The following is a 57,508-nucleotide window of genomic DNA, read 5'->3' on the forward strand; positions in this document are numbered from 1 at the left end:
CTACGAGGTCCTGCCGGGCGGCTATGTCCAGACCGTCGGCCAGGCTGGATACGGCATCACCGGCACCTCGGGTGCCGACCAGTCCGGGCTCGATTTCGCCAATTTCGAGCTGATGAATCTCTCCGGTTACAAGTGGGGCGATATTGACGGCGACGGAACCTGGGACGAGCCCGATGGCGCGGGCCTGGAAGGCTGGACGATCGTCATCGATTTCGACGACAATCCGGACAACGGTTTCTTCGCATCGACCACCACCAACAGCGCTGGTTATTACGAGTTTACCAACCTGGGTCCGGATACGCTTGGCGACGACGGATCGACGAAACTGTCAGACGATGCGGACGGCACATTGTATGTCTATGAAATCCAGCAGAACGGTTTCACGCAGACATATAATGGCGGATACACGTTCAGCATCACGAGTGGCCTGGTGGTCAGCGGTGCGATCGGTGTCGCCGAGGAAGGCAATTTCGGCAACCAGATGATGCTGGGTGCCAATCGCACCCCCGGCTTCTGGCAATCGACGCTGGGTTATTCGCTCTATGACGGCGATGACGACAACAATGGCGATGCCAATGGCGACGGCGTGCCCGATGGAGACAAGAACTTCGACGAGGAAGGCTGGAGCACCACCGATCTGCTCACGAAATATGGCACGGATACCGATAGTGACGGTGAAAACGACACCTTCATACTGTGGGATGAGAACAATGATGGGCTCTACGATCCGGGCGACGATATCTTCCTCACGCCCGAGCAGCTCCATGACTGGGTCAGCGGTGGTCCCGCGGATGAGAAGGGCAGTCGCGACTATACCGAAGCCCTCGAACGCGACCTGGGAGCGACGTTCCTCAATACGCTGAACAATCATTCGCTGACGACTCCGGGAAGCGACAGCGAGGATCCGCACACGGGCCAGGATACGGTCGATGGCGAGATCTGGGATTCCTACACCGCTGCGGTCGAATTCATTCTGAAGCACGACGCCGACCTGGACGGTGAAGCCGATGTTGGGAAGAAGGGCCAGCAGCACGACTGGAAGGATGGCGAGTTCGGCGTCGACGATATCAGCGGTTCGGACGCACACACCGAACTGGCTGGCTTTAACGAGAATGGCGAAGCCATGATGGGCACCACGATGACCCAGATCCTGATGGATGGCGACGATTATTCAAGCGAGCTCGTCCAGAACTATCTGGGCATGCAGGATAGCCTGTTCTTCCAGGGCGGCCTGCTTGGCATCACGACGACCAACATCGATGACGACATGATGTTGGCCCAGAAAATGCTGGCAGTTTGAGGAGAGCGTTCTGGCAGGCAGGAATAACACGAGAATATCCGGATCTGTCCGGGTTTGAGACAGGCGAAGAGGCGTACCGTTATTGGACGCCTCTTTCCTGCTTACGGCAAATCAATCGCCGTCGGCACGGGAAAGTGATATCCCCTAATTCGGCAGGGTCGCTGAAGAGGGGAACTACAGAGGGGCAAATAATTGGCGTCTGCGACCAAGATTGAGATGCCCAAAGGGTGGATGGCCGAATGGCTTTCCGGTCCTTTGCGCGCCAACCGATCGATCTATCTCAAGGTCGCGATGGCCGCCGCCCTGATCAATCTCTTCGCGCTGATCACGGCGCTATTCACCATGACAGTGTACGATCGCGTGGTCCCCAATAATGCCACGGACTCGCTAGTCGCATTGACTATCGGGCTGGCGCTGGTTCTTCTCTTCGACTTCGGGCTCAAGCTCCTGCGCGCCTATTTCGTGGATGTCGCCGGTGCCAGGATTGACCGGGATATCGGCAGATCGATCTTCGACCATATCCTGGCGATGCGAATGGATCTGGGACGACACTCAACCGGTGGCCTTTCAGGCCTGGTCCGCGAGATCGACACGCTGCGCGACTTCTTTGCCTCTGCTACGATTACTGCGCTGGTCGACTTGCCCTTCATCCTCATCACTCTGGGCGTCATAGCCTTGATCGGGGGGGCGCTGGTCTTCGTCCCGATGACGATGGTTCCGCTGGTGGTCGGTGCGGCGCTCTTCACTCAGCCATTGATGAAGCGGGTTTCCGCCCAGACGCTGGGTGAAGCGCTGGGCAAACAATCGGTCCTGGTTGAAACGATCGGTAGCCTCGAGACGGTCAAATCCGCAAATGCCGGTTCGATCCTGAGCCAACGCTGGGATAGCGCAGTAAGCGGTCACGCAGGCGCATCGTTGCGGCAACGGATCATTTCCAACGTTTCGATCACGATCGCCGGGACGGCGCAAACCATGGCCTATACCGGCGTCGTCATCTTCGGCGTCTTCGCCATTGCGGACCAGACGCTCACACTGGGTGGGCTTATCGCCTGCTCGATCCTTTCCGGCCGAGTGGTCGCCCCGCTCGGTACGATCGCGCATCTGCTGACCCGCCTCAACGCCGCACGCACCGCATATCGCCAGATCGACAAATTCATGAACCAGCCTGTCGAGGGACCGAGCGGCGAAGGATTGGTCATGAACCGGGTCGAGGGCGCGATCGAGTTCCGCAATGTCGATTTCCGCTATCCTGACGCGCCCGAACTGGCGCTTTCCAACATCAATTTCCGGGTCGACCGGGGTGAGCACATCGGCCTGATCGGTCCGATCGGATCCGGCAAATCGACTATCGCAAGGCTCATGATCGGCCTGTATCCGCCCAGCAGTGGGCTGGTGCTGATCGACGGCACCGATGTCCGGCAGATGTCACCAAATGACCTGCGCACGAAAACAGGCGCGTTGCTGCAAGACAATGTGCTGCTGACCGGCTCGATCCGCGAAAACATCCTGCTCGGGCGCGCGGATGCAGCAGATGAGGAAATGATTCGCGCGGCCAAGGTGAGCATGGCGCATAATTTCATTTCCCGCTTCCCGAGCGGCTACGACCTGGAGCTGGCCGATCGCGGGGAAAGCCTTTCCGGCGGCCAGCGGCAGTCGATCGCGATGGCCCGCGCGCTGGTCGGTCGTCCACCGGTCATTATCATGGACGAGCCCACATCTTCCGTCGACCAGGAGACCGAACGGCAGTTGATGGAAAACCTGCGCAAGGAATTCGAAGGGCGCACGCTGGTGCTCATCACCCACCGCCCCTCGCTCCTGCGGTTGGTCGACCGCATCATTATGATGTCGAACGGCAAGATCGTCATGGATGGTACTCCCGAGGCAATCAAGAACCAGGTTGCGAACATCAAGAGCGCATTGAGGGAACGCGATGGCCAAGCTGCTTGACAATCTGAAGGGCGGAGAGGCCTCGGTCGAAGAGCAGGAGTTTGCCGCAAGGAAGTCTGCCAACATAATCCTCTGGGGGATCCTTGTCTTCGTCGTCCTGCTGTTCAGCTGGGCCGCGCTGACAAAGATCGATCGCAGCGTGCGCGGGCAAGGTAGCGTTGTTCCCAGTTCCAAGCTGCAAGTCGTCTCTAACCTCGAGGGCGGCGTCGTCGAAGAGATCCTGGTCAAGGCTGGCCAGGCGGTGAAGAAGGGCGATGTCCTGGTCCGCCTTTCCCCTACCCTCTCAGGGGCCGCTTTCGGTAGCTCGACCGCGGAAGTCAGCGCCTTGCAGACCAAGATTGCCAGGCTCGATGCAGAGGTTCGCGGAGTGACGCCAGAATATGGCGCTGCGCCGGAAAACCAGGTTGCGATCGAGCAATCGCTCCATTCGGCGCGCATGGCTGTGTTGCAAAGCGCGGTCGCAGCGGGGGCCGCCCGCGTAAACCAGGCCGAGCGTGCCGTGGTCGAAGCGCAGTCCACACTCGAGGCGCGCCGATCCACTCTGGCTGCCAATGAACAGGAGCTGGAAATGATCCGGCCATTGGTCGAGACGAAAATCATCCCGCGCGTCGACCTGATCCAGGCGGAAAATGCCGCGCTGGTGGCTCGCAAGGACGTCGATTCCGCGGTGGCCGCCCTTGCCCGCGCGCGTTCGGGCGTTGCCGAAGCCAGGGCCCAGGCGGCGCAGGCACGAAGCGACTGGCTGACGGAAACCGCCGGAGAGCTTTCGGTCGCGCAGGCGGAACTGAACGCCAAGCAGGAGCAGTTGCCGGCCCTTTCGGACCGCGTCGACCGCACAATTATCCGCAGTCCGGTAACAGGGTTGGTCAATCGCGTCCTGGTGACCACCGTGGGCGGCTCGGTCACCGCTGGCAGCCCGATCGCGGAGATCGTTCCATCCAAGGATTCGCTCTATATTGAAGCGCTGATCCGGCCTTCCGATATTGCCAATGTCAGCCTTGATCAGGATGCGCGGGTCGAGATCACTGCCTACAATCGCGCGATATATGGCACTCTTGATGGCAAGGTGACCGCTATTTCGCCCGACGCGGTGAAGGATGAACAGACCGGCGATACCTTCTACACAGTCGAAATCCAGACCACCGACCAGTTGCTGGACAGGGCAGGCAATCCACTCAAGATCGGCCCGGGCATGGTGGCCAATGTCAATCTGCTGGGCGAAAAGCGATCAATCCTGTCCTACATATTCACACCGATCACCCGGCTGAAAGACACAGCCTTCCGCGATTAGGCCTGATGGAAATGTGCCGCAAAGTTGACGAAGCCTGCACTCTCTCAAATCATCCCGCGGGCCATGTCGTCGGGCAGCGCGCCTGCCATGCCATCGTCAGCGGATAGCTCGCGGAAAGCGCGATCCTGCGACAAGTAGACTTTGCCGCTGAGTTCCTCCACGAAATGCGTGCGCTGCAATCGGTCCATCACCGGCCCCTTCACTTCGGACAGGTGCAGGCCGATGCCGCCATCCGCCAGCCGGTGGTTGATCGCCTCCAGGCTTTCAAGCCCGGACGCGTCGATCTCGTTCACCGCGCTGCACATCAGGATGACGTGGCGCAGGCTGGGCCGTTCGGAAACGCGCTCAAGCACATATTCCTCCAGCCGGCGGGCGTTGAGATAGGTCAGGCTCTCATCGATCCGGATCGAAAGGACATGCGGCACGGTAAAGACCTTGTGCCGGTCGATATTGCGGAAATGTTCGGTCTCAGGCACCCGCCCGACAATCGCCGCATGGGGCCTGCTGGCGCGCCACAGATAGAGCAGCAGACCGACCGCGACGCCCGCGATCACGCCCAGTTCCACGCCCGCGAGCAAGGTCAGGCCGATGGTCGCGACATGGGCGGCAAAGTCCGCCCTGGAATAGCGCCAAAGCTGCCCGGGAGTCTTCAGATCGACCAGGCTCAGCACCGCGACGATGATGGTCGCGGCCAGCGTCGCAATCGGCAATTGGAACAGCAGCGGCGTGAGGAACAGCGAAGCCAGCGCGATGCCGACCGCGGTATAGGCCCCGGCAGCGGGCGTTTCGGCCCCCGCATCGAAATTGACCACCGAGCGGGCGAAGCCGCCGGTCACGGGATAGCCGCCGGAGACCGCGCTGGCGAAATTGGCCGCGCCGAGGCCGATCAGTTCCTGATCGGGCGCAATGCGCTGGCGGCGCTTGGCCGCGAGCGTCTGCGCCACCGATACGCTCTCGACGAAGCCGATGACCGATATCAGCAGCGCGGGCACCCACAACTGCTCGATCAACGAGATGTCGACGCTGGGGATGGCAAACGGCGGCAGGCCCTGCGGAACTGCGCCCACCAGCTTGACGCCCTGCGCATCGAGACCCAGCGCGACCACAACCGCGATCGTTACAACCACGGCAGCGACCGGGCCGGCCTTGGCCGCCAGATCCGCCTGACGCGGCTTCAACCCCGCTGCGATCATGAGAGGCTTCGCGCCCTTGCGCACCCAGAACAGGAACAGAGTGACGGGAACGCCGATTGCCAGAGTCCACGGGTTCGTCTGCCCCAACCCCTTGGCCAGCGAGCCGAGCATGGCAGGCCAGTTGTCGCCATGCGCCGAAATGCCGAGGATGTGCTTGAGCTGGCTGGTCGCGATCAGCACACCGCTGGCAGTGATGAAACCGCTGATGACAGGATGCGAGAGCAAATTGGCGAGAAAGCCCAGGCGCAGCAGGCCCAGAACCGCCAGCATCACGCCGGACAGAGCTGCCAGCGTGATTGCTGCCTCGAGATATTCGGGCGAGCCTTGCGCAGCCACCGCGCCCGCCGCCGATGCGGTCATCAGCGAAACTACCGCCACCGGCCCCACTGCCAATGTACGGCTGGTCCCGAACAGCGCATAGGCCACCAGCGGCAGGATCGATGCATAGAGACCGACGACTGGCGGCAATCCGGCTAGCAGCGCATAGGCGAGGCTCTGTGGGATCAGCATGATAGTGACGATCACGGCCGCCACCATGTCGCTGGTCAGAACCGCTCGGTTGTAGCTCCGCCCCCAGTCGAGGATCGGCAGGTAGCGGCTGAGACGCATCATGCTAGTCCCGGACCGTCACGATCCGCCTTCGACCATCCGCATCAGCGCCATCCCGCCGAGCATGGCCACCACGAAGATCGCCGCCGAAACCGGCTTGATCGCCAGTGCAGCGACGCCCGGACCCGGGCAAAGCCCGCCAATGCCCCAACCGATCCCGAACAGCGCCGAGCCGCCGACCAGTTGCGGAGTAATGTCACGCCGCGTCGGAATCGTGAACTCAGTCGCGAAGATCGGACGTTCCATGCCCCTTTGAAGCATCCATGCAACGGCCATGACGATCACCGCCCCGCCCATCACAAAGGCGAGCGTGGGGTCCCAATCGCCGAACAGGTCGAGGAAGCCGCGCACGCGGGCTGGATCGGTCATCCCGCCCAAGGCAAGCCCCGCCCCGAACAGGGTTCCCGAAAGCAGGGGCGGAAGGATCCGGGCGATCGTCATTTGCCGCAGGTGTTCATGCCCATCAGGCGATAGGCCGGACAGAAGCCGACAATGCTGGTGACCAGCAAGACAGCCGCCACAATATATCCGCCGGTAGCCAGGCCGCCTTGAAGCGTGCCGTTATAGGCCAGTACGGCCAGCACGATAGCGACAACTACGCGTGCGATCCGGTCGAAATTTCCTACATTCTTACCCATCACATTACCTCCAGTCCAAGTGCATTCATTGCTGCAACAGTAGCGATTCCGGCGGCCATGAATGTCGCCGTTGCCACTATCGATCGCGGTGCCAGACGGCTCATCCCGCAGACGCCGTGGCCGCTGGTGCATCCGCTGCCCATGCGCGTGCCCATGCCGACCAGCACGCCCGCGATGATAATCGGGCTGGGTCTGGCGAAATGCGTTTCGAGACCGCCGGACAGCATCATCACGATGAATGCGCCAAGCGGCAGGCCGATCAGGAAAAGCCAGGCGCTGCTCATCGACATCCCGCCGCTGGCGATTTTCGTCGCGCGCGCGGCAATGCCAGATACGCCAGCAATTCGCCCCGCACCCAACAGCATGAGCGCCGAAGCGAGGCCGATCAGCACACCCCCGGCAAGCCCGGCGAGCGGCGCGGCATCGGGAAAGCCGGGAAGCATCATACCGCGTTCACCGGCATCTTGAGGTAAACTACACCGTTGTCCTCAGGCGGAGGTAGGTGACCTGCACGCATATTGACCTGCACCGATGGCAGGATCAGCCGCGGCATTTCGAGCGTGGCGTCGCGCGCTTCGCGCATTTCCACGAACTCGTCTTCGGAAACGCCGTCATGCGCATGGATATTTCCCTCGCGCTCGGCGGCGACGGTGGTTTCCCAGACATATTCGGCGCGGCCATCGGGCAGATAGTCGTGACACATGAACAGTCGGGTCTTGTCGGGAAGCGAGAGAATCCGCTGGATCGATTGATAGAGCTGCCGCGCATCGCCACCGGGAAAGTCGGCACGGGCCGTGCCGTAATCGGGCATGAACATCGTATCGCCCACAAATGCGGCATCGCCCACGACATAGGCGATACAGGCCGGGGTATGGCCCGGAACATGCAACACCGTCACCGGCAGCGCGCCTATCCGGAAGGTTGCTCCGTCGGAAAAGAGCACATCGAAATCCGATCCGTCGCGACGAAACTCACTGCCCACGTTGAACAGGTTTCCGAACACGTCCTGCACGGCCTTGATGTTCTCGCCAATCGCGATCCTGCCGCCCAGCTTCTCTTGCAGATAGGGCGCGGCCGATATGTGATCCGCATGGGCGTGGGTTTCCAGCAGCCACGTCACGTCCAGTCTGTTCGCTTTCACATAATCGGTAATCTTGTCGGCCGACGAGTAGGATGTTCGCCCCGATGCCGGATCATAATCCAGCACCGAGTCGATCACTGCCGCTTGCTTGCTCGCAGGGTCGTGCACGACATAGGAAACCGTGAAAGTATGCTCGTCAAAAAAGCCTTTCACTTCAGGTTGTAACGCTGCGTCAACCAGCGCCTTTTCGACCTGATCGCCAGCCGCAAGCAGCGCATTATCGATGCTGCTCATCTTGTCACCTCAAAACTTTATTTACATAAATTATGTATATGTATTGCATTTCGAGAGTCAAGTGCTAATCAATGGATATGGACCAGCTTGCATCGGATCATGATCGCGGCGAAGCGCTGCGGATCGGCGACAGGGCGCCCGAATTCACGGCGCGTAGCACCACGGGCGACATTCGCCTTTCGGACTTCCTGGGGCGCTGGCTGGTGCTGTTCTCCCACCCGGCGGACTTCACCCCCGTCTGCACGACAGAGTTCGTCGCGCTGGCACGGGAGGCAGATGCATTCGATCAGCGCGACTGCGCGCTGATGGCGCTTTCGGTCGACAGCCTGTTCTCGCACTTCGCCTGGCTCAGGATGATCCGCGACCGTTTCGATATCGAAGTGCGCTTCCCCATCGTGGAAGATCCGACACTGGTGATTGGTCGCGCCTTCGGGATGGTTTCCCCTCAGGCCAATGACAGCGCCACCGTGCGCACAACCTTCTTCATCGACCCGCAGGGCGTGATCCGGGCGATGACCTGCTACCCGGCCAATGTGGGCCGCTCGATCCCTGAAATGCTGCGCACGCTGGACGCGCTGCAGGCGGTGGATGAGGACCAGGCGCTGGCGCCGGCCAATTGGCGTCCCGGTGACGCTTTGCTCAAACCGCCGACGAACATGCTCGATGAAGTCTATTCGGCAAAACACGAAACCGATTGGTTCCTGCGTGAAGAGACGGGGGCTCGGCGCAAATGAGCAAACAGCCCCCCGTCGACGCGCTCAAGGCCATTGCTCACCCGCTGCGTTTTTGCATTCTCGAGCGGCTGAAATCCGGCGAGATGAATGTCGGCGAGATCGAGGAAGCAACCGGCATCGGACAGCCCGCTCTGTCCCAGCAATTGGCGGTGCTGCGCAAGGCAGCGCTGGTCGAAACCCGCAAGGAGGCCAAACAAGTCTTCTACAAGCTGGCCAAGGCCGAGCTAAACGATCTTGCAGAGGCGATTGGATCGCTCGCGGGAACGGCGCGATCACCGGAGAAGCCGGGCCGCAAGCCCTCCCCCGGCGCTGCCAATTTTGCGCGGCTTTCCTGACGGGACTGACCTACACCAGGCTTCGCATCAAACTTAAACGCAAATTAACCTTATAGTGCGACCCTCGACGGGAAAGAGGCTCGTACAGTGATCGCAACGCTCCATAAATCCGTGTCGCATGATCGGCGCCGCTCACAGCGGTACCACTTGCGCCTGGGCCTGCGGACATCGTCCTCTGTCGGAGATAGCGTCGCCGTCGTCACCAATATCTCCAACGGCGGACTGAACCTGTTGTGCTCAGAGCCACCCGGAGTTGGCGAGACTATACTGGTGGAGTTTCCGGACAACCCTCCCATGGCAGCGCGAGTTATCTGGTCCGACGGACGATCGACGGGTTGCGAGTTCTCCTATGCGCTGACCGATCACCAGCTTTCGGCTATTCTCGAACTGGGAGAGGAAACGGAACCGCTGGCCCTCGCGGGTTTCGACGAAGCCGAAACAGTAGAGCGTTGGCCCGGTAGCGTAAGGATCGCGCTGATCCTGTGCCTCGCGGCCCTGGGATGGATCTCCATTGCCTGGGCAATCTCTTCCTGAGAATTGCACCGCATTTCGTTTGACGGATTCATTGCAGAAAACCCATCGTCAGCACAGGCCGCCTCGCTGGCTCTGCCCTGCCCCGATCAGACTGCCGAACTGAAGCGCCGCCCCGATTGCTGGCGATAGGGATCGAACAAGGCCGCAACCGTGCGTGCATAGGGCAGCCCATGCTGGCGGATAATGACCGTGTCATCCTCGATCGCCGCGAGGCCGCGGCTGACGAAAGGCTCCAGCGCGGGCTGGACTTCCGCCAGCAATTTGCCGCCAACCTTGGCCTTACCGCTGCATAGGAGCCGCTCGATCACTGCCCCTCGATAGCGGTCGTCTGCGCTGCGCCAGATTCCCCTGTTGCCCACCAGCAGGCCTTGCGAGGCCACCATGCGATAACGCCCGCTATTCTTCTCGTTCTGAACCAGCAGGTCGGGGAAGCTGCTGATCGCCGAACTTCCAAGCCCGATCAGGTTCGGCGCCGCGTCGTCGGTGAAGCCCTGGAAGTTGCGGTGTAGCGTCCCGTCCAGCGCCGCATGAGCGAGAGGATCGCCGCCCGGCTTGGCGAAATGATCGAACCCTACCGGCGTATAGCCGTGGGTACATAGATAGGTGTAGCCCATGTCCGCCATCGCGAAGCGCTCTGCCTGATCGGGCAATCCAGTGGCGTCGATTGCCCGCTGACGCGGAACGAGATGAGGCACATGGGCATAGCCGAACAGCGCGACCCGGTCCGCCCCCAGCACACGTGTGCGGTGCAGCGTATCGAGCAGATCCTCGCGGGTCTGGCGCGGCAAGCCGTACATGAGATCGAAATTGAGCGAGGTGACGCCAGCATCGCGCAGCCAATCGACCGTTCGCACGATCAGTTCTTCCGGCTGAACGCGGCCGATTGCCACCTGGCAATGCTCGGCAAAGGTCTGCACGCCCAGGCTGGCGCGTTCGATCCCGACCCTTGCGATGGCATCAGCCCACTCCTGTGTCATGGTGCGCGGATCGAGCTCGATGGAGGTGATGGGGTCCTGGCAGGCGAACCGGGCCTTAAGCAGACTGGCCAAGGCCACGAACTCGTCCGGCTGGATCGCATTGGGGCTGCCTCCACCGAAAGATATGCGCCGCACTTGCGCGTCTTGCGGGACGAGCGCCGCAACCGTCTCGGTTTCCTGATGAAGCGCCGAGAGATATGAATCCAGCCGCTGCTTGCGGCCAGCCGCTCCGGTGTTGCAGCCGCAATAGAAGCAGATCTTCTCGCAAAAGGGGATGTGGACGTAGAGCGAAATATCGCCCTCGACCCGCTCAAGAGCTTTGCGATAGGCGAGCGGATCGATTTCGCCAAACTCAGCCGCGGTCGGATAGCTGGTATAACGCGGAACCGGTGTTTCGAGCAGTTCTGGATAATAGGGCCACATGCCCGGTTTCTTGTAGCGAAACCCGACGGGCGTCTTTGCGCTGGATCAATTTCGCTTGCGCGAACAGCCCGCGTGGCATCCCTTCGTTTCGCATGGCACCGGTGCTTGATCGTCATCATTGCCGAGCGGAATCGACAGCGCGCCACCATTGCACAGCTTCAACGTCAGGCTTTCCTGTTGCGCAGGCAGCGGCCCGACCATGATCGGAAACAGTGCTGCAACGCCGAACCAGAGCACGCTCATTCTTCGTCTTCCTCATCGATCAGGATACGATTGGCTGCGCCATCCATATCTTCGAACTGACCGTCCTTCATCGCCCAGAAGAACACCCCCAGCCCCAGCAATCCCATGCCCAGCGCTATCGGAATTAGGAAGGTGAGCCCGGTCATCTTGCGGCCCTCGCAAGACGCAGCGAATTGCCGACAACCACCAGCGAACTGATCGACATGGCAATCGCCGCGATCAGCGGAGTGACAAAGCCGAACAGTGCCAGCGGCACTGCCAGCACATTATAGCCGATCGCCAGGCGAAAGTTCTGCCGCACGATTGCCATTGTCCGCCGCGCGACCTGCACCGCGAGAGCCACAGGCATCAGCCTTTCACCGATGAAGACGGCATCGGCTGCCTGCTGGCTGGCATCGCTGGCCGTACCCGGCGCAATCGAAGCATGGGCGGAAGCGAGCGCAGGCCCATCGTTGAGTCCGTCCCCAACCATCAACGGCCAATGGCCTTCCTGCTTGAGCGCTTCCAGTTCATCGAGCTTTTCCTGCGGCTTCGCCGCTGATCGCGCATTGAGGCCGAGCCTCTGCGCGACTTGCTCCACCGCTTCGCTGCGGTCGCCCGACAGGATACGGCTGGAAATGCCGAACCCATTCAGCGAATCCAGCGTCTGCTGGGCGTCGGGCCGCAGCGGATCGCTGAAGTCGAGCGTCCAGCCATTGTCGCCAATCCGCAGATGCGTGGCCATGGCGGCGCTGTCGCCATCAGGACGTTGGAGCGCGATATTCCTGTCCTGCCAGCGCGCAGTGAGCCCGCTGCCCTGCTCTTCGCGGACGTCCTCGATCTCGGCCGGGGTTACACCTGCGGCTTGCAACGCATGCGCAAGCCCGCGACTGAGCGGGTGGCGACTGGACTGGGCGAGCGCCAGCGCCACGCTCCGCGCCTCGTCATTCAGGGCGGAAATATCGGGGCGCGGCTCACCAAGAGTTAACGTGCCGGTCTTGTCGAACAGCGCCACATCGACCTCCGCCAGGCGTTCGAGTGCACTGCCATCCTTCACCAGAAGCCCGCGCTTTATCAGCGCGCCGGACGCCACCACTTGCGCTGCCGGAACCGCCAGCCCCAGCGCACAAGGGCAAGTGATGATAAGCACGGCAATGGCAATCACCAGCGACTGGTGCCACCCGGCCCCTGCGATCATCCAGGCGACGAATGCCAAGGCAGCGAGCGAATGCACGGCGGGCGCGTAGAGGCGCGAGGCACGGTCGGCGATGCGAACATAGCGGCTGCGCGACTGGCCCGCTTCGTCCATCAGCCGGGCGACCTCCGCAATGACCGTATCGCTCGCCACGGCTGTTATCCGGACGCGGAGCGGATCAAGCAGATTGATCGCGCCGGCATGGACCATCCCGCCCTTGTGTACCGCTTCTGGCGCGCTCTCGCCCGTAAGCATCGAATTGTCGATTGCGCCCTGCCCCTGCTCGATCACGCCGTCGGCAGCCAGCGCTTCGCCCGCTGCAACCAGCATGAGCATACCGGGCTCCAGCCGGTCAGCCTCGATCCTCTTGGTCGAACCGTCAGGCTGGATCACGCTGGCACTACGCCCCATCCGGCCCAGCAAGGCGCCGATCCCGGCCCGTGTGCGCGAACGCATGCTGGCATCGAGCGCTCGCCCTGCAAGCAGGAAGAACAGCAGCATCACCGCGCTTTCGAAATAGGCATGCGCCCCGCCAGTTGCCGTCTCGTAAAGGCTCAAGCCGGTCGCCAGTATGACGCCGATGGAAATCGGCACATCCATATTGGTGCGGCGATAGCGCAGCGCCATCCACGCGGATGAAAAGAATGGACGCCCGGCATAGAGGATCACCGGCAAGGCGATCAGGCCCGATAGCCAGTGGAACATCTCACGCGTCGCACCGCCCGCGCCAGCCCAGACGCTGATTGACAGCAGCATGATATTCATCATGCCGAACCCAGCCACCGCCAGCGATCGCAGCAGTTGCTTCAGTTCCCTGTCGTCTTGCGCCAGCGGATTGGCCGCCACTGCCTGCGCCTCGAAGCCCAGCCGCCGCAGAGCTTCGACCAGATCGTCTTCTCCAAGCCGCGGGTCATGATGCACGGCCACACGCTTGTTCGAGAAATTGACGCGAGCGGCCTCTACCCCGTCCAGTTCGGAAAGTCCGCGCTCGATCTTCGCTATGCATCCGGCACAGCGCATCCCGGGCACTGTGAAGCGCGTATCGGTCAGAGCAAATCCGGCCTTGTCATTCGAGATGACCGGAGCGTTCATGCGATCTTCTTTTCCTCGATCCAGCTTGAATTGCCTGCGCGGATGATAACACGAATGGTCCAACGACCGTCGGCCAAAGGACTGGTGGATATGTAACGCCCATCACCATTTCCGGCGAATTGCAGGATCTCTTCCTCATCATCGCCAAGCGGGCGTCGCGCGATCGCCGTCACTTCCGCAGTTGCAGGCACGCCCTGTGTGGTGACCAGCACCAGGCCCGCCTTGTCGCGCTCCAGCTCGGCCTGCCAGCCCAGCGCCTCCTGCTCCTTTTCCTGTTCGAGCCAGCCATTGTACTTCTGACTCGCGACGTAAGAGTTCTCGACCACCACGCCGTTGAACGAAGCGCGCGCCTCGTAGGCCATGTAGAAGTTTACGCCGACGACCACGCCGAACCCCAGGACCAGGATTGCCGCCATGTGCCAACCGGTGAACTTGTCCTTCATCAGGAACCTCCCGGCGCGGAGAACCGTGCCTCTGCCGTATCGCTTTCACCCTTCTCGTCGAGCGACATTACACCAAAATCGAAATCCCTGGTCGCCGAACCACTTGGCATGACGACATAGGCACGCATGATGAAGGTCTGGTCTGCCGGAACGGTCACTTTCTGCACGGTCGCCGCATCGGATTGAAGCATGGTATCGGTCCAAAAGCGCCCACCCGGCAAGCCTTGAAGCGAAACCTCCATCTCGCGCGGGCGGCTTTCCATATTGCGCAGTTTGACCGTGTAGGAATTGCGGATCGACCCGTCGCTCATCAGCATGAATGGCGGATTGCGATCAGGCGAGACGCTGATATCGGTATGGTTCCTTACGCCCAGCGCAAACAAAAGGCCCAAGCCGATAGCAGCCCACACCAGGAAATAGGCGATCGTGCGCAGTCGCAGCAACGCCTTCCATGCTGGTCGGGGTGCTTCACCGGCGGCTTCACGTTCGCAATCTTCAAGTGTGGCGTAGTCGATCAGCCCCCGGGGCCGACCGACATCCTTCATGACCTTATCGCAGGCATCGATGCACAATGCGCAAGTAATACAGCCGATCTGCGGACCTTCGCGTATGTCGATCCCCGTCGGACAGACCGCAACACATTGCATACAATCGATGCAATCGCCGAACGCCCCGGGATTCTTTTCGGCCTTCTTCACGCTGCCACGCGGTTCACCGCGCCAATCCTTATAAGTGACGATCAGCGAATTTTCGTCCAGCATCGCGGACTGGATCCGCGGCCAGGGGCACATATAAATGCAGACCTGTTCGCGCATGAAACCACCCAGCGCGAAGGTGGTGAACGTCAGGATGGCCACTGTCACATATGCGATGGGTGCTGCGTCGCCTGCCCAGAAATCGCGCGTCAGGGTCGGCGCGTCGGCAAAGTACATGATCCATGCGCCGCCGGTCCAGAAACTGATGACCAGATAGATTGTCCACTTGAACGCCCGCTTCGCGATCTTCCGGGGGCCCCACGGCGCGGCATCAAGCCGGATACGTGCATTGCGGTCGCCATCGACAAATCGGTCGATATGCTGGAACACATCGGTCCACACCGTCTGCGGGCAGGTATAGCCGCACCAGGCACGGCCGACGGCGCTGGTAACCAGAAACAGCCCGATTCCCGCCATGATCAGCAATCCGGCAACGAAATAGAATTCGTGCGGCCAGATCTCGATCCCGAACATGTAGAACCGCCGGTTGGCGAGATCGATCAGGACAGCCTGGTCAGGGGCGTAAGCCCCGCGGTCCCAGCGAATCCACGGCGTGCCGTAATAGATCGCCAGTGTGACGAACATGACGAGCCACTTGAAACGACGGAATGGCCCATCGATCCGCTTGTTATGGACCTGTTTGCGTTTCTCGTAGAGGTGCGTCCCCTCTGAAGGGGTGGAAAGATTACTGGGTTTGTTCATCGCTTCCAGCCGTCTGGTCACCGGAAATCTCGTCCTGATCCCCCGAAACCTCTGCTGGATCCTCGCCTCCCCCAAGCGAATGCACATATGCTGTCAGCATCTTGATCGTCACAGGATCGAGCCTGTTCTGCCATGCCGGCATGATGCCCATGCGCGGATTCAGGATCTGCTGCTTGATCAATTCGCGGTTGCCGCCGTAAAGCCAGATGGCATCGTTCAGTGCGGGCGCACCTTGCGTGCGGTCGCCTTCGCCTGCAGGCCCGTGGCATACGGAGCAATTGTCCGCATAGAGCTGCGCACCGAGTTCGCTCGACTGGGCTTTGCCGGAAAAGGACAGAACCTGATCGGTCACGGCATCGAGCTGCTTCGCATCGAAAGCACCGTCGAATGTTGGCATCAGACTGTAACGGGTCAGATCGTGTTCCGGTTGGCGAATACCATTGGCAATCGTGTATTCGATCGTCTGGAAATCGCCTCCCCACAGCCAGTCATCATCGTTGAGGTTGGGATAGCCGGGGCCGCCGGCCGCACCCGCACCATGGCACTGCACGCAGTTCACGGTAAAGGCGGCACGTCCGCCCGCAACCGCCTGCTGTAGCAGCGCAGGATCGCCCGCAACCTCTTCAATAGGCATCGAAGCCAGTTGCTGGCGGAAAGCCGCGCGACCCTCTTCCGCCGCCTTCATTTCCTGTGCCAGCTGGCCTCGGCTGGTCCAACCCAGATAGCCTTCGGTTGCCTTGCTCACCATGGGCCAGGCCGGGTAGAGCACCACATAGATGATGCCCCATACAATCGTGGCGTAATACAGGAACAGCCACCAGCGAGGCATCGGCGTATCGAGTTCTTCGATGCCATCCCATTCGTGACCAACGAAATCGGTACCTGTAGTCTCGTCGACGCGCTTATTGGCCATCGTCGGCCTCCTCGAAAATCGACATTGCTGCTGTGCGGTTTTGAGCCCTTGAACCGGGCCGGAACGGCCAGGCGCAAAGCACCGCGAACAGTATGAACATGATTGCCAGCCAATGGCTGTCGGCGAAATGGCGAATGGATTCGTACAGCGTCATCGGCCAGTCTCCGTCGCCAGCTCTTCCTGCGCCGCCGCGCTGCCGACATCGACCAGCGTGCCCAGCATCTGGAGATAGGCGACCAGCGCGTCCATTTCAGTCACGCGGGTCGGATCGCCGTCATAATCGCGGATCTGCGCCTTGGGATAGCGTTCCGTCAGGTCGCCCGCATCGAGATCGGGATTGGCCTGAGCCATCAGATCGTCCGAAGCCTTCTCAATATCGGTTTCGCTATAAGGCACGCCGACCCGGCTCAACGCCGTGAGATTGGCTGACGGGTCCGCCAGTTCCAGCTTGGTCTCCGACAGGAAGCTGTAAGACGGCATGATGCTTTCCGGCACCACGCTTTGCGGGTTCTGAAGGTGCTGAACATGCCACTCGTCCGAATAGCGCCCGCCGACACGCGCCAGATCCGGCCCTGTCCGCTTGGAGCCCCACTGGAACGGGTGATCGTACATGCTTTCAGCCGCCAGACTGTAGTGGCCGTAGCGCTCCACTTCGTCACGGAAAGGGCGGATCATCTGGCTGTGACAGACATAGCACCCTTCGCGGATGTAGATATCCCTGCCCGCCAGTTCGAGCGGGGTATAGGGACGCATTCCGTCCACCTTCTCGATCGTGTTGTCGATCCAGAACAGCGGAGCGATTTCCACGATCCCGCCGATCATGACCGTCAGGAGCGTCGCCGCGCCGAGCAGCGTCACATTGCGTTCGAGCTTCTTGTGGCGCCCGAATGGTTGCTTGGCTTGATTGCTCATCGTTCGGGCTCCTATTCGGCAGGGGTTGCTGCTGGGAGAGGGTGATCGGCGCCTTCATCGTAGCGCGCCTCGGACATCGGAGCTTCGCTACGCAGCCTGCCGGCGAGTGTTTGCCAGACGTTCCAGAGCATGATCAGGAAGCCGCTCAGGTAAAGGGCTCCGCCGAACGCACGCAACAGGAACATCGGCTTGATCGCTTCCACCCCGTCGACGAACGACCAGATCAGGTAGCCATCGGGCCCGTATTCGGCCCACATCAGGCCCTGGGTGATACCCGCCACCCACATGCTGGAGGCGTAGAACACGATACCCAGCGTTGCGAGCCAGAAGTGCCAGTTAATCATGCGCAGCGAATACATCCGTTCCCGCTTCCACAGGCGCGGCACCAGGAAATAGACGCAAGCGAAGGTGATCATGCCGTTCCAGCCCAGCGCACCCGAATGGACGTGACCGATGGTCCAGTCCGTATAGTGCGACAGGCTGTTGACCCATTTGATGCTCATCATCGGGCCTTCGAACGTGCTCATCCCGTAGAATGCGAGCGAGATCACCATCATGCGGATGATCGGATCGGTGCGGACCTTGTCCCACGCCCCGTTGAGCGTCATCAACCCGTTGATCATACCGCCCCAGCTGGGCATCCACAGGATCACGCTGAACACCATGCCTAGCGTCTGTGCCCAGTCGGGCAACGCCGTGTAGTGCAAGTGGTGCGGACCCGCCCAGATGTAGAGGAAGATCAGGCTCCAGAAGTGGATGATCGACAGGCGGTATGAATAGACCGGCCGCTCCGCCTGTTTCGGCACGAAGTAATACATCATCGCCAGGAAGCCTGCGGTCAGGAAGAAACCGACCGCGTTATGGCCATACCACCATTGCGTCAGCGCATCCTGCACCCCGGCGAAAGCCGCATAGCTCCGGCTGCCCAGCAGGCTCACCGGCATCGCAAGGTTGTTCACCACATGCAGCATCGCGATCGTCACGATGAATGCGAGATAGAACCAGTTCGCGACGTAGATATGCGGTTCATGACGCCGGACGATAGTCCCCACGAACACGACCAGGTAAGCAACCCAGACGATCGTGAGCCACAGATCGACATACCATTCCGGTTCGGCATATTCCTTCGATTGCGTTACGCCGAGCAGATAGCCGGTCGCAGCCAGCACGATAAACAGCTGGTATCCCCAGAACACGAACCGCGCGAGGCCGGGAAAGGCAAGCTGCGTACGGCATGTGCGCTGGACGACATAAAAGCTGGTCGCGATCAGCGCGTTGCCACCAAAAGCGAAGATCACCGCGCTGGTATGAAGTGGCCGCAATCGGCCAAAATTGAGGTAGGGCTCGACGTTGAGTTCGGGGAATCGCATCTGCAGAGCGATCAGCAAACCGGCCAGGAAACCGGCCAGCCCCCAGAACAGGGTCGCGATAACGCCCCACCGAATGGGGTCGTCATCGTATTTCGACGGACCCGGCGGCATCCGGAAGATGCTCTGCGCACGCGCGAGCGGATTGTAGTTACTGGCAGTGACCCAGATCATCACGAAGGCCACGATCGCAATAATCGTGGCATGCGCGGCAAATCCGAAATCATGCGCGCCTGCGATTGCGGCCAGTGCAAGCAAGAGCAAAAGCGCCCAAAGCCCGACTCTGCCTAATACAGCTTCCATGATGTTACCTTCCCCTGAATTGAGTCAGCGCGGTAGTGATTCACGTACCGCCCCACATTGATTCACATCAAGTTTCGAATTTTCGGTCGTACCGTCATTCAAAAATGTCCCGCCATGTCTGCCAGGGCAGCCGGGTCGCACAGGCGAACCCGCGACCTCCCGCCGGTCAGGACCAGACCGGCATCACGCAATTCGCCGAACTGCCGGCTTACGGTTTCAATCGTAAGCCCCAGGCTGTCCGCAATATCGCGGCGAGACATTGGCAAGTCCAATACCAACGCTTCTTCCTCCACAGACTCCATCCGTTCCGCCATGGATAGCAGAAAACTTGCGACCCTTTCGCGGGCATTCTTGCGCCCCAAGCCAACGGCCTTGTCTCTGCAACGATGAAGCGCGGTCTGTGCACGATCGAGCAGTGGCCGAAGGATTGCAGGTTCAGATGCCCCTCGATCATAGAACTCTCGCGATGGAAACACGATCAGTAAACTGTCCTTTAGGGCAACCAGGCTGCTCGCGTGCATGGCATCGGCAGGCACGGAGATGATGTCGCCCCCGAAATGAAATGCGACGATCTGTTCGCGTCCACCCTTGGCATGCGCCACGAGCTTGGTGGCTCCGCTGGCGAGATAGACCGTCAGGTTGATCGAGTGATCCAGCGGAGCAGTCTTCCCCTTCTTCAGGGCAATTTCATTCGACAAATCGCGCAGCTCACGCCCAACATGGCTGCCTGGCTCGACACCAAAGGTCGATCTCAAGAATATATCGAGGGTGCCAGACGCTGCCATCAACGGATTCCATACGGGGCGGAGAATGGAACCGTGCTTCGCCACAAAGGCCCATAAAGTCTTTGATTGAGATCAATGAAGCATTGTCGCGCGAATCATACATGCGCCTCGACGTCGCACACAACTCGACTGCAAGGGGTGGTCGGTGCGGCGCAGGGAAACGAAAGATGAAAGCGTATTTACTGGCCGGCTGCGTCGCACTTGCTTCCATTGCAGCACCCGCTTCCGCTCAGGATCGAGCTGGTTCGGTACAGGTCAAGCTCCTTGGCACCGGCGTCTTGCCCGATGGCAAGATCAAGTCGGTCAACGTCGATATCGTGGGTCTTCCCGCCGATACGCAGACCAAGGCGAACGACAATTTCGTTCCGACAGTCGCGATCGAGTATTTCGTTACCGACAATTTCTCGCTCGAAACGATCTGCTGCATGACCCAGCACGATGTCGATGGAACGACGGGCCTTCCGGGGGCGGAACTTGTCTCCAACGCCAAACTAATCCCTGCGACCCTGACCGCGAAGTATCACTTCGACCTGGGCGCGGTGAAGCCCTATGTCGGCGCAGGACCAACCTACTTCCTGTGGATCAAGGACAAGCCGGGTGCAGCAACCATCCCGCTTGGAGTGACCAAGTTCGATCTTTCGGACGAGTTCGGCCTCGCGCTTCAGGCCGGTGTCGACATTCCTCTGAATGATAGCGGTTTCGGGCTTTCGCTCGATGCCAAGCGCTATTTCATCGACACCAAAGCGCGCTGGTATGCGGGTGACGTGCTGGCGATTGAAACCAAGCACAAACTCGATCCCTGGGTCATCAGCGCAGGAGTTACCTACTCGTTCTGAGCCCATTCGGGTGAGAGCGGGCAAAACCCGCTCCGTCGCAAAAAGAACGATAAATGGAAATCCGCCGCGGGAAGCTCTGTGCTTCTCGCGGCGATTTCATTTGGCGCGGGAAACAGCCTTCAGGCCGAAACGCGAATGTGGCCTTATCGCCCGAAGGTCTAATTGGCGAGCCGATCACAAGGGAGCAGTTTGCCTCCAACGAATCTTGTCGTGAGGAGAAGGTAAAGTGCTCGAACAGGCTATGAACAAATTCAGCGGCCAATCGCTGATCAAGGAAAAATTCGACAATTTCATCGGCGGCAAATGGGTTGCCCCGGTCAAAGGTCAGTATTTCGACAATATCTCGCCCATTACCGGTCAGCCCGTCTGCCAGGTGGCGCGTGGAACTGCCGAGGACATCGAGCTGGCGCTCGACGCGGCACATAAGGCGAAGGATGCCTGGGGTCAGGCGTCCAGCACCGAACGCGCGAACGTCCTCAACCGGATCGCCCAGCGCATGGAAGACAATCTCGACATGCTGGCGATGGTGGAGACTATCGACAATGGCAAGCCGATCCGCGAGACGACCGCGGCAGACATCCCGCTGGCGATCGACCATTTCCGCTATTTCGCCGCTTGCATCCGTGCGCAGGAAGGCTCGATCGCGGAAATCGACCATGACACGGTCGCTTATCACTTCCACGAACCGCTCGGTGTAGTCGGCCAGATCATCCCGTGGAACTTCCCCATCCTGATGGCGGCGTGGAAGCTCGCCCCGGCGCTGGCCGCGGGCAATTGCGTGGTGCTCAAACCCGCCGAGCAGACTCCCATGTCGATCCTGGTGCTGGCCGAACTGGTGGCGGACCTGCTGCCTGAAGGCGTGCTCAACATTGTCAACGGCTTTGGCGTTGAAGCGGGCAAGCCGCTCGCCACCAACAAGCGGATCGCCAAGATCGCCTTCACCGGCGAAACTACGACGGGCCGCCTGATCATGCAGTATGCATCGGAAAACCTCATTCCCTGCACGCTGGAACTGGGCGGCAAGAGCCCGAACATCTTCTTCGCCGACGTAATGGCCGAAGACGACGACTATCTCGACAAGGCTCTCGAAGGCTTTGCGATGTTCGCGCTGAACCAGGGCGAAGTCTGCACCTGCCCCAGCCGCGCGCTGGTACACGAATCGATCTACGATCGCTTCATCGAGAAGGCAGTTGCGCGGGTCGAGGCAATCAAGCTCGGCAGCCCGCTCGATCCCGCTACCATGATCGGTGCGCAGGCCTCGAACGACCAGCTCGAGAAGATCCTCAGCTACATCGATATCGGCAGGGATGAAGGCGCCAAGGTCCTGACCGGCGGCGGCCGCCAGATCCATGAAGGCGAACTGGCAGATGGCTACTACGTCAAGCCGACCGTCCTTGAAGGCCACAACAAGATGCGGATCTTCCAGGAAGAGATCTTCGGTCCGGTCCTTTCGGTCACGAAGTTCAAGGACGATGCTGATGCGCTCGCCATCGCCAATGACACACTCTACGGCCTGGGTGCCGGCGTGTGGAGCCGCAGCGCCAACACTTGCTACCGCTTCGGACGCGCCATCCAGGCGGGCCGCGTGTGGACCAACTGCTACCACGCCTATCCGGCCCATGCGGCCTTCGGCGGCTACAAGCAGTCGGGCATTGGGCGCGAAACGCACAAGATGATGCTGGATCACTACCAGCAGACCAAGAACATGCTGGTCAGCTACTCGCCCAAGGCGCTTGGCTTCTTCTGATGCCGGTCTGCCTTACGGCAAGATCCCCATTCCCGTCCGGCTCCTCTCACCTCTCTCCACGCCGGACGGGATCGAATGGGAAAGGCAGGTTGGCTTCGGCCAGCCTGCCTTTTACCCTATGTGAGAGAGAGACGTGACCGCATCCCCTCCCCGAATTCTTGCTACCCCCGAAGCAGAGCAATGGATCGCGCGGCTGACAGAAATGCACGGCCCGCTGATGTTCCATCAATCGGGCGGCTGCTGCGATGGCAGCGCCCCGATGTGCTTTGCGAGAGGGGAGTTCCGCGTAGGCGCGCAGGACGTGCTGCTCGGAATTCTAACCCAGGATACACCAGTCTGGATCGGCGCCGCGCAGTTCGAATACTGGCGGCACACGCAAGTCACGATCGACGTTGTGCCCGGACGTGGCTCCGGGATGAGCCTGGAAGCGCCTGAAGGTATTCGATTTATTGTCAGAAGCCGCGTCTTCACCGATCACGAGGCCGAACTGCTCGAAGCGGCAGGCGATCCGCCCCGTGGCGATAGCGTGGAGGCAGGCTGACGGCACCAAATCGCTTGATTGCACGGACCGGCAGCGTAAGCTCGCCCGTTCGGGGATCGGGCCAAACTAGCGGACTGGATAAATCCGGCCGGGGAGAGGAGATTGCACCAACCGCGTCAAAGCCAAGCCGGTGAATTGGTGTCTGCATCGTCGCATGCAGCAACACCGGGCGACGCAGTGGCTGAGATTGCGGAGCAGACCCGCGGCCTCGATATTGCAGGTGGCGTTTTGTTTTGCGGCGACCGCTATGGCCGAGAGGAGCTTGCCGAAGCAATCCGGGAGCAACTTTCGGACTTTCCCCTGATTGGCTGCACCAGCGCAGGCGAATTGACATCTCGAGGTTATGACACAGAAAGCCTTCAGTTTATCGGGTTCCCCGCATCGAGCTTCACGATGTCCGTCTTGCCGGTGGCGGATCTCGACGGCTTCGACCGCGATGAGGCGCGGCGGCAGATCAGGCATCTCGCCGCCAATGCCCGCGAAGAAGCGAGCCTGTTGTTGGGCGACAATCTCAAGCAGGTTGCGTTGTTCCTGGTCGACGGCCTGTCTCACCGCGAAGAGGTGCTGACGATGACCGCGCAAGACGCGCTGGGTGACATTGCACTGATCGGCGGATCGAGCGGCGACGGCTTGACCTTCCTGGAAACCGGCGTGCTGTTCGATGGCGATTTTCACCAGGATGCAGCGGTTATCGCAATCCTGACCAGCACGCGGGCGCTGCATGTATTCTCGGCCAATCATTACCAGCCCGGACCGGCCAAGATGGTGGTGACTGAAGCGGATCCGGAAAAGCGCATCGTCTATGAAATCAACGCTGCGCCCGCTGCAGAGGAATACCGGCGGCTTTCGGGTAATCCTGTCGAACCCCTGGATACGGCCTTCTTTGCAGCACACCCACCGATGGTGCGGACGGGTGGGACCTACCACGTCCGCTCGATTCAAAGTGCGAACGAAGACGGCAGCCTGACCTTCTATTGCGCGGTCGACAACGGGATCGTGCTGACTATCGGAGAGCCGGTCGATCGTATCGTCCGGATGCAAGAGCTATTTAGCGAGATTGAGCGGCACGTCGGCGAAACGGACCTCATTCTCGGTTTCGACTGCGTTCTCAACCGGGTGGATGCGGATAGCCGCCAGCTGAGCCGCGAAATTTCGCAGCTTTATTCGGAGAACCGCATCGTCGGCTTCAACACTTATGGCGAGCAATTCCGCGCCGCCCATGTCAATCAGACGCTCAGCGGTCTGGCAATCGGCCGCTGATGGCCTCCACGACATCCTCTGGCGATGAACGCGAACGCGAGGCGGAAATCGAAGCGCTTAAGGAGCAGGTTCGCCGGCTCGAAAAGATCAACGCAGCCCTGGTCGACCGGGTCGAGCGTTCGACCGACATTCAGGGCGGTGCCTTTTCGATGTTCGAGAACGCGATCACGCTGGAAGCGATGGTCCGCGACCGGACAGCCGAATTGGAAGACGCGCTCGGCCAGCTCGCCAGCGCCAATGCCAAGCTCGAAGTTGCGCACCGCGATGCCGACGCCGCCCGGTCGCGGCTGCGCGACGCAATTGAATCGCTCAGCGATGGATTTGCGCTGTTTGACGCCAATGACCGCCTGTTGATGTGCAATCGGGCATTTCTCAAGTTCTGGCCCGAGCTTGAAGATCTGTCGGAAAACAGCCCGGCCTTCGAAGATCTGGCTCAGCAACTTGCGCGCAGCGGGCGGACAATCGGCTCGCTGGTCTCTCCCGATCGCTGGATCAAGGATCGCATCGCCAGGCACAGCAAGGCCGACGGCGCGCATGTGCAGGCGCTCAGCGACGGGCGCTGGCTCCAGATCAACGAACTCCGCACCAGCGAAGGCGGTACCGTTGGCATCTACACCGACATCACCAGCGTCAAGGCAGAGGATGCGCGCGAACGGGCAAAGGAACTGGCGGTCCGAAACCTGGCCCTGCAGGCCACGCTCGATACGCTTTCCGAGGGCGCCTGCCTGTTTGGCAGCAACCGAAAGCTGCAAGCATGGAACGATGGCTTTGCCGAGATGCTGATGCTGAAGGCAGGCGTGGAAAGCGTAATTGGCAGTCATGAAGACCTTGCCCGATATTGCGTGGAGGAGCGCGGCCTGGACCGGCCTCAGGCGGTCGAATGGCGCGATGGGCGTGGCCCCAGGATCAGCACCGAATGCACCATGGATGGCCGCCATTTCGTGGTCCGGTCAACCACCCTGGCGACCGGCGGCATGGCCTTTGCCTTTGACGATGTGACAGACCGGCTGCGCTATCAGCAATCGCTCAAGGAAACGGCCGAGACACTTGAGAAAGCGGTCCAGCAACGAACCGCCGAGCTCAGTGAACTCAACAGCGAGCTGGAAGCCGCCAAGGACGAGGCCGAACAGGCAAATCGCTCCAAGACTAGTTTTATTGCAGCGGCCAGCCACGATCTTCTGCAGCCGCTCAACGCGGCCCGGCTGTTCGTGTCCGCACTGGGCGAGCGAAGACTTGCGCCGGATTCTCGCGGGCTGGTTACGCGGGCATCGGTGGCTCTCGATTCAGTGGAGGAACTGCTCGAGGCGCTGTTCGAGATTTCCCGGCTCGATGCAGGGGCAAAGGAGCCGGAATTCGTTGCACTCGAACTCGACCGGATCTTTACGGCTCTGCGAATCGAATTCGGTCCTTCTGCCAAGTCCGCCGGGCTCGATTTCAACGTGGAAGAGTGCGGGCTGTGGGTCCGCAGCGACATGCACATGCTCCGCCGCATCCTGCAGAACCTGGTTTCCAACGCGATCCGCTATACCGAAAGGGGCAGCGTGTCCCTGTCCGCCAGGCGCGACGACGACCAGGTTCGCATCCTCGTCCGCGATACGGGTGTGGGAATCGCACCGGAAAAGCGCGAAGATATCTTCCACGAGTTCCGCCGCCTCAAGATCACCAGCCGCCAGCCGGGCCACGGGCTCGGCCTTGCAATCGTGCGACGAAGTTGCGTTGCACTCGGGCACGTCATCGAGATCGAGTCCGAAGTTGGCGAAGGGTCCGAGTTTGCGCTGATCCTTCCAGCCGAAGAGCCGGTCGAAGTCGTCGAAGCGGCGAAGCCAACTCGCGCGTCACGGCCTGCACGCGGCGGTGGGACGGCGATCATCATCGACAATGACAAGGCCATCCTGGAGGGCATGAGCGCACTGCTTTCCAATTGGGGGTTGCAGGTTTTTGCGGTCTCCGGGCTCAGCGATCAGGCTCTGGAAGGCGCGATCGCTGCAGGTCCGGATGTCCTGATCGCAGACTTCCATCTCGATGACGATCTGACCGGTGACAAGGCGATCGCATCATTGCGGGACGCAATCGGAGAGCAGGTCCCCGCCCTCGTCATCACCGCCGATCGCACAGAGGAGGTCAAGGCGAGCCTTACCAAGCAGCAGCTTCCGATGCTCACCAAACCGGTGAAGCCTGCGCAGCTGCGCGCCTTGCTGCGCCGACTGGGCGTCCTGCAATAGGTTTGAGGTGCCGTCTGACGGGCCTTACCAACCTAGTTGGTAAAGCCGATCCGGTTGGCCAGGATCACCGCCTGCGTACGGCTGAAGACGTTGAGTTTCTGCAGAATCGCCGAGACATGGGCCTTGACCGTGGTCATCGACACATCGAGTTCAAATGCAATCTGCTTGTTGAGCCTGCCTGCCACCAGATGCCCCAGCACCACCCGCTGTTGCGGCGTGAGCGTGTCGATCTTCGACTGGATCGACCGTTCCTCTTCAGAGATCGGCTCGTCCTCCAGCGTTTCGGGAACGTAGATCTCGCCTTCCAGCACCTGATGCAGCGCATCCACGATCGCTTCGCGCTTGAGCGATTTCGGAACAAAGCCCGCCGCGCCGGCCGCAAGCGCATCGCGCACCGTCACCCGGTCATAGGTACCTGAAACCATGACCACAGGGATACTGGGGAAATCGTCCCTCAATTGCTGAAGACCGGAAAGCCGGGAAGTATCGGGGATATTGAGGTCGAGCAGAACAAGATCGACTTCGTCCAGTTCGCCAAGCTGATTGAGCGCCTCTTCGAAGTCCGCCGCTTCATAAAAATCGCATTTGGGGAAGCTGACTTGCAGCACGGAGCGCAGCCCGTCACGAACGAGCGCGTGATCGTCCACGATCAAAAGCCGCTCGGGAAGATAGGCGTCGGGCATGGTTTCGCTCTCGTTTGATCCGAATATGGCAAATTCGCGGGGACGAACGCAAGTCTCAATCCGTCCCCGCGACATTACCATATTACTGCTTGAGCTTGAACACCCAGAGCGCACCGCCCTGGCTGATGTCTTTGAATGTCTTGGCAACTTCGCCACCCCAGAGCGGAACTGCACCGCCCCAGCCAGACATGACGGCGACATATTGTTCGCCATCCTGGGTCCAGGTGACTGGAGATCCAACAACGCCCGAACCGGTGTTGAACTTCCACAGCTCCTCGCCGGTCTTTGCATCGAACGCCTTGAGGTAGCCTTCAGGCGTACCGGTAAAGACGAGGTTGCCGCCGGTGGTCAGAACACCGCCCCATAGTGGAGCCTTGTTCTTGTACTCCCACACGATCTTGCCGGTCTTGGGGTCCATCGCGCGCAATGCACCGATGTGATCTTCCGCAATCGGCCTGATTGTGAAGCCTGCACCCAGATAGGCCGCGCCCTTCTTGTAGGCGATGGGTTCGTTCCAGATGTCCATGCCCCAGTCATTCGAAGGGACGTAGAACAGGCCCGTATCCTGAGAATAGGCCATCGGCATCCAGTTCTTCCCGCCGAGGAAGGAAGGCGATGAGAACACGACGGTGCCCTTCTCGGTGCCCTGCGGCGGTCCGGGACGGTTGGCATCGACATAGTTCGGCCGGCCCGTCTTCAGGTTGATTCCGTCCGCCCATGTGGTCTGCATCACAAACTTGTGTGCACCCATCAGCTTGCCGTTCGTGCGATCGAGTACGTAGAAATAGCCGTTGCGATCGGCCTTCGCGCCGAGCTTCATCGACTTCCCATTCAGCTTGGCATCGAAGGGAATGAACTCGTTCACGCCATCGAAGTCCCAGCCATCATGCGGGGTCGTCTGGTAATGCCACTTGATCTTGCCGGTGTCGGCATCGATCGCCAGCGTCGAGCTGGTGTAGAGGTTGTCGCCCGGGCGCAGGTGGCTGTTCCAGGGCGCCGGGTTGCCCGTGCCGAAATAGACCAGGTTCGTGCCCGGATCGTAGGTTCCGCCAAGCCAGGTCGCGCCGCCGCCGGTCTTCCACAGATCGCCCGGCCAGGTGGCATTGGTCTTGCCGGTAATGCCGTTGTCCTGGCCATTGAGGGTACCCATGTGCCCTTCGATAACCGGGCGCCGCCAGACCAGCTCACCAGTGTCGACATTGCGCGCTTCCACTGCACCAACTGCACCGAATTCACCGCCTGAATTGCCGGTGATCACCATGTCCTTCACGATGATCGGCGCGGCCGTTGCGGAATAGCCTTCCTTGTAGTCCGCGATCTTCTTGTTCCAGATGACCTTGCCGGTTTCGCGGTTCAGCGCGACCAGGCGAGCATCGAGAGTAGCAAAGATGATCTTGTCGCCATGGATGGCGGCACCGCGGTTGACGACGTCACAGCAGGGCATGATGCCATCGGGCAAGCGGGCGTTGTACTCCCACTTCTTTTCGCCGGTGCGCGAATCGAATGCGAACAGTCGTGAATAGGAACCGGTCACATAGATTGTACCGTCATAGACGATCGGTTGCGCTTCCTGCCCGCGCTGCTTTTCGCCACCGAGCGAAGCGGCAAAGACCGGCACCAGATCGCCGACATTGCCGCTGTTGACCTGGTTGAGCTTGCTGAAACGCTGCTGCCACGGGCCCATGCCATAGGTCAGTACGTCATCCGGCGTGTTCGCGTCATTGACCAGATCGGCGCTTGTCGGCCCTTCGGCCTGCGCCGATGTAGCCAGTGCAGTGCCGGCCAGTGCCGTCGCTGCAATCAAAGTCTTGTAGAAACCCTTCATCCTTCCCTCCTGTATATTTTCGGTACGAACCGAAGGTGTTCGGACCGATGGATGGCAATTATCGAAATGGAGCCTATCCTTTGCCGGTCGCCGGACAATTGAACCTTAGGCTTATGCGAAGCGCCCGAAACCTGTCCGGCCCCTTCCCAATCAGCTATGCGGGGTCGCTGCCAGCGCCGGCTCCCAGGCCACGCCATGCGCCGCGAAGATCTCCGCCATTCGGCCGCTCTCGGTCATTTCGAGGATGACGTCTTCGATCGCGAAGCCGAGCGAGCGGCTGTTTTCCTTCACAGCCATGCCAATGTCCCAGCCATTGGACGGGATCATTGGTAGCGGACTCTTGCGTAGCTGGCCCTTGGCCTCAGGATGATCCTTGATGACAGCTTCGATCTGCGCGCGGGTGGCCACGGCCATATCTGCGCCGCCAGTCTGAACCGCCAAGGCTGCTTCATAGCCGGTCGAGAAGTGTTCGACATCATTGCTCAGAATTCCGCCGAAGCCGCCCACAAGGTAGAAATCCGGGATCGAGTCGAGCTCGGCAGCGACACGTTTGCCCTGGAAGAGCTGCGGAGGCGCGTCGCAATTCTTCGTCTGTGCACTGCAGATCGCCGTGAAATCTTCGCGATAATAGGGCGCGACGAAAACGACCTTGTCCTCCTGCTTGGCGAACTCGAGATCGAAAGGAACGTGCAGCATCACGTCGCAACGCTGGAAGCCCAGCAATCCGCCGCGCCAAACGACATTGCGCAGATCGTCAGACACTTCTTCGTCTGCAGAGAACAGGGCAACGTCCGCCCTCACGCCCAGCGCCTCTGCAATCGCGCGCGCCAGATCGGCATCGATACCGGCAGGCTTGCCGCCTGATTCCCACGACCAGGGGCGATTGTTCGCATAGACACCGACCCGGAGAAAGCCGGTCTCGCGGACTTTAGCCAGCGGCGCCGCGATCAAGGGGCTGGAGATTGCAGCTGCGCCGGTTGCACCGGCCAGCCCTGCGAGAAATCCTCTCCGGTTCACCCCTATTCGTCCGTGTACTTCGTTTCGAGCCAGCTCCTGATGGCCCAGCCGGCTTCCTGGCCAAGAACCTCGCCGAAGGGCGGCATATAGACCTTGCCGTCATGGCTCGATCCGTGGCGGTAACGCTCCACGAACCATTCATCGCCCGATGGGCCAAGCTCGAGATAGCGCAGATCGGGGGCGATGCCGCCCGAAATTGCCTGCAGTCCGTGGCAGCGAGCGCAGTTCTGGCCATAGGCCGATTCGCCGATCTCGATCGCCCGGGCGTTCCCCGAATAGGGATTTTCTTCAAGCCATTCCTCGCCGATCTGCGGAAGGTCCGATGTGTCGACCGCCTGTGGCGTCACATCCCCGTGCGCAGCTACCTGCGAGCCAATTCCCACGGTAAGAGCGGCAGAAGCCAACCCCAAGACTATATGATTGCGAATCTTTTTCATCTCAGCATCCTCGTGCGACCACGGCCCGGAAGGGGCCATTTCCCAATACATGCAGAATAGCGGCTGCATTGGGCGCGATCCCATTGTACTTTTGGCGAATGTTTTTGCTCGCCTGAGGGAAAGTAAGAGAACATCATGAGGATGAGAATGTTTTTCTTCGCAGGCTTGCTCGGCTCCGCCGTGATTGCGTCTCCGTCAATGGCGCAGACTGCCTATGTCAGCAACGAGCGCTCTTCGACAGTGAGCGTGATCGATATCGCCAGTGGCGAAGTCATCGATACCTTCGATGTAGGTCAGCGACCGCGCGGCATCCTGCTGAGCAAGGACGGCAAATACCTCTATATCTGCGCCAGCCTGGACAATGCGGTTGAGGTCAGGGACCGCAAGACCGGGGTTTTGATCGCTACCCTTCCATCGGGCAACGACCCCGAACAGTTCTTCCTCTCCAACGACGGAAAACTGCTGTTCGTGGCGAATGAGGACAATGCCGCATCCACTGCCATCGATCTCGAATCGCAAAGGGTTGCCTGGCAGGTCGAGGTTGGCGAGGAGCCGGAAGGCATCGCCCAGAGCCCGGACGGAAAGTGGCTGCTGGTTACAAGCGAGGAAGACAACCTCATCTCATGGATCGACCTTGCTACACGTGAGGTCGTCCACGAAACAGAAACTGACGTCCGCCCGCGTCACATCGAGTTCACGCCTGACGGCAAGGAGGCCTGGGTCGCCGCCGAAGTGGGGCAGAAGGTCCATGTGATCGACATGGCAAGCAAAGAGATCGTCTCGACGATCGAATTCGCTCCGCCCGGTGCGCTTCCCTACAAGGTCCTGCCTTGCGGCATCCGCTTCACGTCCGATGGGAAGACGGCGGTGGTCGCATTGGGGCGCGCCAACAACATTGCCCTGATCGACGCCTCCAGTCGCGAAGTGAGCGGATATGTCGAGGTCGGCAGCCGACCCTGGCATCTCGCGATCACTCAGGACGACCGTCAAGCGATCGTTGCCAATGGCGGCAGCGACGACATCTCCATCGTCGACCTGGCAGCGATGAAAGTGGTCAAGACGATTCCGGGTGGCAATGGTCCCTGGGGCGTGGTGCTGGTCCCTTCGGAGTGATCTGAAACAGGGTGCCGGTTGGCACCCGATTCTCAGCCATTCAGACCCTCATCCCAAAGTAGGACGACCATAGTCCAATTTCGGCAAACGAGCCGGCAGCGCATCTTTTCCCCACCGTAGAAAACGGAAAATCACCACAGAGGGGGGAAGGATAATGGTCTCCAAACTATTCCTGCGTTGTGCCGTCGCCGCAGTGGCTCTCAGCGCCACCAGCGTACCGGCCTATGCACAAAGCAGCGGCACACAGGTGCTGCTGCAAAGGCTCCATGAAAAGGGCATCCTCACAGACGAGGAATATGCCGAAATCATGTCCGAGATGAAGACGGAAGCGCAGGCCGCGCCGCCGCCGCCGATGGAAAGGGCACAGGAAACGCTCGATTCAAGCCGCGTAGTCAAGATGACTGACAGCGGCATCGGCTTCGAAGTTGGCCCGGCAACCATCAAGTTCGGCGGCTCTGTCAATGGCTTCTATGTCCACGACAATCCCGACACGCCTTCCGCCACGACAGCAGTCACTGGCGGCATCGCCAGCGTTGGCACCAACAACAGCAGCGCGGTGCGCAACGGCTTGCTTCCGGGCTTCCTGACCGTGAGCGTCACTTCGCAGCAGGAAGGCTGGGACGTGGGCGCATTCTTCGGCATGTATCCCGGCATCAACAGCACCGCCTGGGGCGCATTGGGCGCCAACAACGGCGGCCAGCCGACCGCGCTGGCAACGGCAGGGATCGACTTCCGCCAGGTCTATCTGACCTTCGGCAAGCCCAATGTCGGCACGGTCAAGATCGGGCGCGACATCGGCCTGTTCGCTTCGGAAGCCATCCTGAACGACATCACGCTGCTGTCTTCCGGCACGCCGGGCGGCAATGTCGCGCCTGGCAACACCACACTGGGCCGCATCGGCGTTGGATATATCTACACCGACTTCCAGCCGCAGATCACCTATACTTCGCCCAAGTTCGGCGGAGCGCAGATCTCTGCCGGTGTGTTCCAGCCGCTGTCTTCGCTGACCGCTCCAGGCCAGTCGAACCAGCAGCCCGGTTTCCAGGGCAAGATCACCTATGACGGCAGCTTCGGCGACGTCTCGACGCGCCTGTGGGTCTCGGGTGTGACGCAGAAGCACGACACTGTCGGCGCTGGCACGGGTGGATTTACCTCCTACACCGGTCGCGGCATCGATGTCGGCGGGAAGGTTACAGTCGGCCCTGTCACGGCCACCGGCTATTACTACACCGGCAAGGGCCTGGGTACGACCGTACTCAACCTGTTCGATACTGACGCATTCGGTAATCCGCGCAAGAGCGATGGCTTCTACGGACAGGCGCTGGCCACCTTCGGCAAGGTTTCGATTGGCGGCAGCTACGGCGAAAGCTCGCTCAAGCATGCAAACGCCGCCGACGCGCTGGCTAACCCAACGCTGGTCAAGACCAATTCCAGCTGGGTCGGGCAGCTTCGCTACGGCCTGACCAGCTGGGTCACGCTGATTGGCGAATACGTCCACAGCGAGGCAAAGGCGCACAACGGCAATAAGGCTGAAAGCGATACGCTTGCAGTCGGAGGTATCATGTTCTTCTGAGGTTGATCGGAAGCGACACGATATCGTAGTACTCTCCCTGAGCCGGTGGCGGTCGCAAGACATCCACCGGCTCTCTTTTCCCCAGGCGCAAGAAGGGTCCGATGAGGAACACAAACACTAAGAGCTCGCACGGCATTGCACTGATCGCATTGGCTATTTCGCTGGCGTCAACGCCCGCGGCAGCACAGGAAAGCGGCGCGCAGGAGGGGGACGAGCCCGCGCAAGAAGATCGGGCTCCTGTTCCAATCCTGGTAACTGGCCACGGGCTTGAGCAAACGCCAGCTTCAGTCGCATATGGTTCGCAGGAGATCGACCGCGAAGCGATCGTATCGACCGGCTCAGGCCGGATCGAGGATGCGCTTTCCTCCGTCGCCGGTTTCCAGCAGTTCCGCCGGTCTGACAGCCGCTCCTCCAATCCCTCTGCTCAAGGCGCGACCTTGCGCGCATTGGGCGGCAACGCCACCAGCCGCGCCCTCGTCCTGCTCGATGGCGTGCCGATGAGTGACCCCTTCTTCGGCTATATCCCGTTTGGTGCGATCGCTCCCGAACGGTTGGGCCAGGCACGCGTAACACGCGGCGGCGGATCCGGTCCGTTTGGCGCGGGTGCGCTTGCAGGCACGATCGAACTCACCAGTGCCGATGCTGATACGCTGGGCCTCTTCAGTGGTAGCCTATTGGGCAACAATCGCGGCGAAACCGAAGCGAATGCGACAGTGGCGGGCAATCTGGGTGCGGGATTCGCAGCCATTTCCGGCCGTTGGGACCGCGGCAAGGGCTTCTACACTACGCCGGAGGACCAGCGCGCACCGCTTAGCGCACGCGCGGCCTATGACAGCTGGTCGGTCCAACTCCGCGGCGTCGCCCCGCTGACCGATACAATCGAGCTGCAAGCGCGCGGGCTGGTCTATGATGACAATCGCACGCTCCGCTTCGATGGCGCGGACAGCAGCAGCGAAGCGCAGGACGCAAGCCTGCGCCTGGTAGGGCGTGGCGAGTGGCAGTTCGACTTGCTGGGCTATATCCAGGCGCGCAATTTCTCCAACGTTGTCATAAGCTCGACCCGTTTTGTTCCGGTGCTGGACCAGCGCAACACGCCTTCCACCGGGATCGGCGGCAAGTTCGAACTGCGCCCGCCAGTGGGCGAGGCGCATGTGCTCAGGCTCGGTGTCGATTATCGCCGGTCAGACGGAGAACTGTTCGAGACGGCGATCAGCGCTTTCAGCGGCAATGTCACCGCACGCCGCAATGCCGGCGGGACCAATACCGATCTTGGCTTCTTCCTTGAGGATGACTGGAGCATCGGCCCGGTCACGCTAACCGTCGGGGCCCGCGCGGATCGATATACCATTCGCGACGGATTCTACCACGCGGTCGATGGATCGGGCGCGTTGCTCGACGATAATCGGTTTGCCAACCGCTCGGGCTGGGAAGGTTCGTTCCGTGGCGGTGCTGTCGTGAGGCTGAGCGAGGGACTGCGGCTACGCGGCGCGGCCTACACAGGCCTGCGCCTGCCCACGCTCAACGAGCTCTATCGGCCCTTCGTGGTGTTCCCAGTGGTCACGCAGGCCAATGCCGAGTTGAAGAACGAGCGGCTCGAAGGATTCGAAGCCGGCCTCGACTTCACCAGCGGCGATAGCGTCAACCTTGCGCTGACACTGTTCGACAACAAGGTGAAAGACGCGATCGCCAATGTCACCATCGGCACCAACCTGCGTCAGCGCCGCAATATCGATGCGATCCACGCACGCGGAGTCGAAGCCAGCGCCGGTATCGCCTTGGGTCCGGTAAGATTCGATGGATCACTCGCCTATGTCGATGCCGAAGCGCAGGGTTCGGGCTTTGCCGCCGCGCTTGACGGAAACCGCCCTTCGCAAACGCCAAAATGGGTTGGCAGCGCGACGCTGAGCTATCGCCCGGCCGATAACTGGCTGGTCGCTGCAACAGTGCGCCACGTGGGTGCACAGTTCGAAGACGACCTCGAGACCAATGTGCTGAAATCGGCAACCACGCTCGGCGCCTATGCCCAGATCCCGCTTGCCGGGCCGGTTGCAATAGTCTTGCGAGGTGAGAACCTCACTGACGAGACGATCATCACTCGCAATCAGCGCGGCTCGATCGATTTGGGCGTGCCACGTACCGTATGGGCGGGTATCAAAGTCGGACTGTGAGTGAAGACACGATTCGATATAATCGCGGCGCGCAAGCCCTGCACTGGATCATCGCGCTGCTGATAATCGCCAATCTGGCGACAGGTTTGCTGCACGATCCGCTGGAGGACTATGTCCGGCTGATGCCGCTTCACAAGTCGACCGGCATCACCATCCTGCTGCTTTCGCTTGCTCGTATCGCCTGGCGCTTCACCTGGACGCGGCCACCCTACCCGGACAGCATGAGCGCGAAGGAAGTGGCGCTAGCGAAGGCAGTTCAGGCGCTTTTCTACGTAATGATGGTGCTAATGCCCGTGACGGGCTGGATCACGACTTCTGCCGGCAAATATCCGCTCACATGGTTCGGCCTGGTTGATATTCCGAAGTTCTCCGTCACTCGCGACAGCGCGACTTATGCCTTCAACCACGAAGCGCATGAAGTCATGGGCTTCGTCTTCCTCGCGCTGGTTGCGCTGCATGTCGGCGCAGCCTTGCGCCACCAATTCCTGCTCAAGGATGGAATCCTGCGCCGGATGGTGTGATGCGGCGTTATTCGTTGAGGAGCGGGAACAGCTCGGCCTCATAGCGCGGATAGAAATGCGAGACGCTGCGCTGCAGTTCGTAGCGGGCGGCATGCATTCCGGCGAAGCGTTCGGGGATAGCAATCTCGCCTGCCTCGGTCATGTCTAAACCATTCGTAACGGCTTCGCGCAATGAGCGTTCCAGCCAGTTGATCCAGTCACGCGTCTGGCGAATGCCCTCCCCCTCGCTGTCGAGCGGACCATGGCCAGGCACAAGCTGAGCTAAATCCATGCTCTCGATCCGATCGAGCGAAGCATTCCATGCTGCAAAATCGGCATTCGGCGTCGCGGGCGCGCGATTGTGAAACACCACGTCGCCCGCAATGAGCGTGCCCGTCGCGTGGTCGAGGATCGCGAGATCGGCTTCGCTGTGGCCGGAAAGCGCAAGGACCTCCAGCTTGCGGCCGCCGATCTCAAGCGGCCCTTCCGCCAGATCGCCTCGTGGCAAAACCAGTTCGCTGCCCGTCATCCACCCGGCAAGCAGGCGGTACATGGAATCCGAATAGCCTTCCCCATCGCGCTCGATGCCCATGCGAGTGCCGGGCAATGCGCGGAACTCCGCCCCGGCAAAAGCGCCGGCGGCAAAGGCATGATCGGGATGGAGGTGGGTCAGGAAAACATGGGACACTGGCGCGCCCGAAACCTGATTCGCAAGCTCCGACAGGACCAGCCCGAAGGAATATGAAGGTCCGGGATCAACTACGATTGTACCGGCGTCGCTCGCCAGGATCACCGCGTTGGCGATGGCCCCTCCATTGGCGAATCCGATGGCTTCATCCTCGCCGCGCACCAACCAGATACCTTCGCCGATCGCCACCGCGCCGGGCTTATATGTTCCCGAGAATTGTTGCGCCTTGAGCGCCATTGGCGTCGCCAGCGCAGCGGCCAGGACTGTACGCCGGGTGAGCTTCACTGCACCGCAGCTGCCAGCCTGCGCCCGTTAGAAGCGCCGATCGTTCCACCAAACTCCAGCCCGCCGCTGTCGTGCGCGGAAATGCGGAACGCTCGCCCCGCCGAAGCGCCAACGACCAGCGTGAATGCCGGATCTTCCGACACAGAACCGTAAATCGTCATCTCTCCCAGCACGACTCCAGCATCATCAGCCAAGCTCAAGGTGTCGATGTTGTAAGCCGGTATGTTCTCGACCAGGCCAGTATCCATCGGATGGCGAAATCCGAAGCGGATGCGGGTTTCGCCCTGTCCAGCCCAGGCCGCACCGCGCATTTCGCCAAGATGATCCGCCCAATCGCCCTTCACCCGGCTGACCGGAGGTGCAGAGCATCCACCGCCCGCCGCATCGACCCATTCGCCGGACATGTGCCAAACGCCGTCGGATGTGAGCACAGCAGCGCGCACGGGCGTACGTTGATCGAGCTTGATCCTCGTCGCGACGAAGGCTTGCGCGCGCAGTGGCCTGTAATCGACTGCAATGGGAATGGGATTGAGATCGGCGAACAGTACGATCCGCTCGACGCTATCAAGCGCGCGCGCATCAACCGTCACGGGCAAGGCATGCTGGTTTTCCGCAATCATCGGGACTGAGAGCGAAACAGCTTCGTCAAATACAACCGGCGCGCCATCGAATATCTGCCCTGCGCGATATTCCCACATGGGCGACCCGAGAGGATCGGCAGGCAATTCGCCCGCCATCGCTGCGGATGGGGCGACGAACATCGCAAGGGCAAACAAGGATCGCATCATACCAATGGGCAATGTACCCCTGCCTAACGGTCTCTCACATTGAACTTTCGGATGAAAGGTATGCGATGGCGTTCAGTTTGCGCAAGACCTGTGCTCACGCGCTTCTCGGCGCTGTATTGCTGACGGTCCCGGCGGCGGCTCAGCAATCGGTCGACCTGTTCGATCAGGACGGATACCGCAGCGCTCGATTTCGCGCGCCAATCAGGATCGATCCCGCCCCGGCCGTACATATTGCTCCAAGCGTTGCGCTCACCCTCGATCCTGCGCGCGATGCACTGTTCATCGATGTCATGCCGGTGGAAGGCGGCGTGCGCGACCCGCGCACGGGACAATGGCGCCTATCGCAGGATCACCTGACGATCCCCGGTTCCCAATGGCATCCCGAAACCGGCCGCGCACCAGTCGACAAACATTTGTGGCAAGGGCTCGAACGTGCGATCTCGGTTGCCCGAAACCGCAAGCCCGGCCTGCCGGTCGTCATCTATTGCCGCGCCGATTGCTGGATGAGCTGGAACGTCGCGCGCCGTCTGGCAAAGAGCGGAATGAAAAACATCTGGTGGTTCGCTGAGGGAACCGACGGATGGCACGGGGCAGGCCGCCAATTGATCGCCGCCAGACCAGTCACAATCAAAGGCAAGAACAATCATTAAGGAGAGTAACGCAATGCCCAACATCGTGGTGAGCTATCCCAAGAGCGAAGGCGCGAGCTTCGACGCCGACTATTACCGAGACACCCATATTCCACTGGCGGAACGTACCTGGGCACCGCACGGGTTGTCCGGTGCCGATATCCTCTGGCCTGCAGACGACGCCCAGCCCTTTGCCGCCATGGTCGTACTCGCCTTCGAGAGCGACGCAGCGATCGACGCAGCGATGGGTGACCCCGGCACCGCCGAGGTCATGGGCGATGTGCCCAGGTTCACGAATATCCAGCCGACGATCTACCGCACGGCCTAGGATCGGGACCAGAGGGAGGGCACCGCCAGGTGCCCTCCCGCCCGGCTATTTCTGTTGCTTGAGATAGTCGATGATTTCCTGGCGCTTCGCAGCATCCTTGAGGCCAGGGAAACTCATACGATTGCCCGGTACCAGCTTGCGCGGGTTCTCCAGCCATTGATGGAGAGTAGCCTCATCCATTGTCAGGCCAGCGCCCTTGAACGCTTCGGAGTAGGAAAAGCTGCCTTCCGCGGCGGGCTTGCCATAAACACCGAACAGGTTCGGCCCCAGCTTGTCTTCGCCGCCCTTGTTGGCGGTGTGACAGAGGGCGCAGCGCTGCGTGAAGATCTTCGGAGGCTCGTTGGCCGCAATCTTGGGCTCTTCTGCGGGGGCCACGGTTGGAGTTGCGGTTGGCGTGGGAGTTGGGGTGGGCTCAGGCTCAGCCGCTTTTTCCTCGGTCGCCGCCTCTTCGGGAGCTTTCTCGGCCTCTTTTGCCGCATCTGCCGCATCGTCAGTTGCAGGTTCCACTGCGGCTTCATCAGTTGCGACAGTTTCCGCCGTTGCATCCTGAGCCGCAGTTGTTTCCTCTTCGCTACCGCCTGAACAGGCCGCCAGCGCAAGGGTCAGGGCCGTACCAGCAAGAATTGTGCGTAACCTCATGATTCATGCTCCCAAGGATTCGATCTATCACTTTTATTGTGGATCGCACCTGACGCCGCAAGTGAACATTGCACCTTCGTCCAAGCAGCAGTTCTGGCAGAGCCCATCCTGCAAAAGTGCAATGGCGGATCATCTGGCATTGGCTAGTTACGAGCGCAAACATGACATGGGAGACCTTCGATGAATGCCTCTACAGTATTGGCGAATACCGATCTGGCGCAGCGTCACGCTGATCTTGCAAATGATGCCGATAGCTATTGGCTGGAGGAGGCGCGTCGACTGGACTGGTCGACATTCCCCACCCAGGCGAATCGCAGCTCTTTCAACGAAGCGGATTTCGGCATTCGCTGGTTCGAGGATGGTGAACTCAACGTTTCAGCCAATTGCATCGATCGTCACCTTGCAACGCGAGGCGATCATGTCGCGATCGTCTTCGAGGGTGATGAGCCAGGCGAAGGCCGCACGCTGACCTTTCGCGAGTTGCACGAAGAGGTCTGCCGCTTCGCCAATGCGATGAAAGCGATGGGCGTCTGCAAGGGGGACCGGGTTGCCATCTACATGCCAATGATCCCCGAAGCTGCCGTGGCCATGCTGGCCTGCTCGCGTATCGGCGCAGTTCACTCGGTCGTCTTCGGCGGCTTCTCACCCGATAGCCTGGCGGACCGGATCGAGGATTGCGGCGCTACTCTGCTCGTCACTGCCGATGAAGGTCTGCGCGGCGGCCGACGCGTTCCGCTCAAGGCCAATGCGGACGAAGCGCTGGCACGTGCGCCGGTCAATGGCGTGATCGTGGTGCGCAGGACGGGCGGATCGGTTCCGATCACCGAAGGTCGCGACCGCTGGTGGCACGAATTGCGCGAGGAAGTCTCCGCCGACTGCCCGCCCGAGCCGATGCAGGCCGAAGACCCGCTCTTCATCCTCTACACCTCCGGCTCGACCGGCAAGCCCAAGGGCGTGATGCACACGACGGGCGGCTATCTCCTTTGGGTCGCATCCACTTTCGACTTGTTGTTCGGCGCGAAGGAAGACGACGTATTCTGGTGCACCGCCGATATCGGCTGGGTCACCGGGCACAGCTATGTCGTCTACGGGCCGCTCGCAAATGGCGCGAGCACCGTGATGTTCGACGGCGTACCCAGCTATCCCGACTTCGGGCGCTTCTGGGAAACCTCGGCGCGGCTCGGTGTGACGATCTTCTACACTGCCCCGACCGCGATCCGCGCGCTGATGCGCGAAGGCGATGATTGGGTGACGCAGCATGATCGTTCAAAGTTCCGCCTGCTCGGCACTGTGGGAGAGCCGATCAATCCGGAAGCATGGGAATGGTATCATCGCGTTGTAGGCGAAGGCCGCTGCGAGATCGTCGACACCTGGTGGCAGACCGAGACCGGCGGAGCGCTGATCGCGCCTGTGCCCGGCGCGGTGGAAACCAAGCCCGGCAGCGCGACCAAGCCCCTGCCCGGCGTCTATCCCAAGCTGGTCGATACCGAAGGCCAGGAATTGCTCGGCGCGACCGAAGGCAATCTCGTCATCACCGAGAGCTGGCCGGGCCAGATGCGCGGCGTGTGGGGCGATCCCGAGCGCTTCTTCCAAACCTATTTCACGACCTATCCCGGCACCTATTTCACGGGCGACGGCTGCAGGCGCGACGAAGATGGCTATTACTGGATCACCGGCCGCGTCGACGATGTGATCAACGTCTCAGGCCACCGCATGGGCACCGCCGAGATTGAAAGCGCGCTGGTGGCGCATGCGAAGGTGGCAGAGGCCGCCGTCGTGGGCATGCCGCATGACATCAAGGGCCAGGGTATCTACGCCTATGTCACGCTCAACGCAGGCGAAGAGGGGGATGACGATCTCAAGAAGGAACTGCGCACCTTCGTGCGGGGGGAGATCGGGCCGATCGCTTCGCCCGATGCGATCCAGTTTGCCAGCGCCCTGCCCAAGACGCGTTCTGGCAAGATCATGCGGCGCATCCTTCGCAAGATCGCGGAGGGAACGCCAGATCAGGTTGGCGACACCTCGACCCTGGCCGATCCGGCAGTCGTCGACGAGTTGATCGAACACGCGGTGGTACCGGCGCACGCCTGATCGCTGAGGTATAGGTCTATTCCTTGTGCGTTTCGCTATCGGAGCGTGCGGCTGCGAGCAGGTCCACGACCTCGTTGTCGCTCGTCTGGCTGAAATCGCGGTAATGCGCACCGACAGCGTAGAAGGGTTCCGGCATTGCCAGACAGACGATGTCGTCGCACCATTGCCTCAGTTCGGCAATCGCTGAGCGGGGGGCGACCGGCACCGCCAGGATAACCCGTGATACGCCTGTCTTGCGGAGTGCTTTCAAGGCGGCCTTCACCGTGCCGCCGGTCGCTATCCCGTCATCCACGACGATCGCGGTCCGGTATTCGAGAGGAATGGCGAGACCTGATCCATAGGCGGTCCTGCGCCGCTCGATCTCTGCCAGCTGGCGCTGGACTTCGCGATCAATGTAGTCGGGGCTGGCGCCCACCATTCGCACGATCTCGTCGTCCAGCACCACTTGCGGCGAAGCGCCATCGACGATTGCCCCGATGCCGTATTCCTCGTGGCCAGGAGCCCCGAGTTTGCGAACCAGAATGATGTCGAGCGGTGCATCGAGCGCTGTCGCAACTTCATATCCGATTGGCACGCCGCCACGCGGCAAGGCCAGGATCACCGGGTTCGCATTCTTGAATTCGGCCAGAGCAACTGCGAGCGATCGCCCGGCTTCGCGCCGGTCGGAAAATTGCACTTGTCGAAGCATCATGGCGCTACCTCCCGCAGGCGATCGAGGAGCCATTCGCGCACCAGCTTGTAACGATGACTACGCCCCAGCTGGCAAGCATATCACGCTTTTTCGAAGTTAGGCCGCTCGGCCTAGTTTGAAAAGGCTGCAGCCAATGCTTCATAGCCCGGCCAAAGCGGTGGTTCTGCTCCACCGCCTCCGAAACAACGCGCAATAACCGCTTCGCGCCCTTGCGAGAGCACCAGTCCGGCCAATTCATCGCCATGCGGATCGTCGATGAAGCGCCCGTCTTCCAGGTGCCACAGCCAGGCATCGAACGCTTCGCCAATCGCCGATGCTTCCTGCCCTTCGTTCATACGCGCCAGCGCCGTGTCGAGCCAGCGCTGCGGAATCTTCTGCGTCCCGTCCATGGCAATCTGGCTCAACCGATGGCGCAGTGCCGGATCGGCGAAACGTTCCAGCAAACGGCCAGCATAGGCACCCAAATCCTGATCGGGAGCGGGCGCGATAGTGGGCGCTGCCTCCTCGCGCATCACTTTCTCGGCAAGCGCGCCGATCTCCGCATCCGCCACGGCTTCGTGAACGAACTCATAGCCTGACCTCAGCCCACAATAGGCCAGCAGCGAATGCGCTCCGTTGAGCATCCGCAGCTTGGCCGTCTCGTATGGGGCAACATCGCTGACCAATTGCGCCCCATGCGCCTCCCAAGCCGGACGTGGGCCCGCGAAGTTGTCCTCGATCACCCATTGGCTGAAGCGTTCTGTGAAGACCGCACCGCGATCTTCCATTCCCAGCTGCGTCTCTAGGGCGTTTAGGTCCCCTTCAGTGCTGCGCGGAACGATCCGGTCGATCATGGATGAAGGCGTGGTGCATTCGCTCTCGAACCAGTCGAGGAGTTGCGGCGCTTCGACTGACAGCCATTCGCGCATCAGCGCGCCCAGCACCCGTCCGTTATCGGCAAGATTGTCGCACGGCAGCAAGGTGATACCTGCCAGCCCGCGCTCGCGCCGCCGCTCAAGCCCGGTGGCAAGCAGGGGATAGAAGCTCGCGCGCGCCTTTCCCAAATCGAGGCCGGTTTCGCCACGGGCATAGCCCTTCTCCGTCACGGTAAAGCTGACGATGTGGCAATCGGGTGAAGCGATCCTCTCTATCACTTCCTCTCCCTGCTCCGGCGCGAACAGCACTTCGCGCACGGCGCCGATCAGCTTGGTGCAAGCGGTATCTCCACTCCGTTCGGTCAGCGTGTAGAGCCCATCTTGCGGATTGAGCTGGTCCGGGACCGATTGCGAACGCATGGAAACGCCAGTGATTGCCCAATCGCTTTCACCCGCATCCATCGCGAGATCGGTGTACCAGGCCTGATGCGCGCGGTGAAAAGCGCCAAGCCCGAAATGGACGATGCCGGTCTTTTGCGCACTCCGGTCATACGATGGGCGGGCAATGTCGGCGGGCAGCTGGCTTGCCGTTTCGGAAGAGAGCCTCACAGGCGGTATGCCTTCTTGACCAGATTGTAGGCCAGATCTTGTGCGACTTCCGCCGCTTCCCAGTCTTCCAGCCGGTGCTCGGCCACCAGTTGCGCCAGAAAACCGCAGTCCACGCGCCGCGCGACATCGTGCCGTGCCGGGATCGACAGGAATGCGCGTGTATCGTCGTTGAAGCCGACGGTGTTGTAGAAGCCCGCCGTTTCCGTCGTCATCAGGCGGAAGCGGCGCATGCCTTCGGGGCTATCATGGAACCACCAGGCGGGGCCGAGCTTCAGGCAGGGATAGTGCCCAGCCAGCGGAGCAAGTTCGCGCGCATAGCTGCTCTCGTCCAGCGTGAAGAGGATGATCGAGAGATCCGCCTCATTGCCATAGCGGTCGAGCAGCGGTTTCAACGCATGGACATAGTCTGTGCGCATGGGAATATCCGCACCCTTGTCGCGCCCGAAACGTTCGAACAATTGCTGATTGTGGTTGCGGAACGATCCCGGGTGGATCTGCATCACCAGCCCGTCATCAAGGCTCATGCCCGCCATTTCGGTGAGCATTTGCGCGCGGAACAGTTCGGCATCTTCAGCGCTGGCAGCGCCGGTTTTCACCCGGTCGAACAGAGCTTCCGCTTCACCGGCGGTCAAGTTGGCGGTTGCCGCAGTGGGGTGCCCGTGGTCAGTCGAAGTCGCGCCCATTTCCGCGAAGAAAGCGCGCCGCTTGCGATGCGCGGCGAGGTAGCCGCTCCAGCTCTGGCAGTCCTCGCCGGTCAGTTGGGAAAATTGTGCAAGATTGTCCGCGAAGCCCTCGAACTCGGGATCCACGACCAGGTCGGGTCGGTAGGCGGTGACGACCCTTCCCTGCCACCCGCTCTCTTGAATAGTGCGATGGTGTTCGAGCGTGTCGAGCGGACTTTCCGTCGTCGCCAGCAGTTCGATTCCATAGCGTTCGAACAGAGCGCGGGGCCTGAAGTCCTTGCGCTGCAGCATCTCGGTAATGGTGTCGAAATAATAGTCGCTGGTTTCGGCCTCCAGCCGAACGTCGATCGCAAATGCCTCGGCAAAAACCCAATCGAGCCACATTCGCGAAGGCGTGCCGCGAAACAGGTGATAGTTCTCTGCCAGAACACGCCAGGCCGCACGCGGATCGGCAGGGTGACCGCCAATCCCCAGCCCTTCCAGCCGCACGCCCTGCGAATAGAGCATACGAAACAGGTAGTGGTCAGGCACCAGCAGCAGTTCGGCCGCATTGCCGAACGGATCATCCTTGGCGAACCATTCCGGATCTGTGTGGCCGTGGGGGCTAATGATCGGGAGCCCGGCGACTGAACGATACAGATCGCGAGCAATGTCGCGCGTTTTGGGATCGGCCGGCAGCAGCCGGTCGGGGTTCAGAATAAGGCGCCTTGGCATCTTGCTCGCTTTCAAATTCTCATGGCCGTGGGGAGGCTATCCACTACCCGCATTGCTGCTCAATGTAGTACATAGTAACCGGTGTCATTCATGAAAATCGCACGGTTGCGGCCGCAAATCAACCTCTCTGAAAAGTGCCATCGCACAAGGACGAGATGGATCCATTTCAAGCCCGTTTCCGCCTCCAAAGCGGCTTGGGTATGCCACGAGGCTGACAGCGTCGCGATATTACCCGCCGATCATCCAAAGGCTGCGCGATTGACCCGCTTGGCGAACGGATCTGCCATGACGAAGTGTACTTTGGCCGCTCCGTCAGCGACGGACATCCAGCCCGCCAGCCATGAAGGCGTCGATATCGGCCTGGCCAAACAGGCTCGCATCGCCGGGCAGTGAATGCTTGAGACAGGTCAGCGCCAAACCGCTTTCCGCCATCGCCTTGGCATCGCCCCCATTCAGCCAGCCATGGAGCACGCCGGCTGCAAAGGCGTCGCCCGCTCCGATCCGGTCGACAATACCCGTTACCTCCACATCGGCAGTCTGATGAGAATCGCCGGGACAATCGACGCGTGCGGCGATCCTGTGATGATTGGCAGTCAGTACGTGGCGCGCCGTGGAAGCGATCAACTTGAGCGAAGGGAAAGCAGCAAAGCCCGCCTCTGCAGCTTCGCGGCGGCGATCTTCGCCATCGCCAGAGAAATCCCGGCCTAACACCAGGGAGAGATCGCGGTGGTTGCCGAACAATATGTCGGCGCTCCCGATCAGCTCGGACAGGATCGTCTTGGGGTCGCTGTCCCACGCTTCCCACAGCATAGCGCGGTAATTGCCGTCAAAGGATACCGGCACGCCCAGACGCTTCGCTGCACGCGCCGCCGCCAGAGTGTGGTCTGCCATGCCCGGCCCCAATGCAGGCGTGATGCCGGATAGATGCAGCAGTCCTGTTCCATCCAGCAGCGAGTCCCAGTCAAAGGCATCAGCTGCGCATTCGGCAAATGACGAACCGGCGCGATCGTAGACAATCTGCGATGCGCGCAGCCCCGCGCCGACTTCAAGGAAATAGAGCCCCATCCGGCCCGGCGCGAGGTCTACGTCCGAACAATCAACCCCATGCGACCGGACCGAGGCCAGGGCCCCGCGTCCAAGCGCATTGTCGGGCAGGCGGCTCACCATGCGGCAGGAATGGCCGAGATGCGCCAGACCGATTGCGACATTGGCTTCCGCGCCGCCGACGTGCAGATTCAACCGCGGCTCCTGCATCAGTAGGCTGTTGCCCGGTGCAGTCAGCCGCAGCAGTAACTCTCCGAAAAAGACGATAGGCTTGTTCATGCGGCGGGCTTACCGCGCCAGCCAGCCGCCGTCGACTGCAAGAATATGCCCCTGCACATAATCGGCAGCCTCGCTGTCCATTGTGATCGGCGCAATCTTCATTGGCCCACTTTGCGGCTCGAGCAGTGCCGATTTTCGGATACTCCTAAACGCGTGCTGGAACTGACCAGAAATTTCAAATGTCGCTGCGCGGCGGTGCGACCGAGTCCCTCAGCACCAGCCGGGACGGAAACTCACAAGGTCTTGCTCCCTCGTCATTCGGCGCAACCAGTTTGATCGCGGCTGCCTTCGCCATTTGGCGGATCGGCCAGCCCACGGTCGTCATCGGCGGCCAGATATGAGCCGCAATCGGCGAATCGTCGAAGCCGATCAGCGAAAGATCCTCGGGCACACTCAGTTTCCTGCGCCTGGCGGCATGAAGCGCACCGGCTGCCATTTCGTCATTGCAGGCAAAGATCGCCGTTGGCCGCGGCGCGACATCGAGCAAATGGTTGCCGGCTGCGATTCCCGAATCGAAACGATAGGTGCCTTGCGCCATCGCTTTCGGCGGGACTTCCAATCCGTGCCGCTTCATCGCCGCAAGAAAACCTTCACGCCTTTCGTGCGCGGAACGAAATCCCTCAGGCCCTTCGATAATCGCTATGCGCCGGTGTCCGATCTCGACCAGATAGTCGACCGCACGCTCCACGGATTCGCGATCATTCGATTCGACCAGATGCTCTGGGGCATCCAGTTCTGCCGAACCCATTCGCACATAGCCGCAGTTCAATTCCCGGCAGATCTTCGCGATCTCGTCGTTCTCGGAAATCGGCGGCAGGATCATGACGCCGTAGAGCCGCTGTTTCTCGAGGAAGTCACGAATGTCCGCCAGCATATCCGGCGAATGGCGATCGACCGGCCGCACCACCAGCGCAAACTCGGTGTTACGGATAGCGTCGAGAACGCCTTCCTGAAAATTGAGCACGGTCTGCGCATTGGGGTTGTCGTGAAGCAGGCCAAGCAGGAAGTTGCGCCGCAAAGCCAGCGCGCGCGCCTGGGGATTGGGGACATATCCAAGCTCTGCGATGACCGCCTCGACCTTCTCGCGCGTATCCTTTTTCAGGAGCGCCGAACGGTTGATGACTCGGCTAACGGTCTTCTTGGAAACACCAGCAGCACGAGCAACATCGTTGATGGTCGGTGCCTTGTTTTTTTCGGCCATGCAGACGCGTCCATCCCTCAATTCGGAAGCTCCTGCTTCCAGTCTATGGCGTGCCCCACATTGTCAGCGTTGCCCGCGGGTGATCGACAAGAGAATCAAGCCCGACGACGCGGCCAAGACACAAAGAAGCGCAAACAGTCCCTCAAAACCAAATACAGGGACCAGCAGCAATGTGAGCCCGGGCATGATCATCGACGGGATCGTATTGGTCAAATTGAAGAAGCCCAGATCGCGCGCCCTCGTTTTCGGGTTTGGCAGGACGCGCAATGTCTGCGCAGCATGAAGCGAGAGGAAGACCGTCGCGGCCAATCCGAACAGAACATACCCCACGATTGCGATGACAAGGCCAGGTGCCATCGCCATCACAGCAAGTCCGCCTGCCGCAATTGCGGCGCAAATGACGAGCGGCATGATCGGCCTGTCCCTCCGGTCGGCCCAGCGCCCCGTCAGCATCGCCAGAGGGATCGCAAGCACCAGCATGATGCTGAAGATTCGCGCCGTGTCATTGTCGGCTATCGAAGGGGAGATCGATCGGAACCAGAGCAGGAGATAGGCAAACAGCGCCGACTCCGCGACCTGCAGCAGCAGTCTCGCAATCCACATGCGGCCCACTGCGTGGTGCGGCGCGGATTGAGAGGCGGCGGTATCGAAACGCGAATCCCGTTCTTGCATCAACTCGGGAAAAGGCCTCGGATTGCCGAACAGCATGACTGGAAGGACACAGGCCGCCACAAACAGCGCCACCAGCCATATCCGCTCGTCTCCACTCGCAAGTCCGGGCACCGTTACCAGCGCTCCTGACAAGGCCCCGATCGCCGGAGCAAAGGCGAGGGATCCGCCCAGCGTGCCCTTTTGCCTGTCCGGAATGCAATCGCCCGCCCATGCGGCAAGCGGAGCAAGCATCATATTGATTGCGCACTGCCAGGCGACAATCATCGCCAACATCTGGCCCAGCGTTTCGGTCAAAGTTGCTGTCAGAAGCAAAGCGCAAGACAGGGCCAGCCCCGCCATGATCCAACCACGACGATTGCGAGTCACATCGCTCAACCAGCCGAAGAGGATATTGGCAAGGCTGGCGGAAATTGCGCCGGCGAAAGCGATATAGGCAAGCCAGCGAACCGCTTCGTCTCCAGCCAGATCGGCGACTCGCGCAGGCAGAAGGATCGTCAGGAACGGGACATAGCTGATCGATCCGCCGGCCCATGCAAGGGCATAGAGCAGCATGAAACGTCCACTTTGCCTGGCTACCGGTCCGGATGCTTCCACCGGCCTATGCCTCAATGTTTCCGAATGACGGGCGCCGGACCGGCCAAGTTGGGCCGGCCATGATTTTGACCGCTTGCCGCAGTATTGCCATCGCCCAGCCATCCCCTTGATCACAAGGACATATCGCTAGCGCCTTCGGCTGTACATTGCCATATGCATGCCCATTCGATCCGCAGAGATCTCGGGAACGGCAGACGCGAATCTATGGCGGACGCAGCGATCGGGTTAGCGAAGGATTCAGGGGCGAACGTTCGGCCAGCATTGGTGCGGTTCGCCCGTTTTCTCGGTGGGCCAGGTCAATTCATAGACCACCAAAAATCCGTCGTGATCGGACAGAGCCGGGCTGCCGGGCCTGCCGTCGAACATCGCCTCGACCCGCACAGGCCGAACGGAAATGCGCTCCCCATCCGCGAAATATTGAAGGTCCTGCGTATCCATCCAGGGCTCGTCGCCATCCCAGGAAATCTGCACATCGCAAGTGGCATCGTGTTCAAGGCAATATTCGTGGACCAGGATCGTTCCGTCATCGGGCCTTGAGAAATCGAACCGAATGTCGCTGCCCCGCATATTGAAATCCCCGCCAGCAATAAACGGATTGCGAAGATCGCTGACGGATGATGCGAAGGCCCTCAGCTCAAGCGTCTGGAGCGCGTGAGCGGAGTTCTGCCGCTCGACACTGACCTTTGAGGCCCTTTGCGAGTTCATGTGGCTGGTCAGCAGTTCCACGGGATCAGGCAGGCCAGGCAGGGCGATGCGCGCGAAAAGGACGCCCTTGTTGCTAAGGCAGTCGATACCCGCGCAGGCATATTTGCTGAAAGGTTCCGACGCATGGAACACGATCGGATACTCGCTTGCGATCGCCAGACCACCGCTCATGAGATGGATGCCCGCCTCCCCTTTGAACAGGTTTCGGCGGCCCTTGGTCTGCCCGGCGGGTTCAAGCTTGCGGGACTGCGTTCTTGACGGACCCACGGCGAGCGAAGGATAGGTGCTCCCGATTACCGCATCAATGGCAGCCTGGCTGAACATCTCCTGGAAGAGGACGACATCGGGTGCGGTTCCGCTGGCGCGAATATCTGCAAGGGCCCGTTCGATCTGTTTAAGGGAAGGTGCGCGATTCTTGCGCGCTGGCCAGGGCAATCCTTCGATATTGTATGTTAGAACTGTCAGCGTTGTGCGCGCCTGCTTCCCGTCAGGCGAAACAGTGATCTCCGGCGTTTGAGATGTCGCGCAATCGGCACTGTATGGTTTGGGAAGGCTGGCGCACCCGGCCAGCAGGGGCAGCAACAGCAACTGCCGGAAATGGCCTGCACGCGCGCTCATGTCCCGACATGCTCGAACGTGGGAACCATAATTGGTTACATCCCCGCTTCGACTGCCAGGCGGATCGCTTCGGCATTGGTCGCTGCGCCGATCGATTTCAGCATGGCGGCGCGATGCATCTTCACCGTTCGCTCACTCAGCCCGAGTTCGAATGCAACCTGCTTGGTCAGCTTGCCCTCCGCAATTCCGCGAAGCACTTCGACCTGGCGAGGAGTCAGCTTACTGACCGCTTCCTTCGCCTTTCGGCGCCGCTCGCCGAGCAAGCTCGTGGCATTCCCATTGGCCGCGCGATGGCCAGGCACAGAGGTTTCGACATGCGAACCGAGGATCCCGCTGACATTGCCCCTGTCGTCATAGACAGGCGCTGTCATGATCGCGTTCATGAAAGACGATCCGTCTTTCCTGTAACAAAGGAGCTCGACCATGACCGGCCGGAGACTGTCGATCCCCTCCTGTAATTGCCTGACCTTCTCCAGATCGGTTCCCGGACCAATCAGGAACTGCCAGTTGCGGCCCACGACTTCGTGGCGCTGATAGCCGGTCAGCTCCAGAAAACAGTCGTTACAGTCCATGATGGGGTTGCCGGCATGGTATGGATTCCTGACTGTGAAACCGATCCGGTTCAGCGAATCAAGATTGGATAGCGTCATGGAATTGTCCAAGACCAACGCATATTGGTTTCGCCCCTTTTATGGGCCGAGCCTAAGAGCAACCCGCTCGGTTTCGTTGATGTGTGCCCCAGCGTCACGACCTGCCCTTTGGTGCGCCTCCAAATACGTACAATAGTGCGGTCAGTGATGGCCATTGGAGCATGTTTTAGAGGATGCTCGCGGTACAATTGGCGAACAACCCGTCCCAAGGGGCAGGTTGCAAAAGCATATCTAATTTTCGAGGGAATCTACCGGATTGCCCGACCGCGATGCAGGCTATTGGAATCGGGCCTAAAATGCCTCGCCAAGCGATAGATAGAGCGCTTGCGAATCCTTGCCCCAGGCAAGATCGATCCGTGCATTTATCCGGTACTCAGGTGCAATTTCGTATCGCAATCCGATCCCTGCTGAAGGAAGATGATTGCTATCCCTGAGCTGTCCCAGGCCGCTTGCGATACCGCCCGTGCCCGCAAACACGACAGCACCCAATCGACCGGCGATCTTTTGCCGAATCTCTGCCTGGATCGCCCAGGCCGCCCGGTCGCGATAACGCCCGCCGGAATAGCCGCGCAGATCCGCCGAATCTCCGTATCGGCACAGGCTGTGAAACGGCGCATCGCGCCCTTTCGCGCAAAGCGAAACGCGCATGGCAAGGACACTGTCCGGGCCCAGCGGATGATAGGCATTGGCGGCCAGTCGCAGCGAGTAATAGGAAAGATCGCTGCCCAGCGCAGGCGTAGCATGGAGATACTGCCCTTCCAGCAATACTCCCCTGCTGGGATTGAACTGATTGTCGCGCAGGTCGAACTGAAACAGCGGACCAACCGCAACGATACGGTTGGAAAGTTCGCCTGATGAAAGCGGAATGTCCGGCTCCACCTCATCACCGGAAGGCGTGCTGCGGGTCGTGTCGACATCCAGAATATCAAGCTTTCCGCCTACAAACAGGTCCGGCGCGATTTCCACCAGGCCTTGTAGGTCGAGGTAGAAGCTCTTCTGCCGCAAGCTGATTGAAAGCCCGGCATCGCCCGCCTCTGCCCCGATCCCGTAAAATTGCACCTCGGTGGAGGAATAGCCCCCCAGAACGAATATCCGCTTGCGATCATTGTCGAGCGACATTCTCTGAAAGGCACCAAGCTCCAGATTACCCTTGTCGGTGTAGAGCCCACCGATCCCGCTGGTCCAGGGCGCACCCGCTCCCTTTGGCTGGTAGAAGCGGATCAGCCCAAGACCGAGTCCTGTACCCAGGGTCGGATCAATCACTGGCAAAGGAATCATCAACCGCTTCGCCGCCCGCGCGGCAAGCTCCGCCTGGCTGGCGACGCTGAAATTTCCCTGGGCGGTCTCGGCCTGTGGAAGCGGAACGATCGCTTTCTCCGGCCTGTCTCCAGACAGGCTTGTTTCATGTTCGGCCGCTGCAACCTGCCCGCTATTATCTTGAGCCGTTGACGTGTTTGGCGCCGCCGCAGCCAGGGCCGCGACTATGCAACACGACCCGAACCGGCCACTCCGGGTTCTGCCGGTGCGCACCGCCACGGATCAGACCAGCGTCACTTCGGGGACGAGATCCAGCCGTGCCAGCGCCACCAGGATCGTGTCGATCGCCAGGGCCACCTGCATGAAGATCAGCACGGAGGCCACAATCTTGAGGATCAACAACAGGCTGGGCAGGCGCAGTATCTGCGAGTTGTAATACATCACCGCCAGATTCATCGGTACGATCAGCGCCAGAGCGCCGGCCACGTTAAACGGCATGTGCGGGTATTCCGATGCCAGCATCATGAAGATGAGGATTGAGGCGATCGTTGGCGGGGTAACGATCAGCTTTGTTGCGACATGTGCGAAGGAGAAATCCAGCGCACTAATCTCGCTTGGCTTGGCAGGCTGCGGTGGCTTCTTGCCGATCAAGCCATTGAGCGCCGTCAGCAACAGGACCACACCACCCGCCAGCATCAATGCTTCGATCGAGACCTGATATTCATAGAGCAGGAGCGGCGCACAGAGCGCCACCGCTGTTACGGTCGCTCCGGAAATGAGCGTCGAGCGGAGCGCCACTGCGCGTTTGAATGACTCGTCATAGCCTTCGGTCTCGCTGGCGAAGTACACGATCAGCTTCACTGGCCCCATCAGCGAGAAGAAGATCGTAAAAACGAAAGTGAAGTCGTCCATGAATGCCGTGCCCTGTGTTCCTGCGCTCCCTTGCGGCACGGGTGGCATCGGCCGGAGCGGGCCGTCCCGACTGAACCTGGGAGGGGTTTCGACCATTTACCAAGGTGTCTGCACTCATCCGAACCTGCACATTGGGGCAGGTTGTGGAGCGTGAGGCCAGCGCTCATGATTCGAGACATATTGGCGAAGTCGCATGGCGCGTGCCGCCTCACGCGGCACGGACGGATTGCACGAAATGTTTCGTTGGCAGAATGCCTTACGCGGCCAGTTCCACCACCTTCTTGCCCTCGGTACCCTTCCGGCAATCGTATCTCTATGCCCGCTCGCATTTGCCCCATCGGCGTCGGCTCAGACGCTCGACGAACTCGTCCCGCCTGACGCCGCCCGGGACCCTGAAGGCTGGGTTGAAGACGGGATTGCTGGCGACCAGAGGGCAGAGCCAGATCAACCCGCAGATGAATCGCGCGCGCGCGGTGAGACTGACCTCCCCTGGCCCGGAGAAGGCGAACTCGACCTACCCCCTCCCCTCCAGCCCGATGAAACGCTCGTATTCGACGATGGCTGGTTGGACGAACAGGGGCCGGAGAGCGAGCTGGAAATCCTGACGATTGCTGAGGGGTTGGAACTGGACCTGCCCGAAAGCCTTCTCGCCCGACCCGAATGGGACGATATCCTGCGGCGGTTCAACTCACTTTCGAATGTCGTCACGCTTTCCTCAGAAAAGGAAAACTTTGCGCAATTGGCGGTAAGAGCCAGCCATGACGAGGAACTGCTCGGCCAGCTCCTGCGCATTCACGGCTACTACGATGCACGCGTTTCACATTCGCTGGAGGCGCAATCGCTCATTGAAGATGATGCTGCTGCCGAAGTCTGGCCCTCTGTCCGATTTCGTATTCTCCCCGGCGACCAATTCCGCTTCGGTTCGATCGATCTCGGTCAACTTGAGCAGACCGGCCAGGACTATCCAGCCCTGCGTGAAGGCTTCGAGATTGAGCCCGGCGATCCGGTCCTTTCGGATGTTATCGAGCAGGAACGTGCAGATCTGGAAGAGGTGCTTGGTGAAGCCGGCTATCCCTTCGCCGCGATCGACGAGCCGCATCTGCTGATCCATTCCGATCGCAGCGAAGCCGATCTGACAATGCAGGTTGAACCGGGAGGCAAATATGTCGTCGGATCGATCGCAAGTCTCCAGCCCGATTTCCTCTCGTCGCGCCATCTCGCGAGGCTGGCGCGCTTCCAGACCGGCGAACTGGTCAGGCAATCGAGCATGCTCGATTTGCGGCGCGCCATATTGGCCACCGGGCTCGTCTCCAATGTCGACATCACACCAAAAGAGGCGAACGCCCCTGTTGGCGAAATCCCCGGCGTGGCTGATCTGGAAATCGACATGACCGAAGCACCGCTGCGCAGCATAGAGCTGGGCGCGGGCTATGGCACCGACCGGGGCTATCAACTCTCCGGCAGTTGGGAGCACCGCAATCTCTTCCCACCGGAAGGCATGTTGCGCCTGCACGGAATTCTGGGAACCCGCGAGCAGGAAGCGGGTGTCACCTTCAGGCGTAGCAATCTGGGTGGGCGCGACCGGATACTGACCGTTGGCCTCAACGGCGACATCCAGAAACGCAATGCCTACAAGGCCCGGCGAGCGACCTTCACCGCTTCTTTCGAGAAGAAGAGCACAATCCTCTATCAGAAAGGGTTCGCCTGGGGAGCAGGGATCGAAGCGACGATTTCCGAGGAGGCCGAAAAGACCGCCTCGGGCAAATTGGGCGAGCGCAAGACATACAAGGTCGGAGCAATCCCGCTCCATGGACTTTACGATACCACCACCGACCTGCTCGATCCGGTCAGCGGCTTCAAGCTCGCCTTGCAGCTCTCCCCTGAGATCTCGCTCGAAAGCGGGAACGCCCCGGCCTATCTTTGGGGGCGGATCGACGCTTCGACCTATTTCAGCATTGGCGAACGATCGATCCTGGCGCTGCGCGGGGCAATTGGCAGCATCGTTGGGACCGAACTGGACAAGGTCGCCCCATCGCGGAGGATGTATGCCGGGGGTGGCCATTCGGTTCGTGGCTATGGCTATGAATCAATTGGGAAAAGCTCTGTTCCAGGCCAGCCAAATGGCGGCAGGTCGCTGGCCGAATTCTCGATCGAGGCACGGATTCAGACATCCATGCTCGATGGCGCACTGTCCGTGGTGCCATTCATCGATGCCGGGACGGTTGGGCCGGATTCCACGCCAAATTTCAAAGAGATCCGCTACGGTGCAGGGGTAGGCCTGAGGTACCAGACCGACATAGGGCCGCTGAGGCTCGATCTTGCCACACCGATCAACCCACGTCCCCAGGATGGCTGGCTGGCGGTCTATGCCTCGCTTGGGCAGGCGTTCTGATGGCTGCGCGGGCGCCAGATGAGAACGGGGCAGAGGAGGCCCTCAAAAGAACTCAGGCAGGGTTTTGGCTGCGATGGAGTCTGCGAGCCCTTGCCGGATTGCTGGCCGCAATCGTCGCATTGGCAATTTTGATCGATACGCCAATCGGCCACCGCGCAGTGGCGAATTACGTCGAAGGTTTGCGCCCACAATCCGGGCTGCGGATCAAGATAGGGGAGATCACGGGATCGCTCTACGGCAAGTCCGCGTTCCACCGGGTTGCGATCGGCGATCCGCAAGGCGATTTCTTGCATGTACCAATCGCAGAGCTGGATTGGCGCCCGCTCAGCTGGCTCTATTCGGGGCTCGACATTCGCAGCCTTGCCTTGCGCCATGGCCGATTGCATCGTGTGCCGGCCTTCGACAGTTCCGCTCCCAGCCAGCTCTCATTGCCCGAATTCGATCTCCGTATCGACCGGCTGGAGATCGATGGCCTAGAGATTGCCAAAGGGATCGCGGGTGACATGCGCAGAATCGATTTTCTCGTCAGCGGCGCCTTGCGTGACGATGCGGTGATGCTTGCGGCAAAGGGGCAACTCGGCGGGACTGACAGGCTGGCCCTCTCGCTCGACGCCGAACCGGAACAGGACCGTTTCGACATCCATCTTGATTATGTCGCTCCGGCAGGCGGGCTGCTTGCGGGGCTCACAGGCGCAGAAGAGGAATGGATTGCCCGCGCCAACGGCGATGGCAATTGGGCAAGCTGGAACGGCTCGATCGAAATGGTCCGGTCAGGGTCGCAGTTCGCCGAAGCAGCCCTCACAAATCGCGCTGGCCTGTTCGATCTGAAAGGAACGATCCGCCCTGCACCATTGCTCGAGGGGCTGGCAAAGCGGGTGGCAGGTGATGCACCGGCCATCTCCGCACGCGGACGCTTCGACGATCGTATCTACACAGGACTGCTCTCGTTCAAGTCGGACGCCGCCGATATGCAAGGCGAAGGCTCCATCGATCTGGCCGGAGATCGCTTCGAGCGGTTCGCCGTCAACCTCGCATTGCTCGACCCGGCACTGTTTGGCCCGGCCCTCACGCTTGAAGGGGCACGCCTCGACGCGACGCTGAATGGCCCATTCGAAGCGCTCGACATCGATCATCGCCTCACCGTCGACCGGCTGGCTGCGAATTCGATCGAAGCGCAAAATCTGGCACAGAAGGGAATTGCACGGCCTGGCAAGCAAGGCTGGCAAGTCCCGCTGGATCTGAGCATCGGAAAAATCCGGTCCGGCACTGAAGCCCGAGGCGCGGAACTTTCGGCAATGCGAATGAATGGCGTGCTGGTTCTCGCCGTGAATGACGGGGACGCGCAGCCCTGGTCGCTCAAGGCGAATGTCAAAGGAATTGCCGGTCGTCTCGAAGACACATTGATGCAAGGCATCGCTGGACCGCAGATCACATTTTCCGGAAAGCTTAGCGGCGGCCAGTATGGGCCTTGGCGACTGGCCGATGGCGCGTTTACCAGCTCTCGCCTGGCGCTTGCGATCGACGCGCAACTGGATGACGGCGATGCCAGCTTCACCGCTAGCGGCAGGCATCGTGAATATGGGAAGTTCTCGTTTCAGGGATCCATGGCGAACAAGAATCTTGCAGCCACCGCCAGGTTCGAACGCCCCTACGCACCAGCAGGTATCGAAGACGCCCGCATTTCGCTGAAATCGATCCCAGGCGGATATGCGCTGGAGGCGGCGAGCGATTCAATGCTGGGCCCTGTCGAAGGCGAGGCCCGGCTGCTGACGGCAAGGGGGGGCCAGCCGCGGCTGCATGTGGACCGGCTAAACGTCTGGGACACAAGGGTCAGCGGAGAAGTTCGGTTCGATGACGGCGTGTTACTGGGCGAACTCGATATGGCCGGCGGCGGCCTCTCCGGCCAGGTCGCGTTTTCGCAGGGAAACGGGAAAAACCAGGCCTATTCCGCCGACCTGACAATGAGCGACTTGCAGTTTGGCGGCGACGGGGCACTTTCGATCACGCGCGGAACGCTCGCGGCAAAGGGACAATTGATGGGCGAGCGCAGCACGCTCGACGCACTGCTGGATGCACAGGGCGTAGGCTATGGCGAGCTCTACTTCGGTAGGATGGACGCAAGGGCAGTATTGGCGGAAGGGCGCGGCACGGCCAGCGCCAATCTCGCGGGATATGGCGGCAGCAAGTCCGCGCTGCAGATCAGGGCTGAACTTACGCC

The 57,508-nt window shown here is 60.7% G+C and carries 53 protein-coding genes (1 of these 53 cut by a window edge); 20 read left to right on the top strand and 33 right to left on the bottom strand.

Translation table 11 applies throughout. The annotated features are described in order from the left end of the window. From ACQY6C_RS00005 to ACQY6C_RS00015, 3 genes are all read left to right on the top strand, one after another. The coding region (locus tag ACQY6C_RS00005; protein WP_427963359.1) for a carboxypeptidase-like regulatory domain-containing protein at positions 1–1,300 on the top strand (1,300 nt) is incomplete at its 5' end. A 231-nt stretch (positions 1,301–1,531) separates the two neighbouring features. After that, positions 1,532–3,247, top strand: a complete 1,716-nt coding sequence (locus tag ACQY6C_RS00010) for a type I secretion system permease/ATPase (protein WP_427963361.1) — start codon at positions 1,532–1,534, stop codon at positions 3,245–3,247. Further along, positions 3,231–4,538 (top strand): HlyD family type I secretion periplasmic adaptor subunit, encoded by a 1,308-nt coding sequence (locus ACQY6C_RS00015; protein WP_427963363.1) that lies wholly within the window; start codon positions 3,231–3,233, stop codon positions 4,536–4,538. Before ACQY6C_RS00010 ends, ACQY6C_RS00015 begins: the two co-directional genes overlap by 17 nt. A 44-nt stretch (positions 4,539–4,582) precedes the next feature. On the opposite strand, the gene ACQY6C_RS00020 is transcribed toward ACQY6C_RS00015, so the two are convergent. Genes ACQY6C_RS00020 through ACQY6C_RS00040 form a run of 5 tightly spaced genes read right to left on the bottom strand, consistent with a single transcriptional unit; the run spans position 4,583 to position 8,353 of the window. Beyond that, entirely contained in the window at positions 4,583–6,343 is a 1,761-nt protein-coding gene (locus ACQY6C_RS00020) for a SulP family inorganic anion transporter (RefSeq protein WP_427963365.1), read from the bottom strand. 15 nt (positions 6,344–6,358) lie between these two features. Continuing rightward, the gene (locus tag ACQY6C_RS00025; RefSeq protein WP_427963367.1) at positions 6,359–6,781 is read right to left on the bottom strand and encodes a DUF6691 family protein; all 423 of its coding nucleotides are present in this window, start codon (positions 6,779–6,781) and stop codon (positions 6,359–6,361) included. After that, complete coding sequence (locus tag ACQY6C_RS00030) at positions 6,778–6,978, bottom strand: YgaP family membrane protein (RefSeq protein WP_427963368.1); 201 nt, start codon at positions 6,976–6,978, stop codon at positions 6,778–6,780. Before ACQY6C_RS00030 ends, ACQY6C_RS00025 begins: the two co-directional genes overlap by 4 nt. Then, a complete protein-coding gene (locus ACQY6C_RS00035; protein WP_427963370.1) occupies positions 6,978–7,424 on the bottom strand; it encodes a YeeE/YedE family protein in 447 nt (148 codons plus the stop codon). Before ACQY6C_RS00035 ends, ACQY6C_RS00030 begins: the two co-directional genes overlap by 1 nt. Continuing rightward, complete coding sequence (locus ACQY6C_RS00040) at positions 7,421–8,353, bottom strand: MBL fold metallo-hydrolase (RefSeq protein WP_427963372.1); 933 nt, start codon at positions 8,351–8,353, stop codon at positions 7,421–7,423. Before ACQY6C_RS00040 ends, ACQY6C_RS00035 begins: the two co-directional genes overlap by 4 nt. A gap of 77 nt (positions 8,354–8,430) precedes the next feature. Here ACQY6C_RS00040 and ACQY6C_RS00045 point away from each other — a divergent pair, with 77 nt between their 5' ends. From ACQY6C_RS00045 to ACQY6C_RS00055, 3 genes are all read left to right on the top strand, one after another. Continuing rightward, a complete protein-coding gene (locus ACQY6C_RS00045) occupies positions 8,431–9,087 on the top strand; it encodes a peroxiredoxin (protein ID WP_427963374.1) in 657 nt (218 codons plus the stop codon). After that, complete coding sequence (locus ACQY6C_RS00050) at positions 9,084–9,422, top strand: ArsR/SmtB family transcription factor (RefSeq protein WP_427963376.1); 339 nt, start codon at positions 9,084–9,086, stop codon at positions 9,420–9,422. Before ACQY6C_RS00045 ends, ACQY6C_RS00050 begins: the two co-directional genes overlap by 4 nt. Before the next feature lie 111 nt (positions 9,423–9,533). Then, the gene (locus tag ACQY6C_RS00055; RefSeq protein WP_427963681.1) at positions 9,534–9,956 is read left to right on the top strand and encodes a PilZ domain-containing protein; all 423 of its coding nucleotides are present in this window, start codon (positions 9,534–9,536) and stop codon (positions 9,954–9,956) included. Positions 9,957–10,042: 86 nt separating this feature from the next. Here ACQY6C_RS00055 and hemN read toward each other — a convergent pair whose 3' ends face one another. The 11 genes from hemN to ACQY6C_RS00110 all read right to left on the bottom strand — a co-directional run bounded on the left by hemN (position 10,043) and on the right by ACQY6C_RS00110 (position 20,045). Continuing rightward, complete coding sequence (gene hemN, locus ACQY6C_RS00060) at positions 10,043–11,356, bottom strand: oxygen-independent coproporphyrinogen III oxidase (RefSeq protein ID WP_427963378.1); 1,314 nt, start codon at positions 11,354–11,356, stop codon at positions 10,043–10,045. A gap of 45 nt (positions 11,357–11,401) precedes the next feature. Further along, the gene (locus ACQY6C_RS00065; protein ID WP_427963380.1) at positions 11,402–11,599 is read right to left on the bottom strand and encodes a hypothetical protein; all 198 of its coding nucleotides are present in this window, start codon (positions 11,597–11,599) and stop codon (positions 11,402–11,404) included. Beyond that, positions 11,596–11,745, bottom strand: a complete 150-nt coding sequence (gene ccoS / locus ACQY6C_RS00070; RefSeq protein ID WP_427963382.1) for a cbb3-type cytochrome oxidase assembly protein CcoS — start codon at positions 11,743–11,745, stop codon at positions 11,596–11,598. Before ccoS ends, ACQY6C_RS00065 begins: the two co-directional genes overlap by 4 nt. Further along, complete coding sequence (locus ACQY6C_RS00075; RefSeq protein ID WP_427963383.1) at positions 11,742–13,865, bottom strand: heavy metal translocating P-type ATPase; 2,124 nt, start codon at positions 13,863–13,865, stop codon at positions 11,742–11,744. The genes ccoS and ACQY6C_RS00075 overlap by 4 nt, the downstream gene beginning before the upstream one ends. Further along, the gene (locus ACQY6C_RS00080; protein WP_427963384.1) at positions 13,862–14,308 is read right to left on the bottom strand and encodes a FixH family protein; all 447 of its coding nucleotides are present in this window, start codon (positions 14,306–14,308) and stop codon (positions 13,862–13,864) included. The genes ACQY6C_RS00075 and ACQY6C_RS00080 overlap by 4 nt, the downstream gene beginning before the upstream one ends. Further along, positions 14,308–15,765, bottom strand: coding sequence for a cytochrome c oxidase accessory protein CcoG (ccoG, locus tag ACQY6C_RS00085; RefSeq protein ID WP_427963386.1), 1,458 nt, complete (start codon positions 15,763–15,765; stop codon positions 14,308–14,310). Before ccoG ends, ACQY6C_RS00080 begins: the two co-directional genes overlap by 1 nt. Further along, entirely contained in the window at positions 15,749–16,678 is a 930-nt protein-coding gene (ccoP, locus tag ACQY6C_RS00090; RefSeq protein ID WP_427963388.1) for a cytochrome-c oxidase, cbb3-type subunit III, read from the bottom strand. The genes ccoG and ccoP overlap by 17 nt, the downstream gene beginning before the upstream one ends. Beyond that, on the bottom strand, positions 16,668–16,832 hold the full coding sequence (locus tag ACQY6C_RS00095; protein WP_427963389.1) for a cbb3-type cytochrome oxidase subunit 3: 165 nt from the start codon (positions 16,830–16,832) through the stop codon (positions 16,668–16,670). The genes ccoP and ACQY6C_RS00095 overlap by 11 nt, the downstream gene beginning before the upstream one ends. Next, complete coding sequence (gene ccoO / locus ACQY6C_RS00100; RefSeq protein ID WP_427963391.1) at positions 16,829–17,590, bottom strand: cytochrome-c oxidase, cbb3-type subunit II; 762 nt, start codon at positions 17,588–17,590, stop codon at positions 16,829–16,831. The genes ACQY6C_RS00095 and ccoO overlap by 4 nt, the downstream gene beginning before the upstream one ends. A gap of 11 nt (positions 17,591–17,601) precedes the next feature. Next, positions 17,602–19,260, bottom strand: coding sequence for a cytochrome-c oxidase, cbb3-type subunit I (gene ccoN / locus ACQY6C_RS00105; RefSeq protein ID WP_427963393.1), 1,659 nt, complete (start codon positions 19,258–19,260; stop codon positions 17,602–17,604). 98 nt (positions 19,261–19,358) lie between these two features. After that, positions 19,359–20,045, bottom strand: a complete 687-nt coding sequence (locus ACQY6C_RS00110; protein ID WP_427963395.1) for a helix-turn-helix domain-containing protein — start codon at positions 20,043–20,045, stop codon at positions 19,359–19,361. Positions 20,046–20,212: 167 nt separating this feature from the next. Between ACQY6C_RS00110 and ACQY6C_RS00115 the strand changes: the two genes are divergently transcribed. The 5 genes from ACQY6C_RS00115 to ACQY6C_RS00135 all read left to right on the top strand — a co-directional run bounded on the left by ACQY6C_RS00115 (position 20,213) and on the right by ACQY6C_RS00135 (position 26,651). Continuing rightward, positions 20,213–20,881, top strand: a complete 669-nt coding sequence (locus tag ACQY6C_RS00115; protein WP_427963396.1) for an OmpW/AlkL family protein — start codon at positions 20,213–20,215, stop codon at positions 20,879–20,881. A 241-nt stretch (positions 20,882–21,122) separates the two neighbouring features. After that, the gene (gene adh, locus ACQY6C_RS00120) at positions 21,123–22,628 is read left to right on the top strand and encodes an aldehyde dehydrogenase (RefSeq protein WP_427963398.1); all 1,506 of its coding nucleotides are present in this window, start codon (positions 21,123–21,125) and stop codon (positions 22,626–22,628) included. A gap of 133 nt (positions 22,629–22,761) precedes the next feature. Next, positions 22,762–23,169: a DUF779 domain-containing protein gene (locus ACQY6C_RS00125; RefSeq protein WP_427963399.1), complete on the top strand. Its 408-nt coding sequence runs from the start codon at positions 22,762–22,764 to the stop codon at positions 23,167–23,169. 135 nt (positions 23,170–23,304) lie between these two features. After that, complete coding sequence (locus ACQY6C_RS00130; protein ID WP_427963400.1) at positions 23,305–24,429, top strand: FIST N-terminal domain-containing protein; 1,125 nt, start codon at positions 23,305–23,307, stop codon at positions 24,427–24,429. Next, positions 24,429–26,651, top strand: coding sequence for an ATP-binding protein (locus ACQY6C_RS00135; protein ID WP_427963402.1), 2,223 nt, complete (start codon positions 24,429–24,431; stop codon positions 26,649–26,651). The genes ACQY6C_RS00130 and ACQY6C_RS00135 overlap by 1 nt, the downstream gene beginning before the upstream one ends. A 32-nt stretch (positions 26,652–26,683) precedes the next feature. On the opposite strand, the gene ACQY6C_RS00140 is transcribed toward ACQY6C_RS00135, so the two are convergent. The 4 genes from ACQY6C_RS00140 to pedF form a co-directional block, all read right to left on the bottom strand. Further along, positions 26,684–27,334 carry a response regulator gene (locus tag ACQY6C_RS00140; protein ID WP_427963404.1) on the bottom strand — a complete coding sequence of 217 codons (651 nt, stop codon included), beginning with the start codon at positions 27,332–27,334 and terminating at the stop codon, positions 26,684–26,686. Between the two features lie 82 nt (positions 27,335–27,416). After that, a complete protein-coding gene (locus ACQY6C_RS00145) occupies positions 27,417–29,159 on the bottom strand; it encodes a methanol/ethanol family PQQ-dependent dehydrogenase (RefSeq protein ID WP_427963405.1) in 1,743 nt (580 codons plus the stop codon). Positions 29,160–29,309: 150 nt separating this feature from the next. After that, complete coding sequence (locus ACQY6C_RS00150) at positions 29,310–30,176, bottom strand: substrate-binding periplasmic protein (RefSeq protein ID WP_427963406.1); 867 nt, start codon at positions 30,174–30,176, stop codon at positions 29,310–29,312. A 2-nt stretch (positions 30,177–30,178) separates the two neighbouring features. Then, entirely contained in the window at positions 30,179–30,613 is a 435-nt protein-coding gene (gene pedF / locus ACQY6C_RS00155) for a cytochrome c-550 PedF (protein WP_427963407.1), read from the bottom strand. A gap of 141 nt (positions 30,614–30,754) precedes the next feature. Between pedF and ACQY6C_RS00160 the strand changes: the two genes are divergently transcribed. The 4 genes from ACQY6C_RS00160 (at position 30,755) to ACQY6C_RS00175 (ending at position 35,988) form a co-directional block, all read left to right on the top strand. Continuing rightward, on the top strand, positions 30,755–31,726 hold the full coding sequence (locus tag ACQY6C_RS00160; protein WP_427963409.1) for a PQQ-dependent catabolism-associated beta-propeller protein: 972 nt from the start codon (positions 30,755–30,757) through the stop codon (positions 31,724–31,726). Between the two features lie 154 nt (positions 31,727–31,880). Then, complete coding sequence (locus ACQY6C_RS00165) at positions 31,881–33,299, top strand: porin (RefSeq protein WP_427963410.1); 1,419 nt, start codon at positions 31,881–31,883, stop codon at positions 33,297–33,299. A 101-nt stretch (positions 33,300–33,400) separates the two neighbouring features. Then, positions 33,401–35,467 carry a TonB-dependent receptor plug domain-containing protein gene (locus ACQY6C_RS00170; protein WP_427963412.1) on the top strand — a complete coding sequence of 689 codons (2,067 nt, stop codon included), beginning with the start codon at positions 33,401–33,403 and terminating at the stop codon, positions 35,465–35,467. Next, complete coding sequence (locus ACQY6C_RS00175) at positions 35,464–35,988, top strand: cytochrome b (RefSeq protein WP_427963414.1); 525 nt, start codon at positions 35,464–35,466, stop codon at positions 35,986–35,988. The genes ACQY6C_RS00170 and ACQY6C_RS00175 overlap by 4 nt, the downstream gene beginning before the upstream one ends. A gap of 7 nt (positions 35,989–35,995) precedes the next feature. Here ACQY6C_RS00175 and ACQY6C_RS00180 read toward each other — a convergent pair whose 3' ends face one another. Then, on the bottom strand, positions 35,996–36,940 hold the full coding sequence (locus ACQY6C_RS00180; RefSeq protein WP_427963416.1) for a quinoprotein relay system zinc metallohydrolase 1: 945 nt from the start codon (positions 36,938–36,940) through the stop codon (positions 35,996–35,998). Then, complete coding sequence (locus tag ACQY6C_RS00185) at positions 36,937–37,701, bottom strand: quinoprotein dehydrogenase-associated SoxYZ-like carrier (RefSeq protein ID WP_427963417.1); 765 nt, start codon at positions 37,699–37,701, stop codon at positions 36,937–36,939. Before ACQY6C_RS00185 ends, ACQY6C_RS00180 begins: the two co-directional genes overlap by 4 nt. 92 nt (positions 37,702–37,793) lie before the next feature. Between ACQY6C_RS00185 and ACQY6C_RS00190 the strand changes: the two genes are divergently transcribed. Together ACQY6C_RS00190 and ACQY6C_RS00195 are read left to right on the top strand one after the other, a co-directional pair. Next, on the top strand, positions 37,794–38,378 hold the full coding sequence (locus tag ACQY6C_RS00190) for a rhodanese-like domain-containing protein (RefSeq protein ID WP_427963419.1): 585 nt from the start codon (positions 37,794–37,796) through the stop codon (positions 38,376–38,378). A 13-nt stretch (positions 38,379–38,391) separates the two neighbouring features. Further along, on the top strand, positions 38,392–38,685 hold the full coding sequence (locus ACQY6C_RS00195) for an EthD family reductase (protein WP_427963421.1): 294 nt from the start codon (positions 38,392–38,394) through the stop codon (positions 38,683–38,685). A gap of 45 nt (positions 38,686–38,730) precedes the next feature. Here the strand turns inward: ACQY6C_RS00195 and ACQY6C_RS00200 are convergent, their stop codons facing one another. Continuing rightward, positions 38,731–39,324, bottom strand: coding sequence for a c-type cytochrome (locus tag ACQY6C_RS00200; protein WP_427963423.1), 594 nt, complete (start codon positions 39,322–39,324; stop codon positions 38,731–38,733). 180 nt (positions 39,325–39,504) lie between these two features. Here ACQY6C_RS00200 and acs point away from each other — a divergent pair, with 180 nt between their 5' ends. Then, positions 39,505–41,415, top strand: a complete 1,911-nt coding sequence (gene acs / locus ACQY6C_RS00205) for an acetate--CoA ligase (protein WP_427963424.1) — start codon at positions 39,505–39,507, stop codon at positions 41,413–41,415. 16 nt (positions 41,416–41,431) lie between these two features. Here the strand turns inward: acs and ACQY6C_RS00210 are convergent, their stop codons facing one another. The 10 genes from ACQY6C_RS00210 to ACQY6C_RS00255 all read right to left on the bottom strand — a co-directional run bounded on the left by ACQY6C_RS00210 (position 41,432) and on the right by ACQY6C_RS00255 (position 52,898). Beyond that, positions 41,432–42,106: a phosphoribosyltransferase gene (locus tag ACQY6C_RS00210; protein ID WP_427963426.1), complete on the bottom strand. Its 675-nt coding sequence runs from the start codon at positions 42,104–42,106 to the stop codon at positions 41,432–41,434. 110 nt (positions 42,107–42,216) lie between these two features. After that, entirely contained in the window at positions 42,217–43,569 is a 1,353-nt protein-coding gene (locus ACQY6C_RS00215) for a mannitol dehydrogenase family protein (protein ID WP_427963428.1), read from the bottom strand. After that, entirely contained in the window at positions 43,566–44,966 is a 1,401-nt protein-coding gene (uxaC, locus tag ACQY6C_RS00220; RefSeq protein ID WP_427963430.1) for a glucuronate isomerase, read from the bottom strand. Before uxaC ends, ACQY6C_RS00215 begins: the two co-directional genes overlap by 4 nt. A gap of 312 nt (positions 44,967–45,278) precedes the next feature. Further along, positions 45,279–46,289 carry a PfkB family carbohydrate kinase gene (locus ACQY6C_RS00225; protein WP_427963431.1) on the bottom strand — a complete coding sequence of 337 codons (1,011 nt, stop codon included), beginning with the start codon at positions 46,287–46,289 and terminating at the stop codon, positions 45,279–45,281. A 175-nt stretch (positions 46,290–46,464) separates the two neighbouring features. Beyond that, positions 46,465–47,490 carry a LacI family DNA-binding transcriptional regulator gene (locus ACQY6C_RS00230; RefSeq protein WP_427963433.1) on the bottom strand — a complete coding sequence of 342 codons (1,026 nt, stop codon included), beginning with the start codon at positions 47,488–47,490 and terminating at the stop codon, positions 46,465–46,467. Between the two features lie 63 nt (positions 47,491–47,553). Further along, a complete protein-coding gene (locus ACQY6C_RS00235) occupies positions 47,554–48,756 on the bottom strand; it encodes an MFS transporter (RefSeq protein WP_427963435.1) in 1,203 nt (400 codons plus the stop codon). Between the two features lie 237 nt (positions 48,757–48,993). Further along, the gene (locus tag ACQY6C_RS00240) at positions 48,994–50,079 is read right to left on the bottom strand and encodes an endonuclease/exonuclease/phosphatase family protein (RefSeq protein WP_427963437.1); all 1,086 of its coding nucleotides are present in this window, start codon (positions 50,077–50,079) and stop codon (positions 48,994–48,996) included. A gap of 35 nt (positions 50,080–50,114) precedes the next feature. Then, complete coding sequence (locus ACQY6C_RS00245; RefSeq protein ID WP_427963439.1) at positions 50,115–50,651, bottom strand: LuxR C-terminal-related transcriptional regulator; 537 nt, start codon at positions 50,649–50,651, stop codon at positions 50,115–50,117. 369 nt (positions 50,652–51,020) lie between these two features. Beyond that, positions 51,021–52,007 (bottom strand): BamA/TamA family outer membrane protein, encoded by a 987-nt coding sequence (locus tag ACQY6C_RS00250; protein ID WP_427963441.1) that lies wholly within the window; start codon positions 52,005–52,007, stop codon positions 51,021–51,023. Positions 52,008–52,268: 261 nt separating this feature from the next. Beyond that, positions 52,269–52,898: a MarC family protein gene (locus ACQY6C_RS00255; protein WP_427963443.1), complete on the bottom strand. Its 630-nt coding sequence runs from the start codon at positions 52,896–52,898 to the stop codon at positions 52,269–52,271. A 193-nt stretch (positions 52,899–53,091) separates the two neighbouring features. On the opposite strand from ACQY6C_RS00255, the gene ACQY6C_RS00260 reads away from it, so the two are divergent. Then, a complete protein-coding gene (locus ACQY6C_RS00260; RefSeq protein ID WP_427963445.1) occupies positions 53,092–55,290 on the top strand; it encodes an autotransporter assembly complex protein TamA in 2,199 nt (732 codons plus the stop codon). Positions 55,291–55,418: 128 nt separating this feature from the next. Further along, on the top strand, positions 55,419–57,508 hold the 5' portion of the coding sequence (locus ACQY6C_RS00265) for a translocation/assembly module TamB domain-containing protein (RefSeq protein ID WP_427963447.1). It continues 1,801 nt past the right edge of the window; 2,090 of the gene's 3,891 nt are visible here — the first part of the coding sequence; it begins with the start codon at positions 55,419–55,421; the stop codon falls past the right edge of the window.

It is taken from the genome of Altererythrobacter sp. (genome assembly GCF_050299635.1).
Lineage (GTDB): Bacteria > Pseudomonadota > Alphaproteobacteria > Sphingomonadales > Sphingomonadaceae > Erythrobacter.

Excerpts from the sequence above, each read along its gene's own strand:
- ACQY6C_RS00010 (WP_427963361.1), top strand. The coding sequence starts at position 1,532 with ATGGCCGAATGGCTTTCCGGTCCTTTGCGCGCCAACCGATCGATCTAT.
- ACQY6C_RS00015 (WP_427963363.1), top strand. The coding sequence starts at position 3,231 with ATGGCCAAGCTGCTTGACAATCTGAAGGGCGGAGAGGCCTCGGTCGAA.
- ACQY6C_RS00020 (WP_427963365.1), bottom strand. The coding sequence starts at position 6,343 with ATGATGCGTCTCAGCCGCTACCTGCCGATCCTCGACTGGGGGCGGAGC.
- ACQY6C_RS00025 (WP_427963367.1), bottom strand. The coding sequence starts at position 6,781 with ATGACGATCGCCCGGATCCTTCCGCCCCTGCTTTCGGGAACCCTGTTC.
- ACQY6C_RS00030 (WP_427963368.1), bottom strand. The coding sequence starts at position 6,978 with ATGGGTAAGAATGTAGGAAATTTCGACCGGATCGCACGCGTAGTTGTC.
- ACQY6C_RS00035 (WP_427963370.1), bottom strand. The coding sequence starts at position 7,424 with ATGATGCTTCCCGGCTTTCCCGATGCCGCGCCGCTCGCCGGGCTTGCC.
- ACQY6C_RS00040 (WP_427963372.1), bottom strand. The coding sequence starts at position 8,353 with ATGAGCAGCATCGATAATGCGCTGCTTGCGGCTGGCGATCAGGTCGAA.
- ACQY6C_RS00045 (WP_427963374.1), top strand. The coding sequence starts at position 8,431 with ATGGACCAGCTTGCATCGGATCATGATCGCGGCGAAGCGCTGCGGATC.
- ACQY6C_RS00050 (WP_427963376.1), top strand. The coding sequence starts at position 9,084 with ATGAGCAAACAGCCCCCCGTCGACGCGCTCAAGGCCATTGCTCACCCG.
- hemN (WP_427963378.1), bottom strand. The coding sequence starts at position 11,356 with ATGTGGCCCTATTATCCAGAACTGCTCGAAACACCGGTTCCGCGTTAT.
- ACQY6C_RS00065 (WP_427963380.1), bottom strand. The coding sequence starts at position 11,599 with ATGAGCGTGCTCTGGTTCGGCGTTGCAGCACTGTTTCCGATCATGGTC.
- ccoS (WP_427963382.1), bottom strand. The coding sequence starts at position 11,745 with ATGACCGGGCTCACCTTCCTAATTCCGATAGCGCTGGGCATGGGATTG.
- ACQY6C_RS00075 (WP_427963383.1), bottom strand. The coding sequence starts at position 13,865 with ATGAACGCTCCGGTCATCTCGAATGACAAGGCCGGATTTGCTCTGACC.
- ACQY6C_RS00080 (WP_427963384.1), bottom strand. The coding sequence starts at position 14,308 with ATGAAGGACAAGTTCACCGGTTGGCACATGGCGGCAATCCTGGTCCTG.
- ccoG (WP_427963386.1), bottom strand. The coding sequence starts at position 15,765 with ATGAACAAACCCAGTAATCTTTCCACCCCTTCAGAGGGGACGCACCTC.
- ccoP (WP_427963388.1), bottom strand. The coding sequence starts at position 16,678 with ATGGCCAATAAGCGCGTCGACGAGACTACAGGTACCGATTTCGTTGGT.
- ACQY6C_RS00095 (WP_427963389.1), bottom strand. The coding sequence starts at position 16,832 with ATGACGCTGTACGAATCCATTCGCCATTTCGCCGACAGCCATTGGCTG.
- ccoO (WP_427963391.1), bottom strand. The coding sequence starts at position 17,590 with ATGAGCAATCAAGCCAAGCAACCATTCGGGCGCCACAAGAAGCTCGAA.
- ccoN (WP_427963393.1), bottom strand. The coding sequence starts at position 19,260 with ATGGAAGCTGTATTAGGCAGAGTCGGGCTTTGGGCGCTTTTGCTCTTG.
- ACQY6C_RS00110 (WP_427963395.1), bottom strand. The coding sequence starts at position 20,045 with ATGGCAGCGTCTGGCACCCTCGATATATTCTTGAGATCGACCTTTGGT.
- ACQY6C_RS00115 (WP_427963396.1), top strand. The coding sequence starts at position 20,213 with ATGAAAGCGTATTTACTGGCCGGCTGCGTCGCACTTGCTTCCATTGCA.
- adh (WP_427963398.1), top strand. The coding sequence starts at position 21,123 with ATGAACAAATTCAGCGGCCAATCGCTGATCAAGGAAAAATTCGACAAT.
- ACQY6C_RS00135 (WP_427963402.1), top strand. The coding sequence starts at position 24,429 with ATGGCCTCCACGACATCCTCTGGCGATGAACGCGAACGCGAGGCGGAA.
- ACQY6C_RS00140 (WP_427963404.1), bottom strand. The coding sequence starts at position 27,334 with ATGCCCGACGCCTATCTTCCCGAGCGGCTTTTGATCGTGGACGATCAC.
- ACQY6C_RS00145 (WP_427963405.1), bottom strand. The coding sequence starts at position 29,159 with ATGAAGGGTTTCTACAAGACTTTGATTGCAGCGACGGCACTGGCCGGC.
- pedF (WP_427963407.1), bottom strand. The coding sequence starts at position 30,613 with ATGAAAAAGATTCGCAATCATATAGTCTTGGGGTTGGCTTCTGCCGCT.
- ACQY6C_RS00160 (WP_427963409.1), top strand. The coding sequence starts at position 30,755 with ATGAGAATGTTTTTCTTCGCAGGCTTGCTCGGCTCCGCCGTGATTGCG.
- ACQY6C_RS00165 (WP_427963410.1), top strand. The coding sequence starts at position 31,881 with ATGGTCTCCAAACTATTCCTGCGTTGTGCCGTCGCCGCAGTGGCTCTC.
- ACQY6C_RS00170 (WP_427963412.1), top strand. The coding sequence starts at position 33,401 with ATGAGGAACACAAACACTAAGAGCTCGCACGGCATTGCACTGATCGCA.
- ACQY6C_RS00185 (WP_427963417.1), bottom strand. The coding sequence starts at position 37,701 with ATGTTCGTCGCCCCATCCGCAGCGATGGCGGGCGAATTGCCTGCCGAT.
- ACQY6C_RS00190 (WP_427963419.1), top strand. The coding sequence starts at position 37,794 with ATGGCGTTCAGTTTGCGCAAGACCTGTGCTCACGCGCTTCTCGGCGCT.
- ACQY6C_RS00195 (WP_427963421.1), top strand. The coding sequence starts at position 38,392 with ATGCCCAACATCGTGGTGAGCTATCCCAAGAGCGAAGGCGCGAGCTTC.
- ACQY6C_RS00200 (WP_427963423.1), bottom strand. The coding sequence starts at position 39,324 with ATGAGGTTACGCACAATTCTTGCTGGTACGGCCCTGACCCTTGCGCTG.
- acs (WP_427963424.1), top strand. The coding sequence starts at position 39,505 with ATGAATGCCTCTACAGTATTGGCGAATACCGATCTGGCGCAGCGTCAC.
- ACQY6C_RS00210 (WP_427963426.1), bottom strand. The coding sequence starts at position 42,106 with ATGATGCTTCGACAAGTGCAATTTTCCGACCGGCGCGAAGCCGGGCGA.
- uxaC (WP_427963430.1), bottom strand. The coding sequence starts at position 44,966 with ATGCCAAGGCGCCTTATTCTGAACCCCGACCGGCTGCTGCCGGCCGAT.
- ACQY6C_RS00225 (WP_427963431.1), bottom strand. The coding sequence starts at position 46,289 with ATGAACAAGCCTATCGTCTTTTTCGGAGAGTTACTGCTGCGGCTGACT.
- ACQY6C_RS00230 (WP_427963433.1), bottom strand. The coding sequence starts at position 47,490 with ATGGCCGAAAAAAACAAGGCACCGACCATCAACGATGTTGCTCGTGCT.
- ACQY6C_RS00240 (WP_427963437.1), bottom strand. The coding sequence starts at position 50,079 with ATGAGCGCGCGTGCAGGCCATTTCCGGCAGTTGCTGTTGCTGCCCCTG.
- ACQY6C_RS00245 (WP_427963439.1), bottom strand. The coding sequence starts at position 50,651 with ATGGACTGTAACGACTGTTTTCTGGAGCTGACCGGCTATCAGCGCCAC.
- ACQY6C_RS00250 (WP_427963441.1), bottom strand. The coding sequence starts at position 52,007 with ATGATTCCTTTGCCAGTGATTGATCCGACCCTGGGTACAGGACTCGGT.
- ACQY6C_RS00255 (WP_427963443.1), bottom strand. The coding sequence starts at position 52,898 with ATGGACGACTTCACTTTCGTTTTTACGATCTTCTTCTCGCTGATGGGG.
- ACQY6C_RS00260 (WP_427963445.1), top strand. The coding sequence starts at position 53,092 with ATGGCGCGTGCCGCCTCACGCGGCACGGACGGATTGCACGAAATGTTT.